We start from the raw sequence: 57,450 nt of genomic DNA, 5'->3' as shown, positions 1-57,450 counted from the left end.
CGACCTCAGAGAAAGAAGGATCCACCCGATGTCGCTGTCGAAGCAGCGCGCCGGCGCACCGCGGGTGTCGCCCTCGGTCGAGGCGTTCCTCAACGACCCCGAGCACGTGGGCGTGCTCACCACCGTCAGGCCCGACGGGCGGCCGCACGCGGCGCCCGTGCGGTTCACCTGGGACGCGGCGGCCGGCCTGGTGCGGGTCATGACCGTCGACTCCTCGCGCAAGGCGCGCAACCTGCTGGCCGGTCCCGGCGGCCGGGTGGCGATCTGCCAGGTGCAGGGATTCGCCTGGGTCACGCTGGAGGGCGCCGGCACGGTGGTGCGCGAACCCGGTCGGGTGGCCGAGGGAGTCAAGCGGTACGCCAAGCGGTACTGGTCGGCGCCCCCGAACCCGCCCGGCCGGGTGGTCATCGAGATCGAGGTCGACCGGGTGCTGACCCTCAACGCCTGACCGGTTCCCGTGCGGCCCGGGCCGCGCGGCGCCGGCCTCCCCGGCCGCGCCGCGCGCCCCCGTACCGCGTGCCTACGCGGCCGGCGGGGGAGTTCCGTCCACCCACAGAAGGCGGAAGGACAGCCGCGTCAGCCGCCAGCCGTCGGCGGTGCGCAGGGCCGCGCCGTCGACGAAGGTGCCGGTGGTGAACAGCGGCGCGAGCGTGCCCCGCGGCGGGACGTGGTGCGCGTGGTGCACGTGAGTGGAGAGCAGGTTGGCGCGCAGGGTGGCCCGGTCCCCGTCCAGGACGACCACGGCGGGGGAGCCCAGGTGCTGGGTGGCGGCGAAGGCCGACAGGGCCGTGCGGTGGAACCCGGCCAGGCCCGCGGTGCCCTCGTGCCGGCTCATCGGCGGGAAGGCCACCACCGCGTCCGGGGTGAACAGTTCCGCGGCCCAGGCGTCGTCGAGTTCCTCGTCGTCGAGGGAGACCAGATAGCGGTTCAAGAGGGCTGCCACATGAAGGCTCGCGGTGCCGGATTCTTCGAGTGTCTCGGTGGAGTTCATCCTTGAGAATCCGCCTGCGCCGGCCCGTCCCGGCAAGTCCGCCTGACAAAGATCTGACATTGCCGACGCTTTTCTTTCATTGATTTGTACAAGGTATGTATCCATCGCTCTTTACGTCCCGCCCGGGCCCTCGTGATACTGGCCGAACACCAGTGGGAAGAGGCGGGATGAGCACCTTTGATGTAGATGCCATTGTCGTGGGAGCCGGGCCCACCGGACTCATGCTCGCGGGCGAGTTGAGGCTCAATGGAGTCTCCGTGACAGTCCTTGACAAACTAGTCGAGCCCATCAAGGAATCCCGGGCGCTCGGCTTTTCTGCGCGGACCATCGAGGAATTCGCCCAGCGCGGACTGATAGCCCGATTCGGCGAGGTCGGTGTGATCCCGGTCGGTCACTTCGGCGGAGTCCCGCTCGACTACCAGGTGATCGAAGGCGGCTCGTACGGCGCCCGCGGCATCCCCCAGGCCCGTACCGAGGGCATCCTCGGCGGCTGGGCGCGCGAACTGGGCGCCGAGATCCGCCGCGGCGTCGAGGTCACCGGCCTGGCCCAGGACGCCGACGGAGTCACGGTCACCGCACAGGGCCCGGACGGCACCCTCACCCTGCGCGCCCGCCACGTGGTGGGCTGCGACGGTGCCCGCAGCATCGTGCGCAAGCTCGCCGGCATCGACTTCCCCGGCACCGAGCCCGCCATCGAGCTGCGCTTCGCCGACGTGGCCGGCGTACCGCTGCGCCCGCGCTTCAGCGGTGAGCGCGTCCCCGGCGGCATGGTGATGGTCATCCCCATGGGCCCCGACCGCAGCCGCGTCATCTACTTCGACAGCGCCGAGCCGCTGCGCACGGGCCCCGAGGCGATCACCTTCGACGAGGTCGTCGCGTCCTGGCGGCGTCTGACGGGCGAGGACATCAGCGGCGCCACCCCGCTGTGGGTCAGCTCCACCACCGACAACAGCCGTCAGGCCGCCGAGTACCGGCGGGGCCGGGTCTTCCTGGCCGGCGACGCCGCGCACATCCACCTGCCCATCGGTGCGCAGGGCATGAGCGCGGGAGTCCAGGACGCGGTGAACCTCGGCTGGAAGCTGGCCCTGGACATCCAGGGCCGGGCCCCCGAGGGCCTGCTCGACACCTACCACACCGAGCGGCACCCGGTCGGGGCGCGGATCCTGACCAACACGCTCGCCCAGCGCATCCTCTACCTCGGCGGCGACGACATCACCCCGATGCGCGAGGTGTTCGCCGAGCTGGTGGACAACCACGAATCGGTCCGCCGCCACCTCGTCGGCATGGTCACCGGCCTCGACATCCGCCACGACGTCGGCGCGGGCGACCACCCGCTGCTCGGCCGCCGCCTGCCCGACCGGGCCCTGGTCGTCGACGGCGAGAAGACCTCGGTCTTCGAGCTGCTGAACGCCGGCCGCGCCGTACTCCTCGAACTCGGCGGCGACCACGGCCTGGGCGGGGCGGCCGCCGCCTGGGCCGACCGCGTCGAGGTGGTCCGCGCCGACCAGCCCGACTGCGACGCCCCGGTGGCAGGCATCCTCGTCCGCCCCGACGGGTACGTGGCCTGGCTCGCGCCCGAGGGCGCCGGCACCGAAGGCCTCGCCGACGCCCTGACCCGCTGGTTCGGCCCCGCCAGCTGAAGCCGCTCCGTCCGCTCCGCCCGACCCTTCACAGGAAGCGAAGAAGAATGCCTTTCATCTCCCTCGAGGACAAGCACCTGACCGTCCTCAACCTCTTCACCACCGACGCGCCTGAGAAGCAGGACCAGCTGATCGAGGAGATGCGCAAGATCGTCGACGCAGCGACGTACGAGGGCTGGATGAACAGCACCGTGCACGCGGGCGTCGACAGCCCCGGCACCGCCAACTTCATCCAGTGGCGCAGCGGCGAGGACCTGGAGCGCCGCTACGAGGGCGAGGAGTTCAAGCACCGCACCCTCCCCGTCTTCGGCGAGATCACCACCTCGATCAAGCTCCTCCAGAACGAGGTCGCCTACACGGTCACCTCCGACGCCCTCGGCGGCAAGGTCGAGGTCGGCCCGCACCGCGACGACTACACCGTCCTGGCCGTCTTCGCCGTGGCCGACGACGGCCAGGACGAGGCCATCGACGCCCTCGGCAAGGGCCAGGAGTTCCTCGCCGACGTCCCCGGCTTCCGTTCGCACGTGGTCCTCAAGGGCCTGCGCGCCCGCGGCCTGGACGACAAGTTCGTCGTCTCCTACGCGCAGTGGGACAGCAAGCAGGCCTACGAGGCCTACCGCGACCAGGCCCCGGAGGCGCAGTCCGCCGCGCGCCGGGAAGCCCAGAACCGCGTGGCCGCCGTCGCCATCGGCGCCCCGCAGATCAACTCGTACACCGTGGTGCACTCCCGCTCCGCAGGCGAGTGATCCGGCGCGCCCCCCACGGCGCGACGGGACCGCAATGCCCCGGACGCCCGGCACCCCGCTCGGGGAGCCGGGCGTCCCGTGCACCTGCCCCCATTCCATGAGAAGGCGAGCGGAGCAACCGCTCCGGCAGAATTCGAGAATCCCGCGTGCGGCGCGCGATCGCCGGGCGGGACCGTCGAATCCGGTGGCGAATTCAGGCCACCATGTCGGCCGCGCCTGCACCGCGCTCTCCCTCGCACACGCTGAGGAGCCAAACCGTATGCACAGCACGTTGATTGTCGCCCGGATGGCAGCCGCCTCGTCCGCCGATGTGGCAAAGCTGTTCTCCGAATTCGACGCGACGGACATGCCCCAGCGCATGGGAACGCGGCGCCGCCAGTTGTTCTCGTACCGGGGCCTCTACTTCCACCTCCAGGACTTCGACGAGGACAACGGAGGAGAGCTGATCGAGCAGGCGAAGAGCGACTCGCGCTTCGTCGGGATCAGCGAGGACCTCAAGCCCTTCATCGAGGCCTACGACCCCAAGACCTGGCGCTCGCCCGCCGACGCGATGGCCGCGCGCTTCTACAACTGGGAGGCGTCCGCGTGACCCGCCGACGCGTCGTCATCACCGGAATCGAGGTGATCGCCCCCGGTGGTGTCGGCAAGGAGAAGTTCTGGAGCCTGCTGAGCGAGGGCCGCACCGCCACCCGCGGCATCACCTTCTTCGATCCCGCGCCCTTCCGCTCCCGGGTGGCCGCCGAGATCGACTTCGACCCCTTCGCCCACGGGCTGACCGCACAGGAGGTGCGCCGCCTGGACCGGGCCGCGCAGTTTGCGGTGGTCGCCTCGCGCGGCGCGGTCGCCGACAGCGGCATCGAACTGGGCTCGCTCGACCCGCACCGGATCGGCGTCACCGTCGGCTCCGCGGTCGGCGCCACGATGAGCCTGGACGAGGAGTACCGGGTCGTCAGCGACGGCGGCCGGCTCGACCTGGTCGACCACACCTACGCGGTCCCGCACCTCTACAACCACATGGTGCCGAGCTCCTTCGCCTCCGAAGTGGCCTGGGCCGTGGGCGCCGAGGGCCCCTCCACCGTGGTCTCCACCGGCTGTACCTCCGGTCTCGACTCCGTCGGCTACGCCGTGGAGCTGGTCCGCGAGGGCTCGGCCGACGTGGTGATCGCAGGCTCCTCGGACGCCCCGATCTCGCCGATCACCATGGCCTGCTTCGACGCCATCAAGGCCACCACCCCCCGCCACGACGACCCGCAGCGCGCCTCGCGCCCCTTCGACGGCACCCGCAACGGGTTCGTGCTGGGCGAGGGCACCGCCTTCTTCGTCCTGGAGGAGCTGGAGAACGCCAAGAAGCGCGGCGCGCACATCTACGCCGAGATCGCCGGCTACGCCACGCGCTCCAACGCGTACCACATGACGGGCCTGCGCCCCGACGGCCTGGAGATGTCCGAGGCCATCGACCTCGCCCTCGGCGAGGCCCGCATGAACCCCGAGGCGATCGACTACATCAACGCGCACGGCTCGGGCACCAAGCAGAACGACCGGCACGAGACGGCCGCCTTCAAGCGCAGCCTCGGCGACCACGCCTACCGCACGCCGGTCAGCTCCATCAAGTCGATGGTCGGGCACTCGCTCGGCGCGATCGGCTCCATCGAGATCGCCGCGTCCGCGCTGGCCATGGAGTACGACGTCGTACCCCCCACGGCCAACCTGACGACGCCCGACCCCGAGTGCGACCTCGACTACGTCCCGGTGACCGCGCGCGACCAGCTGGTCGACGCGGTCCTCACGGTCGGCAGCGGATTCGGCGGCTTCCAGAGCGCCATGGTGCTGGCCAGCCCTGATAGGAGCCTCGTATGACGTCGGTGGTGGTCACCGGCCTCGGCATCGCCTCCCCCAACGGGCTGGGCGCCGAGGACTACTGGTCGGCGACTCTGGGCGGAAAGAACGGCATCGGCCGGATCACCCGCTTCGACCCGTCCGGATACCCGGCGCGCCTGGCGGGTGAGGTCCCCGGCTTCGTCGCCGAGGACCACCTGCCCTCGCGGATCCTGCCCCAGACCGACCGGGTCACCCGGCTCGCGCTGGTGGCCACGGACTGGGCGCTGAAGGACGCGGGCGTCGACCCCGAGGCGATGTCCGAGTTCGACATGGGCGTCATCACGGCCTCGGCCGCGGGCGGCTTCGAGTTCGGCCAGGGCGAACTGCAGAACCTGTGGGGCCGGGGCAGCCAGTACGTCTCGGCGTACCAGTCCTTCGCCTGGTTCTACGCCGTCAACAGCGGACAGATCTCGATCCGCAACGGCATGAAGGGCCCGGCCGGCGTCGTGGTCAGCGAGGGAGCCGGCGGCCTCGACGCCGTCGCCCACGCACGACGCCAGATCCGCAAGGGCACCGCGCTCATCGTCACCGGCGCCGTCGACGCCTCCATCTGCCCGTGGGGCTGGGTGGCCCAGCTGTCCACCGGCAGGCTGTCCACCAGCGACGAGCCCACCCGCGCCTACCTGCCCTTCGACCGCGACGCCCGCGGCTTCGTACCCGGTGAGGGCGGCGCCATCCTGATCACCGAGGACGCCGACGCGGCGCGCGCCCGCGGCGCCCGCATCTACGGCGAGATCGCCGGCTACGCCTCGACGATGGACCCCAGGCCCGGCAGCGGCCGCGAGCCGGGCCTGCGCAAGGCCATCGAGCTCGCCCTCGCCGACGCGTGCGCCGACGCGGGCGACATCGACGTCGTCTTCGCCGACGGCGCCGGCGACCCCACGCTGGACCGCACCGAGGCCGAGGCGATCAGCACCGTCTTCGGAGTCCGGGGCGTCCCGGTGACCGTGCCCAAGACGATGACCGGACGCCTGTACTCGGGCGCGGCCCCGCTGGACCTGGCCGCCGCGTTCTTCGCCATCCGCGACGGGGTCATCCCGCCCACCGTGCACGTCGACCCGTGCCCGGACTACCAGCTCGACCTGGTCCTGGGCCGGCCGCGCCCGGCACCGGTGCGCACCGCGCTGGTCCTGGCCCGCGGCAGTGGCGGCTTCAACTCCGCCATGGTCGTGCGCGCCGCCGAGTAGGGCGGCCCCGTCCGCACGTACGCCACCACCCACGCAGCATCTCGATGAAAGGGACTTCCACCATGGCCACCAAGGCGTTCACCCTCGACGACCTCAAGCGAATCCTGAAGGAGGCCGCGGGCGTGGCCGAGGGCGTCGACCTGGACGGCGACATCCTCGACACCGAGTTCGACGTGCTCGGTTACGAGTCCCTCGCGCTGCTGGAGGCGGGCAGCCTCATCGAGCGCGAGCTCGGCATCTCCCTCGACGAGGAGGCCGTCAACGACGCCCACACGCCGCGGGGCTTCATAGATGTCGTCAACATGCAGCTCGCTCCGGCCACGGCCGCCTGAAGGGATCCGGACATGACCCAGAACTCCACCCCCAAGGTCGCCGTCGTCACCGGCGCGACCAGCGGCATCGGCCTCGCCTCGGCGCGTCTGCTCGCCTCGCAGAACCACAGGGTGTTCATCGGCGCCCGCAACGCCGACAACATCGCCGCCACCGTCAAGGAGCTCCAGGCCGAGGGCCTGGAGGTGGACGGCGCGGTCCTCGACGTCCGCGACACCGCCTCGGTGGATGCCTTCGTCCAGGCCGCCGTCGACCGCTTCGGCACCATCGACGTCGTGGTCAACAACGCCGGCCGCTCCGGCGGCGGACCGACCGCCGACATCGCCGACGACCTGTGGCAGGACGTCATCGAGACGAACCTCAACAGCGTGTTCCGCGTCACCCGCGCCGTACTCACCACCGGCGGCATGCGGCACAAGGACCGCGGCCGGATCATCAACATCGCCTCCACCGCGGGCAAGCAGGGCGTCGTCCTCGGAGCCCCGTACTCCGCCTCCAAGCACGGCGTCGTCGGCTTCACGAAGGCACTGGGGAACGAGCTGGCCCCCACCGGCATCACCGTCAACGCGGTCTGCCCCGGGTACGTCGAGACCCCGATGGCCCAGAAGGTCCGCCAGGGCTACGCGGCCGCCTACGACACCTCCGAGGACGCCATCCTGGAGAAGTTCCAGGCGAAGATCCCGCTCGGCCGCTACTCCAGCCCGGAGGAGGTCGCCGGCCTCGTCGGCTACCTGGCCTCCGACACCGCCGCCTCCATCACCTCGCAGGCGCTCAACGTCTGCGGCGGCCTGGGCAACTTCTAGCAGAGCCCGCCCCCACGCACCCACCGAACACCATCTGAGGAGAACCCGCCATGACCACGCGTGAGGTCGAGCACGAGATCACCGTCGGCGCCCCGGCTGCCGCCGTGTACCAGTTGCTCGCGGACGTCACCAACTGGCCGCGCATCTTCCCGCCCACCATCCACGTGGACCGGGTCGAGGCCGAGGGTGCCGAGGAGAAGATCCGGATCTGGGCGACCGCCAACGGCCGGCCGAAGAACTGGACCTCGCGCCGCACCCTGGACCCGGAGGGCCTGCGCATCACCTTCCGCCAGGAGGTCCCGGCGGAGCCCGTCAAGCACATGGGCGGAACCTGGATCATCGAGCCGCTCGGCGAGGCGCAGTCCCGCGTCCGGCTGCTGCACGACTACAGCGCCGTCAACGACGACCCGCACGACCTGCTGTGGATCCAGCAGGCGGTGGACAAGAACAGCACCTCCGAGCTGGCCGCGCTCAAGGTCAACGTCGAGGCGGCGCACGCCGCGGAGAGCGAGGAGCTGACCTTCTCGTTCACCGACACCGTCCAGATCGCGGGCTCCGCCAAGGACGTGTTCGACTTCATCAACGAGGCCCACCTGTGGGCCGAGCGGCTCCCGCACGTGGCCGTGGTGCGGCTGGAGGAGGACACCCCGGGCCTCCAGGAGCTGGAGATGGACACCCGCGCCAAGGACGGCTCGGTGCACACCACCAAGTCGTACCGGGTGGTCTTCCCCCACGACAATATCGCCTACAAGCAGGTCACCCTGCCGGCGCTGATGACCCTGCACACCGGCGAGTGGACGTTCGTCGAGACCGACGAGGGCACGTCCGCCTCCTCGCAGCACACCGTGACCATCAACACGGAGAACATCGCGCGCATCCTCGGAGACGAGGCCACCGTCGCCGACGCCCGCGCGTACGTGCACACGGCGCTGTCCACCAACAGCTCCGCCACCCTGGCGCACGCGAAGGCGCACGCCGAGTCGAAGGCCTCCTGAGCATGGCGCCCGACCCCGGAACGGGCGCCGGCGAGCCGGCACCGGGCGGCGCGGGCCGCCCGGCCCGGCTCGACACCGAGGTCCTCGTCGTCGGTGCCGGCCCCGTCGGGCTGATGCTCGCCGCCGAACTGGCCCGCGGCGGCGTGGACGTGATCGTGGTCGAGAAGCGCAAGGCCCCCTCCACCGAGTCCCGGGCCTCCACGCTGCACGCCCGCACCATGGAGATCCTCGACGCGCGGGACCTGCTGCCCGACGTCGGCACACCGCCCAACGAGCCGCACGGCCACTTCGGCGGCCTTCCGCTCGACCTCACCCTGCCCGGCACCCACCCGGGCCAGTGGAAGGTGCCGCAGACCAAGACCGAGGCGGTCCTGGAGGAGTGGGCCATCTCGCGCGGCGTCGACATCCGGTGCGGCCACGAACTGGTCGCCGCCGGCGAGGTCGGCGAACACGTCGAGGCCGAGGCCGTCGGACGGGACGGAGTCCTGCGCCTGCGGGCCCGCTACCTGGTCGCCTGCGACGGCGAGGACAGCACCGTACGGCGGCTGACCGGGGTGGACTTCCCCGGCAACGACGCCGGCCGGGAACTGCTGCGGGCCGACGTCGACGGCATCGACATCCCCAACCGGCGTTTCCAGCGCATGGAGCGGGGCCTGGCCATCGCCTGGCGCAACGACAAGGGCGTCACCCGCGTCATGGTCCACGAGTTCGGCGGGACGGCCGGGCCGCGGACCGCGGACGCCTCGTTCGAGGAGGTCGCCACCGTCTGGAAGAGGGTCACAGGAGAAGACATCAGCGGCGGTACCCCGCTGTGGGTGAACTCCTTCGGCGACACCTCCCGGCAGCTCGCCTCCTACCGGCACGGGCGCGTCCTGTTCGCGGGGGACGCAGCCCACCGCCAGATGCCGGTCGGCGGCCAGGCCCTCAACCTCGGCCTCCAGGACGCCTTCAACCTCGGCTGGAAGCTCGCGCTCACCGTGCGCGGGCGGGCTCCGGAAGACCTCCTCGACACCTACCACGAGGAGCGGCACGAAGTCGGCCGCCGGGTCCTCGCGAACATCCGGGCCCAGGCCCTGCTGCTGCTCGGCGGCCCCGAGGTGGAGCCGCTGCGCACGCTGGTGGTCGAGCTGACCGGCCTGGAGGACGTACGGGCCCACCTGGCCGGGATGATCAGCGGCCTCGACGTGCGCTACCCGGTGCCCGGCCCCGCGCACCCGCTGCTCGGTGCCCGGCTGCCGCACACCGTCGTGCGGTCCGGCGGGCGCCACCTCGGCAGCACCGCCGAACTGCTGCGCGCCCCCGGAGGTCTGCTGCTCGACGTGGGCGGGACCGGCGTACGGGTGCCCGCGGGCTGGGCCGACCGGGTCACCGCGGTCGCGGGCGACGCGGAGCCCGGCTCGCTCCCCGGTGAGCCGGGGGCCGTTCTCGTACGGCCCGACGGCCACGTGGTGTGGGTGGGCCGCTCCGGCGAACGCGACGGCGACGCCGACGGGCTGGCCGAGGCCCTCGGCCGCTGGTTCGGCCCGCCCCGCCTACCGGCCCGCCCCGCGACACCCTGAGCTTTCCCGGTCCGCCGCACACCCACCCACCACCCAGTCTCCAGTGATCTTCACTGCCAGGAAGGACACCCCATGCAAGGCACCGAAGGGACAGCGGCGGACACCGATGTCATCGTCGTCGGCGCCGGCCCGACCGGACTCATGCTCGCGGGCGACCTGCGTCTGGGCGGAGCCCGCGTCGTCGTGATCGAGAAGCTGGCGGAGCCGACCGGGCAGTCCCGTGGCCTGGGCTTCACCGCCCGTGCCATGGAGCTGTTCGACGAGCGCGGGCTGCTGCCCCGGTTCGGGCAGGGCGAGACCCTCGCCACCAGCCCCGTGGGGCACTTCGGCGGGGCCCAGTTCGACTTCACCGTCCTGGAGGACGCCCACTTCGGCGCCCGCGGCATCCCGCAGGGGCAGACCGAGGCCGTGCTGGAGGGCTGGGCCGCCGAACTGGGCACCGACATCCGGCGCGGCTGGGAGTTCGTCTCGCTCGCCGACGGCTTCCTCGACGGGGACCACGTCGAGATCACCGTCCGTACGCCCGGGGGCGAGGAGCAGCGGCTGCGCGCCGCATACCTGGTGGGCGCCGACGGCGGCTCCAGCCTCGTCCGCAAGGCGGCCGGCGTTGAGTTCCCGGGCACCGACGCCACCCAGGGCATGTACCTCGCCGACGTCACCGGCTGCTCCCTGCGGCCGCGGTTCCTCGGCGAGCGCCTGAACAACGGCATGGTGATGGCGGCCCCGCTCGCCGAGGGCGTGGACCGCATCATCGTCTGCCTCGACGGCCGGCCGGCGCACGACCGCGAACGGACCGTCACCTTCGAGGAGGTCGCGGATGCCTGGCAGAGCATCACCGGCGAGGACATCTCGCACGGCGGCGCCGACTGGGTGTCCTCCTTCACCAACGCCACCCGCCAGGCCTCCGAGTACCGGCGCGGCCGGGTGTTCGTGGCCGGCGACGCGGCGCACATCCACCTGCCGGCCGGCGGCCAGGGCCTGAGCACCGGTGTGCAGGACGCGGCCAACCTCGGCTGGAAGCTGGCCGCCGTGGTCCGCGGCGACGCCCCCGCGGAGCTGCTGGACACCTACCACGCCGAGCGGTGGCCGGTCGGCCGCCGCCTGCTCGCCAACACCCGTGCCCAGGGGATCGTCTTCCTCGGCGGCGCGGAGTCGGACCCGCTGCGCGAGCTGTTCGGCGAGCTGGTCCGGTACGACGACGTCAAGCGGCACCTGGCCGGAGCGGTCAGCCACCTCGACATCCGCTACGACCTCGGCTCGGGCGAGGACGCCCACCCGCTGGTCGGCCGCCGTATGCCGCCGCGACTGCTGGTCGGCGCCGCCGGCGAGCAGCGCACCGCGCGACTGCTGCACTCGGGCCGGGCCGTGCTGCTCGACCTCGCCGACGACGCCGGGGCGCGCCGTACGGCAGCGGGCTGGCAGGGCCGCCTCGACGTGCACACCGTGTCCGCCAAGCCGGTCGACGGCCCGGACGCACTGGCCGGCGTCGCCGCCCTGCTGGTCCGTCCCGACGGGTACGTGGCCTGGGCCGGCGAGCCCGCGCAGGGCCTGGAGGCCGCCCTGGAGCGGTGGCTGGGAGCGGCTTCCGCCTGACCCCCTCGGAGCTCCCCTGCCCCGCCGTGTCCGCCCGGCGGGGCAGGGGCTTCTTCGTGCGCGGCCGGGCCGGTCCCTCCCGCACACCGGGGTGCGGCGTCCGGAGGCGGACATGCCGAGAGCCCCGGCTCCGCGACGGGGGGTGACACGGAACCGGGGCAGCTCGGGGGCGGTGCGTCAGACCGCGACGGCCTCGACGATCGAGACGGCGGCGGCCGTCTCCACGACCCGCTCCAGCTTGAAGCCGGCCTTCGCCACCAGCTCCGCGTACTGCGACCGGGTGCGCTCCTTGCCGCCCACGAGCAGCAGCAGCCACAGGTCGACGAGCTTGCCGGAGTGCGGCTCGTCGCCCTCCTCCGGGACCACCATCTCCACCAGCAGCAGCTTGCCGCCCGGCTTGATCGCGGCGCGCACGTTCCGGAGGATCTGCAGGGCCTGCTCCTCCGGCCAGTCGTGCACGATGTGCTTCAGGACGTACGCGTCCGCGCCCGACGGCATCGGGGCGAACAGGTCGCCGTCGGCCAGGGTCACGCGGTCCGCGACGCCCTGCGCCTCCAGGAATTCCGCGGCGCCGTTCACGCCGACGCGCGGGTCCGAGAGGATGCCCTTGGTATCGGGTGCGCCGGCCAGGATGCCGGCCAGCAGCGCGCCGTTGGCCCCACAGAAGTCCAGGACCGTGCCGAACTGCGAGAAGTCGTAGGCGGCCACGACCGGGAAGGTCTCGGTGCCGGACATGTTCCCCATGCCGCCGATGAACACCGCACCGTATTCCGGGTTCTGCATGAGGTACTCGAAGGCACCCATGCCGCGCCGCTTCGGCAGGCTCGGCTCGCCGGTCCGCACCGCCTCCAGGAAACCGTTCCAGTCGTCCCAGTGCGTCGGGTGGCCCATCAGCACGCAGATGTCGCGCATCGTCATGGGGTGATCGGCGCGCAGCGCGTCGGCCATCGGGGTCAGCGCCCAGAGGCCGTCGTCCTGGCGCGTGAACACGCCCTGGGAGGCGAGCAGGCGCAGCACCCGGCCCAGGGCCTCGGCGTGCGCGCCGACCTCCGCGGCCAGGTCCTCGATCGGTCGGGGACCGTCCTGCAGGGCCTCGGCCACGCGCAGTTCGGCGGCGGCGTACAGGGCCTGGGTCACCATCGAACCCATGGCCAGTTCGAGCAGGGCGAACGGGGGCGGGGCCAGCTCCCGGACCTGCTTCTGCAGGTCCGCCCGGGTCTTCTCCGCAGCGCGGATGACTTCGGGGGGCGGCACAGCGGGCATGAGTTTCCTCCATGGCAGAAGAGCGGGAAATCTGTCCCAACCGCCGGAAGGGACCCGTCCCGGCACCCTAGGGAGGGGGAGTGGACCCGCCCTGGAAGCCGACTTGTACGCATCTGGAGCGGGGCGCACCACCCGCGCACCATCCGTGCACCGCCCGTGCACCATCCGTGCACCGCCCGTGCGGCCGCCGGACGGCCGCCGGACGGCCGACCCGGAACGGCTCGGGGCCCGCTCGACACCGGCCGGAGACCGGTTCGTCCGGGACGAAGTACCCGGCATCCTTGGCCCGGCATCGCCTTGCGCACTCCGACGCCCCTGGAGGCCGTCCGTGTCCGTTCGTACCGCGCCCCCCCTTGCCGGAGACCGGACCGGTGTGTGGATCGAGGACGCCCCGGCCGGCGCCGCCCCCGAGCGGGCCACCGCCCCCGCCGAGGTGTAGGCCGTGCGCTTCCTCCACCGGGACGGCACCACCGTCCACCTCTCGTACGCGGCCACCGTGCACCCGGCCGAGACCCTCGACGGTCTCCTCGCCCGGCTGCGTGCGTACGGCGAGCCGGTACGCCGCCGCCTCGGCCTGGAACGCCTCGGCATCGGGCTGTGGCTGTCCGCGGACGCCGTCCGCCACCTCGACGCCGCCCCCCGCGCGCTCGCCGCCCTGCGCCGCGACCTCGACCGGCGGGGCCTGGAGGTCGTGACCCTCGACGGATCCCCGTACCAGGGCCTGTGCGGACGACGGGTCAACTACCGGGTCTACCGACCGGACTGGGCCCAAGTCCAGCGGTACGAGCACACCCTCGCCCTCGCCCGGATACTCGGGGCCCTGCTGCCCGAGGACGCCGCCGAGGGAACGATCTCCACCCTCCCGCTGGCCTGGCGCACCGTCTACGACGACGAGCGCGCCGCCCGCGCCCGGACGGCCCTGGCCGACCTCGGCGGCCGCCTGGACGACCTCGCCGACGCCACCGGCCGCTCGATCCGCATCGCCCTGGAACCCGAACCCGGCTGCGCCGCCGAGACCACCGCCGAGGCCATCGCGCCCCTGCGCGCCATCGGCCACGACCGGATCGGCATCTGCGTCGACACCTGCCACCTGGCCACCTCCTTCGAGGAACCCGGGCCCGCGCTCGCCGCCCTGGCCGCGGCAGGCATCCCGGTGGTCAAGAGCCAGTTGTCGGCCGCCGTCCACGCCGAGCACCCCGACCGCCCCGAAGTCCGTGCGGCCCTCGCCGCCGTCGACGAGCCCCGGTTCCTGCACCAGACCCGCAGCCCCGCCGCCGACGGCCTGCGCGGCACCGACGGCCTCGGCCCCGCCCTGGCCGGCGGCGCCCTGCCCGACGACGGACCCTGGCGCGCCCTGTTCCACGTACCGCTGCACGCGACGCCCGCCGCACCCCTGACCGCCACCCTGCCCGTCCTGAACGAGGCGCTGGCCCACCTGGTCGGCGGCGACCGGGCGCTGACCGGGCACCTGGAAGTGGAGACCGACGCCTGGCAGGCGCTGCCGCCCGGCTTGCGCCCGCGCACCGAGGAGCAGCTCGTCGACGCCATCGCCGCCGAACTCGCCTTCGCCCGCGACCTGCTCACGGGCCACGGCCTGAAGGAGCTGCCGTGACCACCGCCCGCACCGCCCCGGCGACGGTTCCCCCGCACCCCGCGCACCGGCAGTCGCCTCGCGCGGCGTGAGGAACGGACCTCAAGGATCGCTTGAGCGATCCTGCGGTCCCGCTGCACCGCCCTGCGACCCCCCTGGTCTTCTCTGTTGATCAACCGTCTGTATGGAGGAATCGAAAATGGCAAAGAGCGCGATCATCGTGGGCGCTGGGCCGGTCGGTCTGATGCTCGCGGGTGAGCTGCGGCTCGGCGGCGCGGACGTCGTCGTCTACGACAAGCTGCCCGCCCCCAGCGGCGAGTCGCGCGGCCTCGGATTCACCAGCCGTACCGCGGAGGTCCTCGACCAGCGCGGCCTGCTCGACCGGCTCGGCGACATCCGCTGGGGCAAGCAGGGCCACTACGGCGGCATCCGCATCGACTTCTCCCTCCTGGACGAGAGCCACTTCGGCGTCATGGGCCTGGCCCAGTCCGTCACCGAGGACGCGCTCGGCAGCTGGGTCGCCGATCTGGGCGTCGAGGTGCGCCGCGGCTACGAGCTGACCGCCCTGACCGAGACCGAGGACGGCGTGGTCCTCGGCTTCCAGGGCCCCGACGGGTACACCGAGACCACCGGCACGTACGTCGTCGGCTGCGACGGCGGCAAGTCCACCGTGCGCACCCTGGCCGGCATCGACTTCCCCGGCGACGAGGCCACCCGCGGCATGTACCTGGCCGACGTCGTCGGCGCGGACGTGCGCATGCGGCCCATCGGCGAGCGCATCGAGGGCGGCGGCATGGTCCTGTCCGTCACCCTGGAACCGGGTGTCGACCGCATCGTCATCCACGAGGCCGGCGTCCGCCCGCACCACGGCGAGGGCGAACTGGAGTTCTCGGAGCTCGCCGAGGCCTGGCAGCGCCTGACCGGCGAGGACATCCACGGCGCCTCCGCCTCCTGGATGTGCGCCCTGACCAACGCCACCGGCCTGGCCGCCCAGTACCGCAAGGGCCGCGTCTTCCTCGCCGGCGACTCCGCCCACGACCACGCCCCGCTCGGCGCCCAGGGCGTCAGCGTCGGCCTCCAGGACGCCGTCAACCTCGGATGGAAGCTCGCCGCCGTCCTCGCGGAGCGGGCCCCCGAGTCCCTGCTCGACACCTACCACGCCGAGCGCCACCCGATCGGCGAGGAGCTGATGCGCGACGTGCACTCCATGTCGCTGCTGTACCTCGCCGGTGAGGAGATGGAGCCGCTGCGCACCGTCGTACGCGAACTCGTGACCCTGCCCGAGGCCGCCCGGCGGCTCGCGGGCCGTGTCTCCGGCCTGCACATCAAGTACGACGTGGGCGCCGGGGGACACCCCTCCCTGGGACTGCGCCTGGCCCCGCACCGAGCCGTCGAGCGCACCGACGGCAGCCGCACGAAGGTCGCCGAACTCCTGCACGCGGGCCGCGGCGTGCTCATCGTCACGGACGGGGACGGCGGCCCGGCCGAGCTCGCCGCCCGCTGGGCCGACCGCGTGGACGTCGTCACCGGCGCCTGGGCCGACCAGGAGGCCGGCCACCACGACGCCCCGCAGGCCGTGCTGGTCCGCCCCGACGGCTACATCGCCTGGGCGGCGCCGGCGGGCGGCGACCTCGAAGCCGCCCTCACCCGCTGGTTCGGGGCGCCCGCGGCCGTCTGACGGCCCGTCGTTCGACACCCTTGCGCTGCCCCATGCGCGGCAGCTTCGACGTTTGAGGAGTAGGACATGGCAAAGGGCGCGATCATCGTCGGCGCCGGGCCGGTCGGGCTGACGCTCGCCGGTGAACTGAAACTGGGCGGCGTGGACGTCGTCGTCTTCGAGAAGCTCCCCGCGCCCAGCGGCGAGTCCCGCGGCGTGGGCTTCACCCGCCGCGCGGCCGAGGTCTTCGACCAGCGCGGCCTGCTGGAGCGCTTCGGCGACGTCGAATGGGCCCAGGGCCACTTCGGCGGGGTCCACATCGACTTCTCCAAGCTGGACGACAACCACTTCAGCGTCCGCGGCATCCCGCAGTTCCGCACCGAGGAGATACTCGAAGGCTGGCTGACGGAACTGGGCGTCGAGATCCGCCGCGAACACGAGGTGCTCGGCTTCCGGGAGACCGGGGACGGCGTCGTCGTCGAGTACGAGGGCCCGGCCGGCCGCGGCGAGGAGACCGCCCAGTACCTGGTCGGCTGCGACGGGGCACGCAGCATCGTCCGCCGGCTCGCCGGCATCGAGTTCCCCGGCTGGGAGCCCACCCGCGGGATGTACATGGCCGACATCGTCGGGGCGGACGTACGCCAGCGCCCCATCGGCGAGCGCGTGCCCGGCGGCATGGTCATGGCCTTCAACCTGGAGAACGGCGTCCACCGGATCGTCATCCACAACGAGTCGCTGCGCCCGCCGGAGGACAAGAGCGGCCTCACGTTCGAGACCATCGCGGACGCCTGGCAGGACATGACCGGCGAGCACCTGCACGACGCCGAGGTCCGCTGGGTCAGCTCCTTCACCGACACCACCCGCCAGGCCGCCCAGTACCGCAAGGGCCGGATCCTCCTGGCCGGCGACGCCACCCACATCCACATGCCGGCCGGAGCGCAGGGCATGAGCGTCGGCGTGCAGGACGCGGCCAACCTCGGCTGGAAGCTCGCGGCCACCATCAAGGGCTGGGCGCCCGAAGGCCTGCTCGACACCTTCCAGTCCGAGCGGCACCCCGTCGGGGAACTGCTCATGCGCAACACCCGCGCCCAGACCAAGCTCTACCTCTCCGGCGAGGAGATGGAGCCGCTGCGCGCGGTCATGCAGGAACTCGTCCAGGACGTCGCGGTGGCCCGCCACCTGGCCGGCCAGGTCTCCGGCCTCGACGTGCGCTACGACATGGGCTCCGGCAGCCATCCGCGGCTCGGCCTGCGGCTGCGCCCCGACACCCCGCTCAAGCTCACCGACGGCAGCCCCGCCACCGTGCGGGACCTGCTCAAGCCGGCCCGCGGCGTGCTGTTCGTGACCCCCGCGGCGGCCGGCTCCGACGCGCTTCGCGCGACCGCCGGGCGCTGGAGCGACCGGGTGGACACGGTCACCGGTGACTGGGCCGAGGGAGAGGGGTCCGCCCCGGACGCCCCGCATGCGCTGCTGGTGCGCCCCGACGGCCACATCGCCTGGGCCGCCCCCGACGAGGCGGACCTCCAGGAGGCGCTGGAGCGCTGGTTCGGCGCCGCCTGAGGAGTTCCCCCGCCGCCGCGTCCGCGGCGTGCGGGGTCCCGGCGTCCGCCGGATCCGGACCGAGAGCACCCCCGCCCCGCGCGAGGGGTGCTCTCGCACGTCACGGTGCGCCCGTACGCGTTCCCGACGGGCCCGGAGCGCGTCCGAAACCGGTCCAGGACCGCTCTTCCACTCGTATCCGAGCCCTGGTTGAGCGGCGGGACGGACCGTTGGCGGACACCACCCTGACCCCCGGGGAGCAGGCCGGGCCGGCACACCGGCGGGGCCGACGCTGCGGCGCCGCGGTCCAGCCGTCCCCCGTCTCCTGAGCGGAGTGCCTCGTGAGTAGCGGACGTATGGAAGTGTGCCTTGTGGGCGCCGGACCCCGCGGTCTGTCCGTACTGGAACGACTCTGTGCGCAGGAGCGGAAGTCCCCCCGCTGGGACCATCTGACCGTGCACATCGTGGAACCCGACCCACCGGGCTCCGGCCGGGTCTGGCGGTCCTCCCAGTCCCGGCACCTCCTGATGAACACCGTCGCCTGTCAGGTCACGGTCTACACCGACGCCAGTGTGGCCATCGAGGGGCCGCTGGAGGAGGGCCCGAGCCTGTACCAGTGGGCCAAGGCCCTGGGCCCGAGCGCGCTGACGCCCGGAGCGGGCGCGCCGTACGACGACGAGACCCTCGCCGAGGCCCGGGACCTGGGGCCGGACACGTACCCCACCCGTGCCCTGTACGGCCAGTACCTGCACTGGGTGTTCGGCCGCGTGACCGCGAGCGCGGCCGCGCACACCACCATCCGGGTGCACGCCTCGCGCGCCGTGGCCCTGGAGGACGCCGAGCCCGGCGCCGGCCCCGGCGGGGCGCAGACCGTGCTCCTGGAGGACGGCACCCGGCTGACGGGCCTGGGCGCCGTGGTGCTCGCGCAGGGCCACGTACAGGTGCGGCCCACCGACAGGGAGCGGGAGTTCGCCGAATACGCCGCCCGGCACGGGCTGACCTACATCGCACCGAGCAACCCGGCGGACGTCGACCTGTCCGCCATCGCCCCCGGCGAGACGGTCCTGCTGCGCGGCCTGGGCCTGAACTTCTTCGACTACATGGCGCTGTTCACGCACGCCCGGGGCGGGCTGTTCGAGCGCGTCGGCGGCCGCCTCGTGTACCGCCCCTCGGGCCGCGAGCCGCGGCTGTACGCCGGCTCCCGCCGCGGCGTGCCCTACCAGGCGCGCGGCGAGAACGAGAAGGGCGCGCACGGCCGCTGCCAACCGCGCCTGCTGACCACCGATTTCGTGGCGGCGCTGCGCGCCCGGGTACCGGGCGGGGAACCGATCCGCTTCGGCACCGAACTGTGGCCGCTGATCTCCAAGGAAGTGCGCACCGTCTACTACGAGACGCTGCTCGCGCGGCGCACGGAGCCGGCCGCGGTGGCCGCCTTCGCGGAGGCGTTCCTGCGGGCGGCCGACGACGCCGAGCACGCGCTGCTCACCGCCGCCGGCATCGGCGACGACGAACTCTGGGACTGGGACACCGTCGCCCGGCCGTACGGCGAGCAGGTCTTCCGGGACCTGCCCTCCTTCCGCCGCTGGCTGCGCGACTACCTCGACGAGGACGTGCGCCGGGCCCGGGAGGGCAACGTCAGCGGCCCCTTCAAGGCCGCCCTCGACCTGCTGCGGGACCTCCGCAACGAACTGCGCCTGGCGATCGACCACGGCGGCCTCGACGCCGACTCGCACCGCGACGAGCTGGACCGCTGGTACACGCCGCTCAACGCCTTCCTGTCGATCGGTCCGCCGGCCTCCCGCATCGAGGAGATGGCCGCCCTGATCGACGCGGGCGTCCTCGACGTGACCGGTCCGGGGCTGCGGGTGGTCACCGACCCCCTCGACCCTGCGGGCCCGGCCTTCGCCGGAACCTCCGCCGACATGCCCGACCTGCGGGTGCGGGCCACGGTGCTGATCGAGGCCCGGCTGCCGGAGATCGACGTGCGGCGCACCACCGACCCGCTCATGTACCGGCTGCTGAGCACCGGTCAGGCCCGGACCCACCGCATCGCGGGCGCGGACGGCTCGTTCTACGAGACCGGCGGCCTGGCCGTGTCGCAGCGCCCGTACCACCTGCTCCACGGGCAGGGGGTGCCCCACCTCAGGCGGTTCGCGTACGGAGTGCCCACCGAGTCCGTGCACTGGGTGACCGCGGCCGGCATCCGCCCGGGCGTGGGCTCGGTCACCCTGGAGGACTCCGACGCCATCGCGGCGGCGGTGCTGGCACTGCCGGAGCCGCGCCCCGCGCTGCGGCTGCCGGAGGCGCCCGCGGTCGCGGCCGGGCCGGCGCTGTCCGGCAACGCGGGTGCGGGGGCGGTCGCGTGAGCCGGACCGCCGCCCACCAGGTCGGGCCGGACACGGGACTGCTGTCCCCGGTCAGGGCCGGCACCCCCGTCGAGGCCGCCGTCGCCGACGACGCCTGGGTCCAGGCGATGCTCGACGCCGAGGCCGCGCTGGCCCGCGCCCAGGCGCGGTGCGGCACGGTCCCGCCCGCGGCGGCCGCCGTGATCACCGCTGCCGCACGGGCCTCGAACTTCGACACCAGGGAGCTGGCACTGGCCTCGCGGGAGACGGCCAATCCGGTGGTGGCCCTGGTCGCGGCGCTCACCGCCCGGGTCGCGGCCCGCTCGCCGGAGGCCGCCGAGTACGTGCACCGCGGCTCCACCAGCCAGGACGTCTTCGACACCGGAGCGATGCTGGTGGCGACCCGTGCCCTGCGGCTGATCGTCGCGGACCTCAGGGCGGTGGCCGAAGCCCTCGCCGCCCTGGCCGGCGACCACCGGGGAACGGTGATGGCGGGGCGCACCCTCGCGCTGCACGCCGTCCCCACCACCTTCGGGCTGAAGGCGGCGGGCTGGCGCCAGCTGGTCCTGGAATCCGCCGAGCGGCTGGAGCGGCTGGCCGGGGGCGGCCTGCCCGTCTCCCTGGGCGGCGCGGCCGGCACGCTGGCCGGCTACCTCCAGTACGCGGGCGACGGCGCCGACCCGGCGGCCGTCCTGGACGAGCTGGTCGCCGCCTTCGCGGACGAGACCGGGCTGGCCGCACCGGTGCTCCCCTGGCATGCGCTGCGCACCCCGGTCGCCGACCTGGGCGCGGCCCTCGCGCACACCACCGGGGCACTGGGGAAGATCGCCGCCGACGTGCTGGTGCTGGCCCGCACCGAGATCGGTGAGGTGGCCGAGCCGGCGCCGGCCGGGCGGGGCGCCTCCTCGGCGATGCCGCACAAGCGCAACCCGGTGCTCTCGACGCTGATCCGCTCCGCCGCCCTCCAGGTCCCGGCGCTGGCCGCCGTCCTCGCCCAGTGCCTGCCGCACGAGGACGAGCGGTCGGCGGGGGTCTGGCACGCCGAGTGGCAGCCGCTGCGCGAGGCGCTGCGACTGACCGGCGGGGCCGCGCACACCGCCGTGGAGCTGGTCCGCGGGCTCACCGTCCACACCGAGCGGATGGCGGTCAACCTGAAGGCCACCGGCGGGCAGCTCGTCTCGGAGAGGGTCTGTGCCGTGCTCGCCCCGAGGCTGGGCAAGGCGGCCGCGAAGGAACTGCTCACGCGGGCATCGCTGCGGTCGGCCGAAACGGGCCGCCCGCTGGCCGACGTACTGGCGGAATCGGATGCCCTACGGGGGGTGTTCACGCACGCGGAGCTGACCGTGCTGCTCGACCCGGCCGGTTACACCGGTGCGGCCGGGCCTCTGGTCGACCGGGCACTGGCCGACCGGGCACTGGCCGACCGGGCACCGGTCGAGCGGGCACGGGTCGAGCGGGCACCGGTCGAGCGGGCACCGGCGGCCTCGCCGCCGGGGCATGAGAGGGCGGCCCGTACCGCCTGCGTGTTCTGAGGACGGGCGCGGCGCCGGACGGACCCCGGCGCCGGACGCATCCCGGCGCCGGACGCATCCCGGCGTCCGAAGGTGCCGCGGCGTCCGAGGGTGCCGCGGCGTCAGACGGAGCCGAGGCGGAAGCCGACGCCGCGGACGGTGAGGATCCAGCCGGGGTCGCCCAGCTTGCCGCGGACACTGCTGACGTGGGTGTCCACGGTCCGGCGCGACCAGGAGTCGCCCCACACCTGCTGGAGCAGATGCCTGCGCGGGACGACCGTGTTGGGATGCTGCGCCAGCAGGCACAGCAGGTCGAACTCCTTGCGCGTGAGCACGACCGGCACGCCGTCGACGGTCACCTCACGGGAGCCGACCTCGATGCGCAGCCGGCCGTGCCGGATCTCCTGGGCCGGGCCCGCGTCGGCCGCCGGCTGCCACTGCGTGCGGCGCATGACGGCCTCGATCCGGGCCATCAGCTCGCGGATCCCGAAAGGTCTGGTGACGTAGTCGTCCGCGCCCGCCTGGAGTCCGAGCACGCAGTCGATCTCGGACTCGCGGGAGGTGACGATGATGAGCGGCACCCGGCTGACCGAGCGGATCGCCCGGCACACCTCCAGCCCGTCCAGGTCCGGCAGTTCGAGGTCGAGCAGGACGAGGTCGGCGCTGCCGTAGGTCTGCAGGGCCGCGCCGCCGAGGGCCGCCCTGGCACAGGTGTGGCCGTGCCGGCGCAGCTGGTGCGACAGCCCGTCCCCGGTGTCGGCGCCCACGACCAGGATGCGCCGCCCGAGGACCGAGGGCGCCTGCCGGGGGGCGGCCCCGCCCAGCCCGTCGCGGGGCGACACCTGACCGGGGGCGCCCGATCCGGGCACGCCCTGGAGGGGGCCCCGCTGGGCAGGGGGCCACGCGGCAGGGGTTACGGGGCGCGGCGGCCGCGTCTCCCGCACCAGCGCGCGGGCCCGCGCCCCCTCGTGCTCGGGGTGCGGAGCGGACGTCTGGTGCTCCGGCAGTCCCTGCGCCTGAACCTGACTCATGCCGCCCCCGGGGGTCGTGGCGGGACCGACCGGGTCGGCCGACTCCCGCGCCGATGCTAGGGGTGGGCGGTCGAATTCCGCTGCAGCGCCGGTGCAGGGTCCGCCCGGCCGCCCGCCGGTCCTCGCGCCGCCGGATCCCCCTTCACCGAGAACACCTCGGTGGTGGCGTGGTTCGGGTCGCCGGCCCGCAGGTGCATCTCACCCACCCCGGGCAGCATGACCACGGAGGCCACCGTCCTCTCCAGGCTGTAGATCCCGTGGTCGGCGATGCACACCGGCGGCCGGGACAGCACCGAGAAGTGCCTCTCCACCTCGGCCACCGGGCCGATGCGGGTCAGTCCCTTCGCCACGGACTCCAGCCGCGCATCGGAGTTGACTCGGTCGGGCGCCGACTGCCGGTCGAGCGGGGCGAAGTCCGCGTGCAGGAAGTGGTTGGTGTGCACGGCCTCCCGCGAGGCGGGCTCGGTCACCCGGACCTCGGTCCCGCACACCTCCGCGTACACCGCGCGCCGCCGGTCGCACAGCATCAGGTTCCGCGAGCTGGACAGGGTGAGACCGGCCAGCACCTCCAGGGCCTCGTCCACGCTTCCGGCACCGTCCAGCAGGTGACGGATGGCCAGGTAGGGGGTGAGGCCCGGCCGCCACCGGCCGTCGGTCGTCAGGTTCACCCCGATGGCCAGCCCGTCGCTGTTCATGCCCAGGTAGCCGAGCATGCCCGCGAAGCTGAGCACCGTCACCCGCCGGGACCCGCCCGTCCGGGCCAGCGACAGCACGGCGATGTGGCTGTCGACGTACGCGTTGAGGTCCACCGTCTGCGCCAGTACCGGTCGGCCCGACGGCCAGGTGCGCGCGTACCCCGTGCAGTCCCCGGCGCTCGGCATGCCGGTGTAGCCCATCACCTCGCGGCGCAACTGCAGCAGCCACGCCTCGTCCTCGGAGATCCCGGCCCCCGCCGCCAGCCCCTCCACCTCGGCGGCCAGGTCCGGGACCGCCGCCGCGATCTCCGACCGGTAGGCGGAGATCGACGGCCGCAGCCCCGTGAGCGTCAGCGGCCCGTCGGCCAGGTGGTCGAGCCGTGCCAGGCCGTCGCCGAGGAAGGCGCGCAGCGGGCCGGCGAGCGCCTCCCCGTGGGCGCGGCCCAGTTCGAAGGGGGTGCCGACGGCCTGGACGTACGCGACGCTCATGCGGCGGCAGCCGCCTTCTTCGGGCCCTGGGAGAGGGCGTCCCGCACCTGCGGCCACTCGCCGCGCAGGATGCTGTAGAAGACCGCGTCGCGGCGGCGTCCACCCGGCATGTAGTTGAAGGAGCGCAGCGTGCCCTCCTCGGTGGCGCCGATGTTGCGCAGGCCCCGGCGGGCCTGGACGTTGAGCTCGTCCGTCTTGAACTCCACCCGCTCCGCCTCCAGCGTCTCGAAGGAGTGCTGGAGCAGCAGCTGCTTCGCCCAGTGGTTGATGCCCCGGCCGCGGAAGTCGTGGCCCAGCCAGGAGGCCCCGATCTCCAGCCGGCGGTCCTTCTCGGCGAAGCTCAGCAGGCTCATGCTGCCCGCGACCCGGCCGCTCTGCTTGTCCCTGATCACGTAGACGGCGCGGCGGCCGGCGGCGTGCTCGGCGAGGTTCGAGGCGAAGAACGTCTCGAAGTCGGCCTCGTCGCCGACGACGACCGTGAAGTAGCGCCAGATGTCGGGGTCCATGGCCACGGCGCGGATGCCCTCGCGGTCGGCCTCGCAGAGCGGGGTCAACAGGACGTGGTCGTTCTCCAGGCGGGTGGCGGCGTTTTCGGCCCAGTTCATGTTCTGACTCCGGTGATGGTGTGGGATGGGGAGGCGGGGGGAGTGCGGTCGCCGGGCTGCTCAGCCCGCCTGCTCGCGCAGCTCCTCCAGCCGGTCGTGGACGACGTGGTGGTTGACGAGGAAGTCCTCGGGGCTGCGGGGAGCCGTCTCGATGCCTTCCGCGCGCAGCGCGTCGGCGAAGTTCTCGCCCTGCTCGGCGGTGCGCCGGGCCGCTGCCTGGACGGCGCGGTAGGCCTCCTCCCGTTCCACGCCCCGCTCCAGAAGCTCCACCAGCACGGAGGAGCTCCATACGAGGCCGCCGGTGTGGTCGATGGCGGACCGCATCCGCGCCGTGTCCACGCGCAGGTTCTCGACCATGTCCGCGGCCTTGGTGACCTGGAAGTGGGCGACGGTCAGCGCGTCGGGCAGCACGACCTTCTCCACCGCCTGGTGGGCGATGTCCCGCTCGTGCCACAGCGCGACGTCTTCCAGGACCGTCGTGGCGTACCCGCGCAGCAGCCGGGCCAGGCCCACCAGCATCTCGCTTCCCGAAGGGTTGGCCTTGTGGGGCATGGCGCTCGAACCCTGGTAGGCGGAGCTGCGGCGCTCCTCGACCTCGCGGACCTCGGTGCGCTGGAGCAGCCGGAACTCCAGGGCGATCTGCTCGACGCAGGCGCCGAGCAGGGCGACGGCCTGGATGAGCTGGGCGTGCCGGTCGCGGGCGACGACCTGGCTCGGGCAGGGCTCGATGCCCAGGCCCAGCTCCTGGCAGACGTGGAGCTCGACGGCCGGGTCGATGAGCGCGTACGTGCCGACGGAGCCCGAGACGGTGCCCACGGCGACGGCCTCCCGGGCGGCCTCCAGGCGGGCCAGCGAACGGTCGATGGCGAAGGCGAAGCCGGCGAGCTTGTGTCCGAAGGTGGTGGGCTCGGCGTGGATGCCGTGGGTGCGGCCCACGGTCGGGGTGTCCCAGTGCTCGGCGGCCCGGTCGGTGAGGACCTTGCGAAGCCGCTTCACGGCGCCGATCAGCACGTCCGAGGCCCGGGCCAGGATGTGTCCGAGGGCGGTGTCCACCAGGTCGTAGCTGGTCATGCCGACGTGCACCCAGCGGGCCGAGGACTCGGGCATGTCCTCGCAGTAGGCGGCCAGGAAGGAGAGCACCTCGTGGTCGCGCTGCCGCTGGATCTCGATGACCTTCTCCGGCGTCGGGACGGACGCCCGGCGCATGTCGTCGAGCACTTCGGCGGGCACGCGGCCCAGCTTGACCTGTGCCTCGGTGGCGAGGATCTCCACGCGTACGTAGGTTTCGTAGCGGAACTCGTCCGAGAGGAGCGCGGCCATCTCGGGGAGCGTGAAACGAGGGATCATCAGGGGCCTTCGTCGGGGTGGGGAACGGTGGGACACGGGCGGGCCGGCCGGTGGGGGACGGGTGCCCGGCGGACGGCGGCGCGGACGCGGTCGTCGTGACGGGGCAGCGCCGCCCGGGGTCAGAAGGCCGCGAAGTACTCGCGCTGCTCCCACTCGGTGACCTGGCCCGGCACCGGGGACGCACCCAGCGCCCAGGCCTCGTAGCGGCGCACCTCGCTCTCCTTCAGCTTGGCGAGGACGGCGGTCAGCGGGTCACCGAGCAGCCGGGCCGCACGCCCCGCGCGGAAGGCCTCCAGGGCCTCGCGCAGGGACTGCGGGACGGTGTCCGAGCCCTCGCGGGGCCCGTCGGCGGCGCCCCCGGCGGGCCCGTCGAAGGCCTCCAGGCCCTCAAGGCCGGCGAACAGCTGGGCGGCGATGTTCAGGTACGGGTTCGCGCTCGGCTCGCCGATGCGGTTCTCGATGTGCGCCCCCGCCCCCGCACCGACCACGCGCAGCATGGCCGTGCGCGACTCCAGGCTCAGGCCCACCCGGGTCGGGGACAGGGCGTGCTGCGTGCCCAGGCGCTGGTAGCCGTTGACCGTGGGCACCGACAGCAGGAACAGGTCGCGCAGCCAGTCCTGCAGGCCCTGGGCGTACGCCTTGCTCGTGGGGGAGAGCCCCACCGAGAGCCCCTCGGCGCTGAACACGTTGCGGCCGGTGGCGGTCTCCAGGACGGACTGGTTCAGGTGCCAGCCGCTCGGGTCCGCCCCGGCGATCGCCGGCTGCGACATGAACGAGGCGTGCAGGCCCCGGGCCGCGCACCAGCGCTTGGTGAAGACCCGGAAGAACAGCATCGCGTCCGCCGTGTCCAGCGCCGACATGGGGTCGAACGTGGTCTCCACCTGCCCGGGGCCCATCTCGTGCTCCATCGACCGCACCGGCAGCCCCAGACCGAGCAGCGCGAGCGCCAGCGGGTCGGTGACCGGGGCGACCGTGTCGTAGGCGGCGTCCAGGTTGAACTGGTAGCCCGCGTTCATCGCGGCCACCCTCGGGGCCGGGCCCTGCAGGCCGAAGCCGTTGCCCTCGTTGCCCGGCTCCTCGTCCAGGCGGCGCGCCAGGTACCACTCGACCTCCAGGCCGAGCACGGGCGTCAGTCCGCGGCCGGCGTACCGCTCCAGTACCCGGTGCAGCACGTGCCGCGAGGACAGCGGGTGGGGGCGGCCGTCGCGCAGGTACTCGTCGCCGATCACCCAGGCCGTGCGCGGCCCCTCGCCGGGCAGCACCAGGAAGGTCAGCGGGTCCGGCACCAGCACGAAGTTGCCCAGGCCGGCGATCTCGTCGACGCCGGTGCCGTGTTCGCCCCGGTAGTCCACCGCGGTGGTGCAGGCGGTGTCCTTCAGGAACGGGCCGGGGCTGTAGTTCATGCCGTTGCGCAGCACCCCGCGGAAGGTGCGGGCGGTCAGGGTCTTGGAGCGCACCAGGCCGTGCGGGTCGCCCCACACCAGACGGACGAGGTCGATTCCGTCCAGCCCCGCCTCGATGCGCTCGGCGGCCGCCAGCCGGGCGTCGTCCCACAGCCCGTGTGCCGCGACGAACGCGTGGCTCCCGACGCTGCCCTCGACGGCGGGGGCCGACCATGACCTGGAATACATGACGGGGAGCGTCCTTTCGGGAAGGCCGACAGGGGGCGTCAGGAGGCGGAGCGGGTTGTCGGGGGCCGGCCCGTCGGCACCCGGGGACGCCCCGGGGATGCACCGGGGACGCAGGCGGCCCGCGGGCGCGCCTAGGCGACCCGGGGCCGGACCGGCTCCGGGACGGCCACCGCCTCGGCCGGGGTGCCGGTGACGGACGTCCAGTGCCAGGCCGAGTCGAAGGCCGTCACCGCGGCCTGCTCCCCCTGCTCGGCGAGTACGGCCGCCTGCTGCGTCATCCGGGCGATGAAGGCCGCCACCTGGTGCGCCGCGAGCATCTCCTGCTCGGTGTACGGCTCGCCGTCGGCGCGGACGATGCGCAGGTCCATGAACCCGTTGAAGGGCCGGCCGCACACCTCGACCGGCTGGGGGCTGCGGATGGTGAAGCGCACCATGTTGTTGACGTGCCCGTGGTGGTGCTGGTCGGAGAAGTGGGCGATGTCGGGGATGGTGGGCGGCACGAAGTGGTCCCGCTCCAGGACCTTCTGGGTCCGCGGCAGGTTGCCCGCGATGAAGTGCCAGGAGTTGTACTGCATGCGGGAGGACATCGCCCAGGCGGTGTCGGCGAGCGTGGCGAGCGAGTCGCCGTAGTGCCGCCGGGCCTCCTGCGCGGGAACCACGCAGCAGAAGAAGTCCGTGATGCCCCAGGAGCTGATCTCGTCCCAGGCCTCCGCGCGCAGCGCGCGGACCAGCTCCGGCAGCGACCGGATGCCCCGGCTCATCGAGAAGTCGGCCTCGAACGCGGCGGTGGTGGCGGCGACCGCCTCGTACACGACCGCCTCCAGCCCGGTGCCGAACCCGCCGTACGGCCGGGCCAGCCAGGCCGGCTCGGTGCCGTCGTCGAGCCGCAGCTCGGCCAGCCGGTCGCCGGCCACGGGCAGGGTGGCGCGCAGGTGGTCGGTGACCTGCCGGTCCCGGTCCGCGGCGACCTCGCCGTACGGGGCCGCGACCTTCTCCACCTTGTGGATCAGGGCGCCGTGGATCTCGCGGTACAGCTGGGCGGTGCGGGTCACCTCGGGGCGGTGCGCGCCGAGCGCCGCGGCCAGGGCCATCAGCGCGTCGATGCCGGCGTCGGGACCGGCCGCGGGGATCCGCTCCCCGCCCAGGGCCGCGTTGTAGTTGCGGCGGGTGTGCTCCAGCAGCCGGCTCACGTTGTCCGGGGTGAGCTGCGAGCCGTTGGCCTCTTCGATGCGGCCGTACCCGGCCGAGCGGATGAGCAGGCTGATGCCCACGACCAGCAGGGCGTCGTGGTCCGACCACAGGTCCAGCGGCAGGCCGGACAGGCTGGCGAACACGCAGTCCGGGTGGCCCGGCCACAGCGTCTTGCCCACGACCGTGTTGGTGTCGCGGAAGTTCGTGTACTGCTTGTCCTCGATGTAGAGCATGAACGGGGCGGTGCGCTGAGCGCCCTCGGTCAGCTGCGCCAGCAGCGCCTCGCGCCCCTCGCTGCCCTGCTCCTCCAGCCAGCGGCGGCTGTCGGCCGTGTAGCGGTCGAACCGCTCCCGAGCCGTCGTCACCTCGCGCCGGTACTCGTCCAGGTGCCGCTGGGTCCACGGAACCCGCAGCACGCCGGCGACCAGCGTGTGCTGCTTGGCGAGCGGCTGCTGGGAGGGGACGCGGACGACGACCCGGCCGCCGGTGGTCAGACCGAGTTCCCCGAGGAACACGGTGGGCTCGGCGTGTTCCGGCCCGGTGGAGCCGGCGACCGCCCCGGCGGATCGCCGGGTGTCCGCGGACAGGCCGGCGACGACCTTCAGCGCGGCGGCGTCCGCGGTGCGCAAGCCGCCCGCCTGGACCTCCGCGGGCACGTGTCCGTCGAGCGTGAGCAGGATGTCCAGGGCCGCGCGCATGCCGGGGGCGGCCGAGGCCTTGTGCCACACCCGGGCCAGCAGCCCGGGGAACCCGGCGTCCTCCTCGCGCACCCGGTCCGGCTTGGGCGTGGCGCCGGCCGCCAGGCCCAGGCGGCTGGGCCGACGGCTCTGGCGCTTGCGGGCGTTGGCGGCTCTGCGGGAGCCCTCGCGGTCTACGGGCGCTGTCATGCGGCACCTTCCCCGGTGAGTGCGATGTGGCTCCACATCGCGTCGTCGGTGGGCGTCCAGTCCTCGTCGACGTAGATGCAGTCGACCGGGCACTCCAGGACGCAACGGGGGCAGCCCGAGCACAGCTCAGGGATGATCACGACGTCGAGCCCGCGGTCGAAGATCGCGCCGAACTCTTCGGGACAGCTGCGCAGGCAGGTGTCGCAGGTGATGCACTCGGACGTCTCGATGCGCCGCGGGGGCTTGGTCCAGTTGTCGGCGCGGCTGCGCGTGACGATCCGCAGGTCACGCCCGGGCCGCACATCTGACGAAGCGTTGTTTTCCACGGGCATGGACCCCTTAGACGTCGTGTCGACGAAGGTTCGAACGGACGCTCCGAGCATCCGGGGTTCCTCTGGACCGACTCCTGAACCCTGGTCGGGGCCTGCTGGAGCGCTACGTCCGGCCGGGCGGCCGCGCCGCCCGGCGCCGGGGAGGCGATCGGGAGGCGACCGCACCGGACGGGTTCCTGGAACCGGCGGCTCCGGATCGCTAGCGGCACTCGAGCTGAGCGCGATGTGCACGCGTCAGGCTGCTGACCGGCCTACACGCGGTGAGGTGCGTATGGATACGGCAGTAGAAAGGGCCATCGGGTTCATCCGGGAGCACTACGGTGAGCCTCTGGCCCTTGCACGGATCGCGGAAAGCGCCCTGCTCAGCCGGTTCTATTTCACGCGGCTGTTCAAAGAGGAGACCGGGCTCACCCCGGGCAGGTTCCTGGCCGCGGTCCGCATCCACGAGGCCAAACGGCTGATCGAGCAGACCTCGACGAGCATCACCGAGGTGTCCTACGCGGTCGGATACAACAGTGTCGGCTCGTTCACGAACTACTTCACGGCCAGCGTCGGAGTGTCCCCCAGCCGGTTCCGCCGGCTCGCGCGCGAGGGAGGAGCCGGCCTGCCGGTGACGGAGCCCGGCCCGTGGCCGGGCCGGGGCACGGTCGGCGGAACCGTCGGCCTGCCCGGGGGACACGGGAACGCACGCGTGTTCCTGGGCGCCTTCGCCACGCCCGTCGTCCAGCACCCGTGCGTCGCCGCGGCCGTCTTCGACGTACCGAGCGGCCGGCCGTCCTGCTACTCCCTGACGGACGTCCCCGAGGGGAGCTGGCACCTGCTCGCGGTGGCGGTCGCCGACGGCCCCGGCCCCGACGGTGCGGCCCTGCGGACATCGCTCGTCGGGGGGCGCGGCATGCTTCCCGTGACGGTGACCGCAGACGGCGTCACGAGCGCGGCGGTGCGGCTGCGCCCGGGCCGGCCGACGGACGCGCCGGTCCTGCTGGCGCTGCCCGAGCTCGTGCCCCCGGCCGTCTTCGTGCCGCCCCCCGGGTGTCCGTCCACCACCCCGCTCCAGGGCGCCGACGGCCGCTTCCAGGCCGCGGGGCGCCTGCGGCTGGTGTCCGCGGCGCCGGTGCCGTGACGGGCGTGCCCGCAGTTCAGGGCATCATGTCCTGCTTGGTCTTCAGCCCCTCGGCGAGCAGGCTCCATTCCCTGCCGATGCGCTCGGCGATCGGGGCGATGACTCCGAGCCAGTGGGCCGGTACCGCGTCGATCAGCTCCCGCCAGCCGTCGTCCGGCTCGGCGGCGTGCAGCTGCATCCAGCGCAGGAACTCCCGGCCGCCCGCGGTGTAACGGATGGTGGGATCGGTGGCCATCTTCGCCGCCACCGCCGCCCAGGCCGGAATCTCGTCGGTACGGTTCCTGCGCTGAGGCGCGCCGCTGGTGCCCGGTGCCACCCGCAGGGGCACCGGGGCCGCGCCGCCGGGATCCGCGGAGGCGGGCCGCGACGGTTCCCCGGCCGCCGGTACGGACCTCACGGGTGGGACGGAGCGGGCGGAGGGAACGGACCGCAGGGGCTGCGGCGCCGCGTCGGGTGTCCGGCAGCCGCTGCGCTCGGGGCTTTCCCCGCGCCGCAGCCGGGCGCTCACGTCGTGGACCGTGCCGAGCGACACGTCGGTCTCCCGGGCGACCTGACGGAGCGGGGCGTGCGGGTGCGCGGCGATGTACTCGGCGGCCCGCCGCCGGCCCTCGCCCGGGCCCACCGGACGCCGCCTGCCGTCCCGGCCGATGCGCTTGCCGTCGAGCGGTGTTCCCTCACCCGGCGTCTCGCGCAGCGACGCGATCGTCTTCGCGCTCAGCCCGGTGATGCGGGCGACTGCCCGGTCGGACCAGTCCGGGTGGGAACCCAGGACGCGCCGGGCTCCGGACACGCGGTCCGCCTTCGACAGGGGCAGTCCGTGCGAGCCGTTCGCCTGCATGGCGATGACGAGCGCCTCGGAGTTCGAGCAGTCGACGAAGCGCGCCTTGATGCTGCTGTCGCCGCGCAGCCTGGCCACTTCCATCCGGTGCAGGCCGTCGATGATGCGGTAGCCGTCGATCTGGACCAGGACGGGCGGCAGTTCCGCCGAGCCGGCCGCCTCGGCCAGAAGCCGGACGTGCGCGGCGTCGGTGCCGCTCCGGCGCAGGGGTACGCCCGCCGACAGGGAGCTGACGAGGACGTCGCGGGCGGGGAGCCGCTCGAGGTTCTTCGGGTCGAATTCGCTGCGGGCCGCTTCGTCGGCGCTCTCCGTTCTGACGGAGGAGCCGAACGCGTTCGTGATCAAGATGGCTTGCGCGCTGCTCTGAGCCATTCCTTGACTTCCTCTCTGCTGCCGCTGCCGACGAGCGTCGCAGGAGGGGCTCTAGCCGCAGTCGAGGGGAGATCGACTTCTCGTGGAAAAGCAGGACAGCGGGTGCCCGCCGATCCGGCCGAAATGCGGGGGACGAAGGGGTCCCCGTCCGTGGTATCAGGAGAGTGATTCCGTTCAGTAGCCGCCGTCCTGCCGGGCTGTGAACGATGGCCGCCGCTTTACGCGGACGGCTATTTTATTGCCGTGGCGACCCTCCGCGGAAGCGGTCGTCCCATCTGCCTCATTTCCGCAGTTGAACCCGGAAACCCGTGAAGGTGGTTATGAAATCATTCGTGAATGGTTCGGCGAGCACGGGGCGGCCGGTGATCGGGATCTGTGCGCGGACCGCGCCGGTCACCTTCCAGGGCGACGACATGGTCGTCAGCTTCGCGCTCCAGGCACATCTGGGCTTCCTGGCCGCCGCGGGCTGCACGCCCCTGCTGCTTCCGCTGCTGCCCGGCGTCGAGGCCATGGCGGACCGGATCGACGGCCTGCTGATCCCGGGCGGCCCCGATGTGGACCCGGCGCTGTACGGCGAGGACCCGCACCCCGGCACCCGGGCGATGACCCCGGACGCCGACCGCGCCGAGCTGGCCCTGATCCGGGCGGCACTTGACGCCGAGCTCCCCGTACTGGCCGTCTGCCGCGGCATGCAGTTGCTCAACGTGCTGCACGGAGGCACGCTGCACCAGCACCTGCCCGAGGTCACGGGCCACGACGGCCACTGCCCGAACACGCCGTCCTTCACCCTCGGCCCGAACCCGTTGAAGCTGGAGCCGGGCAGCCGGATCGCCGGCGTCCTCGACGAGGACGCGCCGGTGGCGGCCTGCCACCACCACCAGGCCGTCAACCGGCTCGGCGCCGGCCTCACCGCCACCGGCTGGGCCGAGGACGGCACCGTCGAGGCCATCGAAGTCGCGGATCGCCCCTTCGTCGTGGGCGTGCAATGGGAAGCGGGATTCACACCCGACCAACGACTCCATCACGCACTCGTGCGGGCCGCCGCGCGCGCGTGAATAGGCCGTAGCCGAATTTCCCAAGATTCCAGCCTCTCAGGATTTCCGTTTCCCGGGATCGGCGCTGCATCAGCCCTGGATGGCAGATTCGGCCATGATCATTCCTGAGGGGCTGGGGTGTATGCCTGAATTATGGGCAAATTTTCGGAACGAAGGCCGGTGTTTCCTGCTGGCTCCAGCCGATTTCGAGCCGATTCAAAGACCCCGTTGCCACGCTGTGAGCGCCGTGCATTCAGAAGGGGTATTCATGAAAAAGCTCGCACTGGTCACTGCGGTGATCGTGACAGGCCTGTCGGTTCAGGCCGTCGCTCCCGTGGCGGTGGCCGAGGAGGCTGCCGCGCCGGCCGTCGCAACGATCGCCTGGTCGCCGTGTCCCGACCCCGACCCGAACCTCGGCGCACTGCTCAAGGGCCTGGAGTGCGGCACGGTGGAGGTCCCGCTGGACTACGCCCAGCCCGGCGGCCAGAAGATCAAACTGGCGCTGACCCGCGCCAAGCACACCGTCGCCGAGGACCAGTACAAGGGCGTCGTGCTGCTGCACCGCGGCCAGTGGCCCGGTCCGATCAGCCGCGACATGCCGACCCGGTACGCCAAGGGCACGAGCGGGCTGGCGAAGGACGTCGGCCCCGCCTACGACTGGATCGGCATGGACCCGCGCGGTGTCGGGGCCAGCGAGCCCTCGATCGTGTGCGACACGTCGTACATCAACCCGCTGCTGCCCGACCCCGTGCCGAAGACGGCTGCGGACGAGCAGGCATCGGTGGCCCGTGCCCAGGCGTACGCGAAGAGCTGCGGCGACAAGTACGGCGACACGCTCAAGCACTTCACCACCAAGGACTCCGCGCGCGACCTCGACCAGATACGGATCGCGCTGGGCCAGGAGCAGATCAGCTACTACGGCATCGACTGGGGCGCCTACCTCGGCTCGGTCTACGCGTCGGCCTACCCGACCCGTGTGAAGCGCATGGTGCTCGACAGCGTGCCCAGCCCCAGCGGCGTCGGCTACCAGAACCAGATGGCCAAGAACTTCACGGCCGAGCACAGCGGCGGGCTCTTCTTCGCCTGGGTCGCCAAGTACGATTCCGTCTACCACCTGGGTACGACCGCGGAAGCGGTCGAGGAGAAGTACAACGAGGCCCTGGACACCCTCCGTGCGACGCCCGTCGACGGCAAGATCGGACCGGGCGAGTGGACGAACGTCTTCGAGCAGGTCGTCTACCGCAGCTGGACGTGGGTGAGCCGCGCGAAGATCCTCTCCGACTTCGTGGTCCGCGGTGATGCGACGGCGCTGCGCGCCGACTCCCCGACCCCGGGCTTCCCGCAGCAGAACCGCGTCGCGATGACCAGCGCGGTCAACTGCTCCGAAGGCCCGTGGCCGAAGAACTGGAACGTCTGGAGCGCCACTCTGGCCGGCCAGTACGCCGCCGGGAACAAGCTCCTGACCTGGAACAACGCCTGGTACAGCGCGCCGTGCGCCTTCTGGCCGGTGCAGTCGCAGGCCCCGGCGCAGGTCGGCAGCAGCAGCGTCAACATCCTGCTGGTGCAGCCGCAGTACGACCCCTCGCACGGGATGTTCGGCGCCCTCGACATGCGCCTGCGGTTCCCCAACTCCCGTCTCGTCGTGGAGCTGGGCGGCCACAACCTCGGCTCGACGCTGACGGCCAACAACAACGCCTGCCTCAACGCCTACGCCAGTGACTACTTCCGGGACGGCACCCGTCCCACCTCGTGGTGGGGCATCGACGCCACCTGCCAGGCGGCCGCTGATCCGGTGCCGCCGACCGCCTGACCCTCCGTCGAGCGGGCCCCGCACGGTTTCCCGTGCGGGGCCCGCTGCGTTTCCTCAGTGCGTCGCGGACACCGGCCGGTGCGCGTCGGCCTGCTCGTCCGGCTCGGCCTGCTCCTCCTGCTCCTCCTGCTCGGCCTGCTTGCCGGCCTTCGCCCGCCAGGCCCGCCGGGTGTCCCCGGTCGAGGCGGTGACCAGGACCGTGATGCCGGCGACCACGAAGGCCGCGGGCAGCGGACCGGCGAGGTCGCACAGCGCGCCCATGACGAGGATGGACACCGCCACGCCCGAGGGCAGCAGCGTGGCCCGCAGCGTCACCACCGACGGGAGTTCCTCGTCGGATGCCGAGGCCAGCAGCCGGTTGTTGTGATGGACGAACGCCACCTCGAAGAGCACCAGGAACAGGGCGTACAGCGCGATCGTCGGCACCGTCCGGCCGATCGCCACCGCCGCCAGCAGGGGCGCCATGGGCAGCAGCACCCAGGTGGTCGAGGGCACGTGTGAGAGGTACCGCTGGACCGGCAGGGCGGCGAGCGAGCCGGCGAAGACGGCGACCGCCGACACCGCGACGAACACGCCCACCAGCCGGGTTCCGCCGCCCAGCAGGCTGAGCGGGATCACGGTGACGGCCACCGTGTGGAAGCCCTGCCAGAACGCCACCAGGAGGAAGCGGCCGAAGAGCCGGCGCAGCACGGGGTCCTGGACGCGCAGGCTCGCGCCGGTCTTGGCGGCCGCGCCGTCCCCGGCGGCGGCCACGGCTCCGGCGGGGGACGACGGCAGGGCCCAGGCGAGGATCGCCGAGAGCGCCAGCGTGGCCGCGTTCACCGCGATCAGACCCCGCAGCGACAGGACCGAAGAGGCCGGGCCCGCCAGCGCCGCCCCGACGCTGACCCCGGTCAACTTGCAGATCTCCGCTACGGTGTTGGCGTGGTCGAGCCGCTGCGACGGGATCACGTTGCGCAGGAGGACCGAGGTGGCCGAGCGGGTGACCGCTTCGAAGAACCCGCGGACGACCACGACGGAGGCGGCCACCACCAGGAGCGCCCGGTCCGGTGCCAGGAGCGCGGCCGCGGTCACCAGCAGGCCCGCCGCCTCGGCCAGCCGGACGAGGGCTTCCGGGGCACGCTTGCTGAGCAGCCGGTTGAGCGGAGCGGCCAGCAGCAGCGCGGGCAACCACGGCGCGCTGAGCACGGCTCCCGCGAGCAGCCCCGAGCCGGTGGTCGACCCCACGTGCGTGGACAGGGCCACGAGGACCAGGAAATTGCCGCACGTATTGACGAACAGCAATATCGGCGTGATATGCGGCGAGCGAACGCTCGCGAAATAAGATGTCATCAGCTCACCCTTCCAGGATCGGAGGATGGCAGAGCTGAACGGATTTCGGCGAGCGATGGGCCTGTCTATGTTGAACTCATGACAGCAGCCGATCAGAGCACCCGAACCAGCCGGCCCAGCCGGATAAATCAGAGCGATCAGAGCGATCGGAACAGCCCGTGCGTCGTGATGGTCGACGCCTACGCCGCGGCCCGTTCACTCGTTCTTGAATTCCTGAAGCAGGGATGTTCCGTCGTCCGCCTCCAGAGCACGCGTGACGTGCCGTTCGTGTATCTCAAGGCACCGCACGTCCCGGACGACTTCATCGCCGACATCGTCCACGACGGAGATGTCGAGGCCACGGCCGACGCCGTCGCGGCGTTCTCGCCGATCGCGGTGATCTCGGGAGGCGAGATCGGAGTGGAACTCGCCGACCTGCTCGCGCAGCGGCTCGGCCTCCCGGGCAACGGCACCGCCCTCAGCACCGCGCGGCGCGACAAGCACCTCATGATCGAGACCGTGCGCGCGGCCGGGCTCCGCGCGGCCCGCCAGCTGCGGGCCACCGATGCGGACGAGCTCGCCGCCTGGCACCGCGAGCTCGGCGGCCGCGTCGTCATCAAGCCGCCGCGGAGCGCCGGCGGCCAGGGGGTGTCCTTCTGCGACTCCCCGGAGGAATCCGTGGCGGCGTTCCTGTCCCTCGCCCACGCCGACGACGTCTTCTCCCAGCCCAACAACGGGGCCGTGGCGCAGGAGTACCTCGCGGGCACCGAGTACATGGTGAACACCGTCAGCCGCGACGGCCGCCATCACCTGTGCGACGTCTGGCGGACCACCCGGGTCAGCGCCAACGGCGTCGTCGACCTCTGCGACGCCCTCCTCCTGATCGATTCGGGGGAGCCGGTCGTGGAGTCGCTCAGGGAGTACGCCTTCCGGGTCCTGGACGCCCTGGGCATCCAGCACGGCCCGGCGCACGTGGAGATCAGGATGACCCCCGCCGGTCCCTGCCTGGTGGAGGTCGGTGCCCGGATAGCCGGTGGCGGCATCCCGGCCGGTGCGAGCCTGGGCATCGGCGAGTCGCAGCTGGAGTGGACGGTCGACGCGTACGTGCACCCCGAGCGGTTCCACGCCCGCGCCGGAAACCCGTACGAGGTACGCAAGTACTGCGCGATCGCCGGCATGGTCTCGCCGGTGGAGGGCGTCCTCAGCGAGTACCGCGGCATCGAGCAGATCGAGGTGCTGGAGAGCTTCCACACCCTGCTGACCCCGGTGAAGCCCGGTGAGGAGATCCGCCGGACGGTCGACGACCTCACCTACCCGGTCATCGTGGTGCTGCTGCACGACCTCGAAGAGGTCGTGCAGCGCGACCTGAACACGATCCGCCACCTCGACGGCACCGGTTTCTACGCCCTCGACCGCGGGAGCGATCACCGCGACTCAACGTTCGACTGAGGATCCGCCGCGGTCGAACGTCACACCGCGGCCGCGGCCGGTTCCCACCGCGCCCAGGACGGGCGCGGCACCTTGTACACGAAGCTGACGGCGGTACGGGGCTCCGACGCCGTCGTGTTGGGCGCCGACCGGTGCACGACCATGCCGTCGAACATGACGGCCGAACCGGGTTCGAGGGGCACGGCGACCGGTTCGGCCGTACGGGGCAGGTGCGCGTCCGAGATGTGCGGCTCGACCGCACTCTCCAGCGGCGCCTCCCCCGGCAGCCGCTCCCGGTCCCCGCCGTGCGGGAACAGCCCGAGCGCGTGCGAGCCGGGGATGAACTCAAGGCAGCCGTTGCGGGTGGTCGCCGGTTCGAGAGCGATCCAGATCGTCACGATGCCGTGCTCCTCGGCGCCGAAGCCGGGCGGCGCGAAGGCGATGTCCTGGTGCCAGGGCTTGGCCGAGCCCACGACGGGAGGCTTGGCCCACAGGAACGCGTTGACCAGCTCGCCCGGAGCGCCGACGCCCCGGGCGACCGGCCCGTCGGCCAGGCCCAGCGAGCGCTGCACGGCGTCGAACTCCGGGACGTGCTCATGGATCCGGTCGGCCGACCGGAGCACCCCCTGGAGGGCGCCGGCCCCCTGCTGCCAGGCCGCCCATCCGCCGACGCCGGGCGCCTCCAGGACGAACTCCCCGCTGGAGGCCGTGCGGTCGGCGGCCAGCTCCTCGATCCGGCCCACCGCGCGCCGGAGCCGGGCGAGCGCGTCGCCGGTCGCGAGCCCCGGGAGCCGTGTGAACCCGTTCTCCCGTATGTCCCGGGAAGCGGTGTCAACCATTCTTTCCTCCTTCTCTGAACGTCAAGATCGCAATGAACTTACCCTCAGGTTATCGAGGAATGCTCTTTTCCTGGTTCACCGTTGCGGCGCCTCCCGGGGACTGCCTAATGTTTGAGTCGTGAGGTCGAGAGGCCGCACAGACAACCACTCGAATCACCCAAAGAAGGGAGTGGAAAAATGAGCGACCGTGACTTCATCGAGACCCGCGACGCCAAGCAGGAATGCTCCAAGTGGTAGTCCACTGAGCCACGAATTAGCCGCCCGTACGGAATAACTCCGTACGGGCGGCTCGTCGTCCGAGAGAGGTAGAGATGGTAGGCAATCAGGTTTCAGGCGTCATCGACGTTCCCGCCGACCTGCTGGTGATCGACGATTCCACCGACGCACGCTACTGGGCTTCGGTTCAGCGCGTCCTGGACCTCGCCGAGGACAAGGGCCGCGCCGCCGACGGGATACCGCTGCTGACGAGCCTCGTCGTCGCCCACCCCGAATGGCCCGTACGCGCGGGCGCGGTGCGGCTGCTGGCCACCCACCACGCCGGCGAACCCGCCGCCGACACCGCCGTGGCGTCCGCGACCCACGACACGGTCGACTGGGTCGCCTTCACCGCGCTCAAGGTCATCACGGAGCACCGGATCGCCGCCGCCGTGCCCGACCTCATCCGCATCTCCGGCTGGCCCAGCAACTTCACCCGCCCCGACTGGGCCCGCAAGCCCGTCGGTTGCGGCGCGGCACTCACCAAGCGCGCCCTGATCGCCGTCTTCGGCACCCGCGACCCCGCCGAACTCCGTCGTCTGGAAGACGAGTACTTCACGGACATGCGGGCCCGCGTCGATGCCGTCCGCGCGCGCCCCCGGCGCAACGAAGACGTCGCCCTCGTGCCGGCCGGTCCGGCGATCATCGGTGCCGACGAGCAGCCCGACGCGTTCCGCATGGCACAAGACGACACCACGCTGCGCGCGGTGGACGTGCCCGCCTTCTACATCGACCGCACCACCGTGACCAATGCCCGCTACCGCGAGTTCCTCGAAGACGTCGGCGACTCCGGCCGGTTCGACCACCCCGACCAGCCGCTCGGGGGATCCCACCGTCCCGTGCACTGGCACGACCCGCGCTTCAACGCACCCGGGCTCCCGGTCGTGGGCATCGACTGGTACGACGCCCACGCCTTCGCGAAGTGGGCCGGCGGCGCACTGCCCAGCGAGGTCCAGTGGGAGAAGGCCGCGCGCGGCGTGGACGGCCGCCGCTTCCCGTGGGGCGACGACTGGGACCCCGGCCGGGTGAACTACGTCGAGCGGTCGTTCGGCCAGGCCGTGGCCGACCTCGACTCCCTCGAGGCGCTGCTCGTCACCATCGAGCAGGGAGAGAACCCCGCCGAGCCGGTGCTGGCGGCCGACGCGCTCCCCGAGGGCGCCAGCCCGTACGGCGTCCTGCAGATGTCGGGCAACGTCTGGGAGCTGACCCGGACCAACTTCTACACCGGCGAGGACATGGACCCCTTCTTCAAGGGACGCCACCCGCTGGACTTCATGAACCGCAAGGAAGCCTTCCACGTGCTGCGCGGCGGAACCTTCACCTCGCCGCCCGCCTGCCTGACCACGTTCTACCGCGGCAAGGACCTGATCACCGACCGCCACATGGAGGTCGGCTTCCGCTGCGTGTACGAGGGGACCGGCTGATGCGCCTGACCTCGCTCGGCCACGCCGCCGTCCTCATCGACACCGGGACGGAGCGGATCCTCTTCGACCCGTGGCTCACCCAGCGCCTGGACCGCTTCTGGGAGCACCACCCACCGGTGGCGGACGACCTGGTCCGCACGGTGCTCGACGAGGGCGTCGACTACGTGGTCCTCAGCCACCACCACTACGACCACCACCATTTCCCCTCCCTGCTCCGCCTGACCGACGGCGCCGACGTGGACTTCGACGACAGCCCGCGCCAGAGCTCCGAGGTCACCTGCGTCTACCCCGCCGGCCCGGTGCCGCCGACGCTGACCGCCTCCGGACTCGGGCACCAGGCGATCTCCTGGACGCTGCGCCGCTTCGGCTTCGAGCGCCTGCGCCCGGTCACGCCGGGCGACACGCTCACCACCCCGGGCGGGACGATCCTGCGGACGTTCCCCTCAGCCGTGTCGTTCCCCGAGATGAGCGTGCTGGTGCAGACCGCCGACGCGGCCGTCATGCTCTGTGGCGACGCGCTCCTCCACGAGGACACGGTCGCCGCCTTCCGGCGCGACGACGCGCCGCGGATCGACGCCGTGTTCGTCCCCGCGCACAGCATCTCGCCGCCCGGAGTGCTCACCGAGCGCCGCCCGCTGACCGACGCCGACGCCGACGCGGTCCGCGCCCGCGCCGTCGCGAACTTCGACCGGTACATCGACTCGATCCCCGCGACCCTGACCGTGCCCTCCTCGTTCGGCTGGCGCGTCAGCGGCGACGGCGAGCGCGACTACTCCTGGTGCAACAGGACGATGTTCCCCTTCACCCCCGCCCAGGCCCTGCGCCGCCTGGACGACCTGAGCCGCGACGGCCTGCTCTGGGGCCCCGGCCAGGTGATGGAGGTCGCGCACGGCAAGGCCGCCCTGGTCGACGGGCCGGTCGCGCCCGGTGCGTACGACTTCGACGAGGTCTACGCCGAGATCACGCTCGACCCGGCCACGCCCGTCCCCCCGTTCGACGCCTCCCTCGACCGGTACGGCCGCCAGACCCGCGGCGCCGACGACATGCTCCGCGACCTGCTGGAACGGCTCGTGGCGACCGACTACTGGTACCGGGCGCTGGACGACGGCGCCGGCCGCCACGTCGTCTCGCTGCACGAGGACGACGGCACCGAGACCGCCTTCCTGCTCGACCCGGTCACGGACCGGGTGACCCGGCTCGGCCCGGGCCCCGCCCGCAACCACGCCACCGGCGCGGAGGGCTGGACCGAGATGGCGGCGAGCACCCTGGAGGCCATGCTCGGCTCCGACCTCCTGATCGGCAGCTCCTACGGCCTGTGGGCCAGCAACGGCCTGCTGCTCTCCGCGGTCTTCCACCACCCGTCCTTCTACACGCACCACGTGGAGCGCGCGCTCCAGGAGGCGAACGAGGCATGAGCGACATGGTCGTGCTCGATCACGAGAGCACCCGTCTGCGCGGCAACCCGCTCGGCGATCCCCACCGGCGCCGCATCGAGGTGCACCTGCCGCCCGGGTACGACGGGGTCCGGCGGTTCCCCGTCGTGTACTGGCTGCCCGGGTTCGGCGCACACCCGAGCATCGCCGGCAAGGCGCTCGCCTTCGGCGCCTCCGTCGCCGACCGCCTCCGCCAGGCGATGACGGACGGCCGCGTGCCGCCCGCGCTGCTCGTCGTGCCCGACTGCACGACCGCCTACGGCGGCTCCCAGTACATCGACTCCGCCGCCTCCGGCCCGTACGCCGGCTACCTCGCCGAGGTCGTCGCCGAGATCGACGGGCGGTTCCTGACCCGGCCGCAGCCGGAGTGGCGCGCCATCGGCGGCAAGTCCAGCGGTGGCTACGGCGCACTCGTCGCGGGCATGACCTCCGAGCTGTTCGGGGCGGTGATCGCCTGCTCGCCCGACGCCGGATTCGAGCACAGCTACCTGCCGCTGCTGCCCGGCACGCTCGACACCATCCGGGCGGCCGGCGGCATGGACGCGCTGCTGGCCCGCCGCGGCGGCGGCCCGATCGACTCCCCCTTCATGGTCGCGATGAGCATCATCGCGATGGGCATGTGCTACGCCGACGACCCCCGGACCACCGCGTCGGACGCGATGCCGTGCGACCCCGTGACCGGCCTGTTCCGCGACGAGGTGTGGCAGCGCTGGCTCACCTATGACCCGGTGCGGATGCTTCCCGCCTACGCCGACCGGCTCGCCGGACTCGGCCTGCTGCACCTCAGCGTCGGCGAGCGCGACGAGTACGGCATGCACTGGGGCGCCCGCGCGCTGCACGCCGCCCTCGACGCGCACCTGGTCCCCCACCGCTACCTGGAACACGAGGGCGGGCACGCGGGCATCGAGTGGGTCTACACCGAGGCTCTGGCGGGACTCTGGAAGCTGTGGCGGGAACCGGAGGTTGACGCATGTGCGGCATAGCGGGCTTCATCAGCTTCGAAGGACGGCGCGATCCCGACTGGATGGACGCGCTCGGCCGGACCATGACCGGCGCCATGGCCCACCGCGGAGAAGCGGCCTGCGCCCCGTACGTCTCGCCGTGCGGCACCGTCATGCTGTGCGCGACGCGGCTGGCCGTGCGCGACCGCAGCCACGCCGGCGACCAGCCGATGGCCGACCCCACCGGCCGGGTCGTGCTCGTGCACAACGGCGAGGTCTACGGCTCCCGTTCGCCGGCGCCGCCGTTGTGGCCGCGCCGCACTACCTGTGACACCGAGTTCGTGCTCCAGCAGGTCCTCCGCGAGCCCGATCCGGCCGCCGCCCTGCTGCCGCTCGACGGCATGTTCGCGCTCGCCTGGCACGACACCTGGACCGGACGCGTGGTGCTGGCCCGCGACCACTTCGGTGTGAAACCGCTGTTCTACGCCCGCGTCGACGGCGGCCTGCTGTTCGCCTCGGAGCAGGGGGTGCTGCTCAGCACCGGCCTCATCACCCCCGAGGTGGACCGCGAGGAGTACCTGCTGCGCTCCTGGATCCGGATGGACGCCGCGGACGACCGCACCTGGCTGCGCGGCATCGAGGCCCTGCCGCCGGCCCAGTACCTCGTCATCGACCGCCCCCACGCGACCAAACACCGCTACTGGCATCCCGGGGCCGTGGACGACCCGATCGAGCCCGAAGAGATCAGAGCAGCCTTCGACCGGGCGATCGAGCAGCGGTCCGTGTCCGACGTCCCCCGGGCGGCGGTGCTCAGCGGCGGCGTCGACAGCACGGCGATCGTCGCGGGCCTGACGGCCCTGGGACTGCCCGTCGACACGTACGTCATGCGCTACCAGGACGGCATCGGCGGCTCGGGCGACGACGTCACGTACGCCACCGAGGTCGCGGAGCACCTGGGCGTACCCCTGACCGTCCTCGACCTCGACCGCAACGCCGCGGCCGACCTGCTGCCGGTGCTGCCCACCCGGTTGATGCGGCCGCTGCTGCACGGCGCCGAGCTGGCGATGCACCACCTCTACCAGGCGATCGCCGCCGACGGGAGGGTCGTCGTCTACTCCGGACACGGGGCCGACGAGTTCTGGGGGTACCAGGCCGGCCGGTACTTCCCCATCGTCGACCCCTACGCACCCACGTTCATCCACGGGCGCCATTACCTGACGCACAGCCTCCACGCCGACGAACGCCCCGTCTGGTCCCGGCTCGTCGCCTGGATGGCGCACGAGCTCGACGTCGACATGACCACGGTGACCGACATGGTGTGGGAACGCACCATGGCCGAGTACCGGGCGCTCAAGACGGCATCGCCGCTCAAACGCGGCAGGCACCACCTGATGCGGCGCTTCCTGGTCTACGTCAACGACATGGTGGACGCCACGTCGTCGACCTTCACCCTGGAGGACCGGCCCGTCTTCCAGGACGTCACCCTCGCCGAGCTGGCCTTCCGCTGCCCCGAGCACTTGAAGGACACCAACGAGCCCGGCACCCACAAGGGGCTGCTGAAGGCCGCGCTCGCCGACCTGCTGCCCGTCTCGGTGCAGCTCCGCCGCAAGCAGGGCTTCCCGACCCCCACCGACCCGGAATACGTCCGGCGGCTGACCGACCTGGCCGACGGGCTCGGCACCCCCTTCGGGCTCCCGAAGGTGCCGGCCGGGCTCCGGGCCGAGCTGGGCGTCGGCGAATGGATGTTCCTTGCCTCAAGCTCCGCCTGGCTCGACCACCTCGCGGGGCTCCGAACCGACCCGAGGAGTCACGGTGAGCAGTCTCGTCCCCCACTGGCGCTGGCACATCCTGGACAGCCCGGCCGATCTTGACCCGGTACCGCCGGTGATCACGGAGGAGCTCGCCCAGGGCTGGTGCAACTTCGTGGTGTGGCGGCCGTCCGAACTGCCCGAGGGCTGCGACACCGTCACCGGCACGATCCGGCGCGAGGCGCCCCCCGGACGCGTCGAAGTCGAGGGCCGCAGCCCGTGGACCGACGCCAACCCGTCCGGCTACCGCACCGAGGTCTCCGGCGGCGGACGGCGGCTCCGGCTCAAGCAGTTCCTGTACGACTGGGCCTTCCCCGCCGCGGACCACCCGTGCCTGTGGGGCAGCGCGACCAGGCCGTACGAGATCGGCGGGGGCCGGGTCGTCTGGCTCGGCACCGACTACCTGGGCCATCAGGCCGCCAGCGCCCGAATGGCGCGCACCACGGTCGAACTCTCCGTACTGGAGGGAGAGTTCACCGAGGACGAGCTCGTCGAGTTCTTCGCCGCGCTGCGGCCGGCCCTCCCGGAGGCGGCGGCGAGGGTGCTGGCCACCCCGTTCGCCGAACTCAGCTACTGGGCCCGGCAGCCGGCCGAGATGGTGTCGGTCCCCACCGGCGTCTTCTCCTTCCACCGGCGCGGGCGGGAGCACGAGGGCGACTGGGTCGCGTCCGGGGAGCTCACCGCCTTCCTCACCGGGCAGGGGATCCCGCTGTCGGCCGGCGAGTACCACGCCGACAGCGCCGCGACGTTCGGCGACGGCGCCGCCGTCCGCGAACTCGACGTCGTCTACGCCTCGGCGTCCGGAGGCGAACTGCGCCTGACGGCGCAGCGCACCGGAGGCGGGCGCCTGGTGTTCCCGCCGGAACGCGAGAAGCACCCCGCCACCGACGAGCTCCTGGACCTCGGCGGCCGCCCGTTGCACCTGGGCTACCCGCACGCCGCGTTCGGAGCCTGCGACGCCTGGTGGCAGCACCCCGGCGGGTACGAGCTCAGGCTGCTGGGCAGCGCGGGCACGAACCTGGGGCGGGACGCCTTCATCGGCCTGGTCACCGAGATCGACGCCGGGCTGCGGCCGGGCGGCAGTGCCGGGGCGCTGGGATGACCGAGGTGGGACGCGCGATCCTCGACCCCGCCACCGGGCGGCCCTTCGCCCACGTACCCGACACCTCCGGCCCCGGCGTCGGCGACGCCGTGGCCCGGGCGGCTTCGGCTTTCCACGAGGGCTGGGCCGACACCTCCCCGGCCCGGCGCTCCGGCCACCTGCGCGAGCTCGCCGGACTGCTGCGTGACGACCGTGACGCACTCGCGGCCCTGGAGCAGCGCAACGCGGGCAAGCCCCTGGCACGCGCCGTCGGAGAGGTCGGATTCGCCGCCCAGGTGGTCGACTGGTTCGCGGCGGCGGCCCGGTACCCGGTGGGCGAGACCCACCCGTCCGGCCCCGGCATGCGCACGTACACCGACCGCGTTCCGGTCGGGGTGTGCGTGGCCATCGCCCCGAACAACTATCCCCTCCTGCTGGCCGTCTGGAAGATCGCCGCGGCGCTCGCGTACGGCAACACGGTCGTCGTCAAGCCGGCGCCCGAGACACCGCTGTCGACCCGCCGACTGGTCGAGCGCGCCGCCGAAGTGCTCCCCGAAGGCGTACTCACCGCCGTCTACGGCGGAGCCGGCACCGGCCGCCTGCTGTGCGATCACCCCGCCGTCGCCATGGTCTCCTTCACCGGCTCGACGGCGGCGGGGCGCGACGTCGCGCGACGCTGCGCGGACGGTCTCAAGCCCGCCGCGCTGGAGCTCGGCGGCAAGAGCCCCGTCGTCGTCTTCCGCGACGCCGACCTCGACGAAGCCGCCCGCGCGGTCGTCACGGGCTTCACCGGCAACACCGGCCAGGTGTGCGTGGCCGGGACGCGCCTGATCGTCGACCGGGCCGTCCACACCGAGTTCGTCGGCCGCGTGGCCGAACTGGCCGCGGCCCTGCGCGTCGGCCTGCCGCAGGACCCCGCCACCGACCTCGGTCCGCTCATCAGCCGGGCGGCCGTCGAACGCGCGGCCGAGGTGGTCGACGAGGCGGAGGTCCGCGGGGCGAAGGTCATCCTGCCGCCCGGCCGGGACGGGATCCGCCACGAACTCGGCGGCGGCTTCTTCGTCAACCCGGTCATCCTGGACGGCCCGCCGTCCGACAGCCGCGCCTGGCGCGAGGAGATCTTCGCCCCCGTGCTGTCCGTGGCGGCGTTCGACACCGAGGCCGAGGCCCTGTCCCTCGCCCACGACACGGCCTACGGTCTGTCGGCATCCGTGTGGACCTCGGACGCCCACCGGGCCGAGCGCTTCAGCCGGGCCCTGCGCGCCGGCATGGTGTGGGTCAACACCTGGGGCGACACCGAGGAGACGGTCAGCGTCGGGGGCCTCGGCCAGTCCGGCTACGGCCGGGAGCTGGGCCTCCACGCGGTGGAGGGGTACACCAGGCCCCGCGCCGTCTGGGTGGCCCACCGGGCCCGGGGGTAGGCCGCGATGGCCCGGACCGACGAGCCCCGGCTCGATTTCCGCAGCGACACCCGTACCGTGCCCGACGCGGGGATGCGCGCGGCGATGACCGCGGCCGAGGTCGGGGACGACGTGTACGGGGACGATCCCACGGTCGCGCTCCTCGAAGCGCGGGTGGCGGGACTGCTCGGCACCGAGGCCGCGCTGCTCACGCCCACCGGCACCATGGCGAACCTGCTCGCCCCGCTCGCCGCGGCCGGCTTCCCGGGGTCGCGCGAGCCCCGGCTGATCGTCGGCGAGGACACCCACATGTCCTTCCTCGAATCGGACGGGCTGCGCCGCTTCGCCGGGGTCGAACTGCTGTCGGTGGCGCAGCGCCCCGACGGCCTGCCCGACCTCGACGCCGTGGACGCGGCCCTCGCCGCCGGGGGCGGCCGGCCCACCGTGGTCTGCCTCGAGAACACGAGCATGATGGGCGGCGGCAACGCCCTCGATGCCGGGGCGACCGGCGCCCTGGCCGCCCTGGCCCACCGGTACGGCGCCCACCTCCACCTGGACGGCGCCCGGCTCGCGAACGCGGCCGTGGCGCTCGGAGTCGGCCCCGCCGAGCTGGCGGAGCCCGCGGACAGCGTCGCCTTCTCGGTCTCCAAGGGGCTCGGAGCGCCGGTCGGCGCGCTGCTGTGCGGAACCCGCGCGTACGTCGCCCGCGCCCGCGAGCTGAGGACCGCGCTGGGCGGCTCCCTGCACCAGGCGGGCGTCGTGGCGGCTCCCGCCCTCGTCGCGCTGGAGCGGCTGCCCGACCTGGCGGCCGACCACGCGACGGCCGCCGCGCTCGCCGCCGGCTTCGGTACGGTGCCCGGCGTCGAGCTGCTGGACCCGCCGCGGCCGACCAACATGGTCATGGCACGCCTGGCCGGGCTGACCCCGGAGCAGTGCGCAGCCCGCCTCGCCGGCCACGGGGTGCGTGTCCTGCCCCTGCCCAACGGGTTCGTGCGCTTCGCCGTGCACCGGGCACACGACATGATCGGTGTGCGTGCGGCCGTCAAGGCGCTGGCGGCCGTCGCGGCCACCGCGTCGAAGGCCCTTACGACGACCGGAGGAGACCTCATCGGACGGGGCCTCTCCACGACACGGACGGAGGAAGCATGACGACTGTGCCACCACGTGCACTCGAAGAGCGGCTGGAGGACACTCGCAAGCGGCTCGAGAACGACGTCGATCTCTGGGTCGCCTCGGCGGGCGGTCCGGGCGGTGCCTACCTCACCCCGCTCTCGTTCTACTGGGACGGGACCGCCCTCCTCATCTCGACTCCGCGCGGTTCCGTCACCGGTCGCAACCTGCTGGCGGACGGCCGGGTGCGCGTCGGCCTCGGCCTGACGCGAGACGTCGTGATCATCGACGGCGACGCGGAGCCGGTGGACGTCGCCGACCTCGGCGCGGCCGCCGCCGCCTTCGCGGTCAAGACCGGGTTCGACCCGCGCGAACTCGACGAGCCCTACCAGTACTTCCGCCTCCGGCCCCGGCGCATCCAGGCCTGGCGGGAGGTCAACGAGCTGTCCGGACGCACGCTGATGCGCGACGGCGCCTGGCTCGGCTGAGGACCCGGGAGGAACGCCGGAGGCGCCCGCAGGCACCCCGCAGGCCCCCGAGGGACCCCTTCCCCGGGCAAGCAGTCGGCCGGTCACCCGCGCGGTTCGCGCGTGACCGGCCGGCGGCGTTCCGGAGTCCAGTCGTTCTTGACCAGGGTTGCGGACGGCTTTGTCAGGCTGTGCGGGAAAAGCCGTCTGATTTCTGGAAGGGCGAACATGACGTCAATCGAGGTTCCGGTCCTGATTGTGGGCGGCGGCGGGTGTGGCCTGTCCGCCTCCGTCTTCCTCTCCGACCAGGGCGTCGACCACCTGCTGGTGGAGCGGCACGCTGATACGTCGAGGGTGCCGAAGGCGCACTACCTCAATCAGCGCACGATGGAGATCTTCCGCCAGCACGGGATCCGCGATGACGTCCTCGCGGAAGCGGCGCCGCTCGACAAGTTCGGCAAGGTGCGCTGGGCGACCACGTTCGCCGGTGACGGTCCGCTGGACGCCCGCCGGATCCACGAGATGGACGCCTTCGGCGGTGGCGAACTGACCGAGCGCTACGGGGCGGCCGGTCCGGAACTGCCCGCCAAACTCCCGCAGATGTGGCTGGAGCCGATCCTGCGCCGGCACGCGGAGCAGCGCAATCCGGGGCAGATCCGGTTCGGCCACGAGGTGGTCGACTTCTCCGACGAGGGCGACCACGTCCTCGCCGAGGTGCGCAACCTGGAGACCGGCGAGACCATCACGGTCAAGGCGCAGTACCTCCTCGGCGCCGACGGCGGCCGCTTCGTCGGCGACAAGGTCGGCATAGAGATGCAGGGCCCGCCCAGCGACATCAACACGACGACCGTGTACTTCACCGCGGACCTGTCGCAGTGCTGGGAGGAGGGCACGCTCATCACGCACTACCTCAGCCCGGAAGACCCCGACCTCTCCGTCAACCTCATCGAGATGGGTCCGAGCTGGGGCAAGGCCTGCGAGCAGTGGGGCCTGCACATGGCCCCCGGCCCGGCCGGCCGCTGGACCAACGAGACGGTCGTCGACCGCATCCGCGAAGTGCTGAAGGTGCCGGACCTGGAAGTGACCGTGCACAAGGTCACGGACTGGATCGTGAACGCGATCCTCGCCGACAAGTACCGGGTCGGCCGGGTGCTGATCGCCGGCGACGCCGCGCACAAGCAGCCGCCCGCCGTGGGCCTCGGCCTCAACACCGGCATCCAGGACGCGCACAACGTCGCGTGGAAGCTGGCCGCGGTGCTGAGCGGCAGCGCGCCCGAGAGCTTCATCGACACCTACGAGGCCGAGCGCCGGCCCGTCGGCCGCGAGAACGTCGACTGGGCGGTCTCCGCGGCGCAGCACCACCAGGCGGTCATCGACGCCATCGGCGGCGGCCACAACATCCCGGCGGGGCGCCGCGGGCAGCGTCTGGCGGCGTACTTCGACCCGTCCCCGCTCGGCGACACGGTGCGGGCGCGTGCCCTGGAGGTGTTCCACACCCACCGCGGCGGCTGCCAGTCGTTCGAGATGGAGATCGGCTTCGCCTACGAGCAGGGAGCGGTCGTCTCCGACGGCACCCAGCGTCCGCCCCGCGTCCCCATGCGCGACGAGCACACGCCGACCTCGCGCCCCGGCCACCGGCTGCCGCACGCATGGATCACCCGGGACGGCGAGCGCCTGTCCACCCTCGACCTGACGGGCCGGACCGGCTTCACGCTGATCACCGGCCCGGAGGGGACGGCTTGGTCCGAGGCGGCCGTGCACGCGGCGGAGAAGTTCTCCGTCCCGGTCGACGCGGTCCGCATCGGCGACGGCGCCGAGTACGCCGACGTGGACGGCGGATGGGAGGCCGTCCGGGGGATCACCGGCGCCGGCGCGCTCCTGATCCGCCCCGACCAGCACGTGGCCTGGCGCAGCACCGGCGCCGCCGAGGACGCGGATCAGGCGCTGGCGGACGTCTTCGCCACGATCCTGGACCGCTGATCCGGTCAGGGACCCGGCCGGAGAGCCACAGATCCGGCAAGAGATCCGGTCAGCGGGCGAATCGCTGACCGGATCTTCCGGTTGCCCGGCGCGCAACGGGCGAGGGGCAGGACGAGAAGGGGCCGTGCCCGACCGGGCACGGCCCCTTCTCGTCCTGCGGGATCGCCGGGGTGATCACATGAGGATCACCCCGGCGATCCGGGCTCACACTCCGACCGCGACCGAGGAGGCCGCGACCGCCTTCTTCAGGAGGGGGAGGATCTGGTCGACGGCCCGGCGCGAGGTCATCATGCAGACACCGACGCCCACGCCGTCGTAGGCCGCACCGCACACCGCGAGTCCGGGCTGGGTCGCCACGGCCTCACGGATCAGCCGCACCCGGTCCACGTGGCCGACCGTGTACTGCGGCAGGGCGCTCTCCCAGCGGCTGACGCGGGTCGCCACCGGGACACCGGTCACGCCGGTGGCCTCGGCGAGCTCGGCCGTCGCCAGCGCGATCAGGTCGGCGTCGTCGCGCAGCAGCAGGGGCTCGTCGCCGAACCGGCCGAGCGAGCAGCGCACGATCTCCACCTCGCCCGCCAGGTGCGGCCACTTCACGGTGGTGAACGTGACCTCCCTGACGGCCTTGCCCTCCTCCGCCGGCACCCGGTAGCCCGCGTAGCCGCGGCCCGAGAGCCCGCCGGGGAACGCCGTCTTCGGGTAGGCGAGCGTCACCATGGCCGTGCTGGAGTACGGCACCTCGGTGAGCGCCGAGACGGCGGAGGACGTACCCGGGACCCCGGCGAGCAGGCTGCTCGTCGGTCCGGCCGGGGTGGCGATGATGACCGCGTCGGCGTCGATGACCTCCGGGTCGGCGGCCGAGCCGACGGTCACCTGCCAGCCGTCACCGCTGCGCCGCAGTTCGCGTACGAGGGCACCGGTGCGCAGAGCCGTGTCCGGCGCGGCGTCCAGGACCTGCTTGATGATCGCCGCGGGCAGGGTGCCGAAGCCGCCTTCGAGGGTGGCCACGCTGACCGGCGGGGGCCTCTCGCCCTCCTGCAGGTGCGGCACCAGCGAACCGGCCGCGTCCGCGAGCGAGATGTGATCGCGGGACGCCCTCGCCAGCGGGGTCAGGGTGGCTTCGAACGACAGGTCCGAGGCACGCCCGGCGAACACACCGGCGAGGAACGGCTCGACGAGGCGCTCCACGACCTCCGGGCCGAACCGCCCGCCGACGAAGGACGCGACCGAGATGTCGCCCTCCAGATCGAACGAGGGCAGTACGAGGTCCTGCTGGGCCCGCTCCAGGCCCGCGGCGGACAGCACCCCGGACTGGGCCAGGTCGTCCATGTCACAGGGCACGCCCATGAACTGACGGTCGGGCTGGTGCCTGATCACGCCCTGGGTCCAGATCGCCGACGCGGTGACCGGGCCGGCCGACACGATCTGCTCGCCGAGCCCCGCCTCCTTGATCAGGCCGGTGGTCTTCTTGCGGTTGGCGTACAGCGACTCGGCACCCTCGTCGACCGCGACTCCCGCCACGTCGGAGACCAGCAGCTTTCCGCCGAGCCGGGACGAGCCCTCAAGGAGCGTCACGCGCACCGGCTCGTTCCGCAGGTGGAACGCCGCCGCCAGTCCCGAGATCCCGCCACCGACGATGACCACGTGGGGCTTACCGCTCGCCTGAGCCTGTTCGCTCCCAGTCATTCCACCAGCTCCTTCATGGTTACGGTGTTGTAGGCCCGTACGGTCGGCGCCGATCCAGGCGTGGGCAGTCTGGCCGAGCGCCCCGGAACCCGGGTGGAGGGCGCCTAGAAGGCGGGCCCGTTTTTCGTGATTGCGTTCAGACCGCCCGTTCGACCGCGGACTTCCGGCATTTGAACAGGCCGTTTAGACGGCATCATCTGAGGTGCCCCGACGTTTGCGTTTCGTACCGTGAACGGATTAATTCATTGCTTGAAAACCGGGCGCACGACGTTCCCCTCGCCGCCCCTGCGCATCCGGCGAAGTGGCGTTCCGGGGGCAGCTGGACCCGGACCTCACGAAAGGGAAAAACGTGCCGTTCGAGAAGGTCGCGCTCATCACGGGCGCCAACAAGGGCATCGGATTCGCCATCGCCCGCCAAATCGGCGAGCAGAGGATCACCGTTCTCGTCGGCGCCCGCGACGAGGTGCTCGGCAAGCAGGCCGCCGACGAGCTGGCAGCGGACGGCATCACGGCCGTGCCGATCCGGCTCGACGTGACGGACCCCGCCTCCGTGGAGGAGGCGGCCCGCGAGATCGAGCGGCGCTTCGGACGGCTGGACATCCTGGTGAACAACGCCGGCATCGCGGGCGGCTTCACCGGGACGCCCAGCGAGGCGACCGCCGCCGACCTGCGCGAGGTCTTCGAGACCAATGTGTTCGGCGTGGTCACCGTGACCGGCACGATGCTGCCGCTGCTGCGCCGCTCCCCGGCCGGCCGCATCGTCAACCTGTCGAGCCACGTGGGCTCGCTGACCCTGGGCTCGGCCCCGGACGGCCCTCTGGCGAACCTCAGCATGATCGCCTACCAGTCCTCGAAGACCGCCCTGAACGCGGTGACGCTCGCGTACGCCAAGGAGCTTCGGGAGACCCCGATCAAGGTCAACGCGGCGCTCCCCGGAGTGGTCCGGACCGACATCAACCACCACCGCGGGTTCCGGTCGGCAGCCGAGGGCGCGGAGATCGCCGTCCGGCTCGCCACGCTGGACGAGTCCGGCCCGTCGGGCCAGTGCCTGGCGGACGACGGCCCCGTTCCCTGGTAGCGCGGACCGTCACCGTCCCGCGAGGGACCGCGGCCGTTCGCGGCCATCACACCCGACAGCCGGGCCGGGCGAGGCCCGGCGCGGGCACACGACATGGAGGCAGACAGTGGCGGTTGCAGAGACGATCCTGGTGACGGGCGGCACCGGCCGGCAGGGCGGGGCGGTCGCCCGCGACCTGCTGCGGCGCGGTTTCTCCGTACGCGCCCTGGTCCGCGACCCGCAGAAGGCGGAGGCACGCGCGCTGGAAGAGGCGGGCGTGGTCCTCGTCCGCGGTGACATGGACGACGAGGCGTCGCTGGCGTCGGCGACGGAGGGCGCGTACGGGGTCTTCAGCGTGCAGACCTTCCGGGGCCCCGGCGGCGTCGAGGCCGAGATCCGCCAGGGCAAGGCGGTGGCCGACGCCGCCGTGCGGGCCGGCGTGAAGCACTTCGTCTACAGCTCGGTCGGCGGTGCGGACCGCGACACCCGCGTCCCGCACTTCGAAAGCAAGCTGGTGGGCGAGCAGTACCTGGCGACGCTGGACCTGCCGGTCACCGTGCTGCGCCCGGCGATGTTCCACGACATCCTGCTCGACATCGCCCCACGCTCCATCCAGGGCCGGCTCGTCCTGGCGATGTGGCTCGACCCCGAGACCTCGGTGCAGTCCATCGCGACCAGCGACATCGGCGCGTTCGCCGCGGACGCCTTCGAGAACCCGCGGGAATGGATCGGCCGGACGGTCGACATCGCCAGCGACGAGCTGACCGGGCCGCAGATGGCCGCGGCGTTCGAGGCCGTCTCCGGCATCCCGACCCGCTTCCAGCAGCTGCCCATCGAGCCGCTGCGCGCGGGCCGCCCGGACCTCGCCAACATGTTCGACTGGTTCGAGCGCGACGGTTTCCAGGCCGACCTGACCGAACTGCGCAGGAACAGGCCGAACCTGGTCTCCGTGGAGGCGTGGCTGAAGGACAACTGGACCGCCCCGGCGGTCGCGGCCCGCGGCTGACGCCGGAGCCGGCCGCGCCGGGAGCCGGGACTCAGAGGAAGATCGGGTCCCGGGTCCGGGTGCGCTTGAGTTCGAAGAACCCGTCGGTCGCCGCCACCGCCAGCACGCCGTCCCAGAGCTTCACCGCTGCCTCGCCCCGCGGCGTGGGCGTCACCACGGGGCCGAAGAAGGCCACGTCCCCCACGGCGACGACAGGGGTCCCCACGTCGCTGCCGACGCGGGCGATGGCTTCGTTGTGCGAAGCGCGCACCGCGGTGTCGAACGCCTCGGACCCGGCCGCGTCGGCCAGGGCGGGATCGAGGCCCGAGGCGGCCAGGGCCTCCGCGTAGGTGGCCCGGTCCCTGGGCGCCTTCTCCAGGTGGAACCGCGTGCCGAGTTCGGTGTAGAGCCGGCCCAGCACCCCGGGTCCGGCACTCTGCCGGGCGGCGGCGCAGACCCGTACCGGCTCCATCCGCAGGGCCAGGTTCCGGTGCCAGCGCTCGTCCAGGTCCGCGCGACCCTCGTTGAGGACCGTGAGGCTCATGATGTGCCAGCGGATCTCCAGGGGCCGTCGCTCCGAGACCTCAAGGACCCACCGGGATGTCATCCAAGCCCAGGGGCAGGTCGGGTCGAACCAGAAATCCACCGGGGTCGGGGTGTCGTCGTGCGCCAACGTCGGCCTCCTCAAGGCGACTGCGAGGTCGCGGTCGGCACAGCCTGACAAGCGGGGTCGGATTCCCGGTCGAGCGTCAGTGGAGGTGGACTCCGTTCAAACGCGAGAATTACCCCGTTGAATCCTTCCTGTCAACGATCTGAGAAAATCTGTCGGTTGCGGTGGAGAGAAGCGTCGACCTATCGTCTGGAATCCGCAATAAGACACTCCGAGGGGAAAGCGATGTCCGCATCGGCCGAAGTCCGTGACCAGTCGGATTCATACGCGCTGCTCGAATTGATTCAGGGTGCCGTCATCACCCAGGCGATCTCCGTCGCAGCCCGGCTCGGCATCGCCGACGTGCTCGCCGACGGGCCGCTGTCCGCCGGGGACATCGCCCTGCGGGTCGAGGCCGACCCCGAGGCGACCCACCGCATCCTGCGCGCGCTGTCCGGCCACGGAGTCTTCGCGGTCCGCCCGGACGGCCGGTACGAGAACACGGCGCTGTCCGACAAGCTCCGCGAGGACGCCCAGGACTCGATGCGCAAGTTCGCCCAGCTGATGAGCCACCCCCTGCTGCACGAGGAGTGGGGCCACCTGCTCACCACCGTGCAGACCGGCGAGGCCAACCTGCCCAAGCTGCGCGGCATGAGCACGCTGGACTTCTTCCACGCGAACCACGCCTACGCCGCCGCGTTCTTCCAGGCGTTCGGCAAGGTCTCGGAGTCGGAGACCGACCCGGTCCTGGCCGCCTACGACTTCTCGGGGTTCGGCACCGTCGTCGACGTCATCGGCGGCCGCGGCTACCTCCTGGCAGGGGTCCTCCAGCAGGCGCCGAACGCCAAGGGCGTGCTCTACGACTTCGAGATCGCGACCGTGGACTCGGCCTCACTCTTCGAGGAGGCCGGCGTCGCGGACCGCTACACCGTCGAGCACGGCAGCTACCTCGGGCAGCTGCCCAAGGGCGCCGATGCGTACCTGTACAAGCGCATCATCCACAACTTCTCCGAGGAAGACGCCCTGACCGCCCTGCGCAACGCACGCGAGGCGATCGGTCCCGACGGCAAGCTGCTCTGCATCGAGTACCTGCTCCCCGAGAACAACGAGCGCCACATCGGTCACACCATCGACCTCTGGCTGATGCTGATGATCGGCTCCCGGGACCGCACCCTCGCGCAGTACACCGAGCTGTTCGCCAAGGCGGGCTTCAAGATCACCAGGGCGATCCCCACCGCGTCGCCGATCTCGATCATCGAGGCGATCCCGGTCTGACGGCCCTGTCCGACGTCATTCCACCTTCCAGCGCACCTTCATCACACAGGAGAACTCCCGATGGCTCCACGGATGGCAAACCCCTCCCTGGCTGTTCCCGGCGCCCTGCAGCCCCTGCTCGACCTGTCCGAGGTCATCGGCAAGGTCGGCGTGCCGCAGTCGACCCTCGACTTCATCCGGCTGCGTGTCGCCGGGCTCAACGGCCGGGTCTACACCTTCCCGACCGAGCCCGCGGACAAGCGCCTGCCCCTGGTGGACGGGTGGCGGACCGAGCCCACCTTCACCGACGCCGAGCGCGCCGCCCTGGAGCTGGCCGAGGCCGTCACCCTGCAGACCGACGCCGGCAACGCGCCGTCGGACGAGGTCTGGGCGAACTCCTCCGAGCACTACACCGACGTGCAGCTCGGTGCCCTGGTCATGCACATCAGCCTGGTCAACTTCTGGAACCGGGTGAACGTCGCCACCCACCAGGACGACGCGGTCTGGCGCTGAGGAAGAGGACACACCGTGCTGAAGCTCATCAACGCCGGCCTCGGCCGGACCGGTACGACATCGCTCCAGGTCGCCCTGGAACGCCTCGGCCTCGGGCCCTGCTTCCACATGTTCGAGATCGTCGACGACGACGAGCGCCTCGCACAGTGGGAGCGGATCATCTGCGAAGGCGAGCGCCCCGACTGGGCCGCGCTGTACGACGGCTTCGCCTCCGCGGTGGACGGCCCCTCCACCGTCTACTACCGGCAGATCAGCGAGGCGCTTCCGGAGACCAAGGTGGTCCTCACGGTGCGCGACGCCGAGGGCTGGTACAAGAGCACGTACGAGACGCTCTACCAGTTCGCGCTGCGGACCATGGAGCACCCGCCCGAGCCGGGCTCCCGGCAGGCCCGGCTGTTCCGCGTCGTCAACGCCCTGGTCTGGGACGGTCTCTTCGACGGCCGGTTCTCGGACAAGGACCACGCCATCGAGGTCTACCACCGGCACACCGAGGACGTCGTACGTGCCCTCGGCGCGGACAACGTCCTCGTGTTCGACGTGAAGCAGGGGTGGGAGCCCCTGTGCGCCTTCCTCGGGGTCGAGGTTCCCGACGAGGAGTTCCCGCGCGCCAACAGCACCGAGGAGATGCGCCGGCGGATAGCCCAGGCGGCCGGCGCCGCCCCGGTCCCCGCCGGCTGAGCCGGCACCGTTCGCAGCACACCCGTGGGGGCGCCCCCCCCCCCCCCCCCCGCCGCACCCCCGGGGATGAACGAGTGTAACGCCACCGCACGGGGTGCGGGCGCCCGCCCCCCACCCCGCGCCCCCCCCGGCAGAGGT

The 57,450-nt window shown here is 72.5% G+C and carries 48 protein-coding genes; 34 read left to right on the top strand and 14 right to left on the bottom strand.

All coding sequences use genetic code 11. The features are described 5' to 3' along the window. Positions 1–28: 28 nt before the first annotated feature. Entirely contained in the window at positions 29–448 is a 420-nt protein-coding gene (locus ACIA8F_RS30750) for a pyridoxamine 5'-phosphate oxidase family protein (RefSeq protein ID WP_399383655.1), read from the top strand. 72 nt (positions 449–520) lie between these two features. On the opposite strand, the gene ACIA8F_RS30745 is transcribed toward ACIA8F_RS30750, so the two are convergent. Beyond that, entirely contained in the window at positions 521–991 is a 471-nt protein-coding gene (locus tag ACIA8F_RS30745) for a nuclear transport factor 2 family protein (protein ID WP_399383654.1), read from the bottom strand. 167 nt (positions 992–1,158) lie between these two features. Here ACIA8F_RS30745 and ACIA8F_RS30740 point away from each other — a divergent pair, with 167 nt between their 5' ends. The 10 genes from ACIA8F_RS30740 to ACIA8F_RS30695 all read left to right on the top strand — a co-directional run bounded on the left by ACIA8F_RS30740 (position 1,159) and on the right by ACIA8F_RS30695 (position 11,722). Continuing rightward, positions 1,159–2,631, top strand: a complete 1,473-nt coding sequence (locus ACIA8F_RS30740; protein ID WP_399383652.1) for an FAD-dependent monooxygenase — start codon at positions 1,159–1,161, stop codon at positions 2,629–2,631. Positions 2,632–2,678: 47 nt separating this feature from the next. Continuing rightward, positions 2,679–3,377: an antibiotic biosynthesis monooxygenase family protein gene (locus ACIA8F_RS30735; protein WP_399383651.1), complete on the top strand. Its 699-nt coding sequence runs from the start codon at positions 2,679–2,681 to the stop codon at positions 3,375–3,377. 259 nt (positions 3,378–3,636) lie between these two features. Further along, the gene (locus ACIA8F_RS30730; protein ID WP_399383650.1) at positions 3,637–3,966 is read left to right on the top strand and encodes a TcmI family type II polyketide cyclase; all 330 of its coding nucleotides are present in this window, start codon (positions 3,637–3,639) and stop codon (positions 3,964–3,966) included. Next, positions 3,963–5,234 (top strand): beta-ketoacyl-[acyl-carrier-protein] synthase family protein, encoded by a 1,272-nt coding sequence (locus ACIA8F_RS30725; protein WP_399383648.1) that lies wholly within the window; start codon positions 3,963–3,965, stop codon positions 5,232–5,234. The genes ACIA8F_RS30730 and ACIA8F_RS30725 overlap by 4 nt, the downstream gene beginning before the upstream one ends. Further along, positions 5,231–6,442 carry a ketosynthase chain-length factor gene (locus tag ACIA8F_RS30720; protein ID WP_399383646.1) on the top strand — a complete coding sequence of 404 codons (1,212 nt, stop codon included), beginning with the start codon at positions 5,231–5,233 and terminating at the stop codon, positions 6,440–6,442. The genes ACIA8F_RS30725 and ACIA8F_RS30720 overlap by 4 nt, the downstream gene beginning before the upstream one ends. Before the next feature lie 62 nt (positions 6,443–6,504). Next, a complete protein-coding gene (locus ACIA8F_RS30715; protein WP_399383645.1) occupies positions 6,505–6,774 on the top strand; it encodes an acyl carrier protein in 270 nt (89 codons plus the stop codon). 12 nt (positions 6,775–6,786) lie between these two features. Further along, on the top strand, positions 6,787–7,575 hold the full coding sequence (fabG, locus tag ACIA8F_RS30710; RefSeq protein ID WP_399383644.1) for a 3-oxoacyl-ACP reductase FabG: 789 nt from the start codon (positions 6,787–6,789) through the stop codon (positions 7,573–7,575). 50 nt (positions 7,576–7,625) lie between these two features. Then, a complete protein-coding gene (locus ACIA8F_RS30705) occupies positions 7,626–8,570 on the top strand; it encodes an aromatase/cyclase (protein ID WP_399383643.1) in 945 nt (314 codons plus the stop codon). A 2-nt stretch (positions 8,571–8,572) separates the two neighbouring features. After that, positions 8,573–10,129 (top strand): FAD-dependent oxidoreductase, encoded by a 1,557-nt coding sequence (locus ACIA8F_RS30700; RefSeq protein ID WP_399383642.1) that lies wholly within the window; start codon positions 8,573–8,575, stop codon positions 10,127–10,129. A 72-nt stretch (positions 10,130–10,201) separates the two neighbouring features. Then, a complete protein-coding gene (locus ACIA8F_RS30695) occupies positions 10,202–11,722 on the top strand; it encodes an FAD-dependent monooxygenase (RefSeq protein WP_399383640.1) in 1,521 nt (506 codons plus the stop codon). A 177-nt stretch (positions 11,723–11,899) separates the two neighbouring features. Here the strand turns inward: ACIA8F_RS30695 and ACIA8F_RS30690 are convergent, their stop codons facing one another. Further along, positions 11,900–12,985, bottom strand: a complete 1,086-nt coding sequence (locus ACIA8F_RS30690) for a methyltransferase (RefSeq protein ID WP_399383639.1) — start codon at positions 12,983–12,985, stop codon at positions 11,900–11,902. A gap of 442 nt (positions 12,986–13,427) precedes the next feature. Here ACIA8F_RS30690 and eboE point away from each other — a divergent pair, with 442 nt between their 5' ends. The 5 genes from eboE to pcaB all read left to right on the top strand — a co-directional run bounded on the left by eboE (position 13,428) and on the right by pcaB (position 21,649). Continuing rightward, a complete protein-coding gene (gene eboE / locus ACIA8F_RS30685) occupies positions 13,428–14,597 on the top strand; it encodes a metabolite traffic protein EboE (protein ID WP_399383637.1) in 1,170 nt (389 codons plus the stop codon). Positions 14,598–14,775: 178 nt separating this feature from the next. Continuing rightward, positions 14,776–16,254 (top strand): FAD-dependent monooxygenase, encoded by a 1,479-nt coding sequence (locus ACIA8F_RS30680; RefSeq protein WP_399383635.1) that lies wholly within the window; start codon positions 14,776–14,778, stop codon positions 16,252–16,254. 66 nt (positions 16,255–16,320) lie between these two features. Beyond that, positions 16,321–17,793, top strand: a complete 1,473-nt coding sequence (locus ACIA8F_RS30675; RefSeq protein ID WP_399383634.1) for an FAD-dependent monooxygenase — start codon at positions 16,321–16,323, stop codon at positions 17,791–17,793. A 320-nt stretch (positions 17,794–18,113) separates the two neighbouring features. Further along, complete coding sequence (locus ACIA8F_RS30670; RefSeq protein WP_399383633.1) at positions 18,114–20,138, top strand: FAD/NAD(P)-binding protein; 2,025 nt, start codon at positions 18,114–18,116, stop codon at positions 20,136–20,138. Then, a complete protein-coding gene (gene pcaB, locus ACIA8F_RS30665; RefSeq protein ID WP_399383632.1) occupies positions 20,135–21,649 on the top strand; it encodes a 3-carboxy-cis,cis-muconate cycloisomerase in 1,515 nt (504 codons plus the stop codon). Before ACIA8F_RS30670 ends, pcaB begins: the two co-directional genes overlap by 4 nt. Before the next feature lie 101 nt (positions 21,650–21,750). Here pcaB and ACIA8F_RS30660 read toward each other — a convergent pair whose 3' ends face one another. The 7 genes from ACIA8F_RS30660 to ACIA8F_RS30630 all read right to left on the bottom strand — a co-directional run bounded on the left by ACIA8F_RS30660 (position 21,751) and on the right by ACIA8F_RS30630 (position 29,830). Then, positions 21,751–22,659 carry a response regulator transcription factor gene (locus tag ACIA8F_RS30660; RefSeq protein WP_399383630.1) on the bottom strand — a complete coding sequence of 303 codons (909 nt, stop codon included), beginning with the start codon at positions 22,657–22,659 and terminating at the stop codon, positions 21,751–21,753. A 56-nt stretch (positions 22,660–22,715) separates the two neighbouring features. Beyond that, on the bottom strand, positions 22,716–23,843 hold the full coding sequence (locus ACIA8F_RS30655; RefSeq protein ID WP_399383628.1) for a C45 family autoproteolytic acyltransferase/hydolase: 1,128 nt from the start codon (positions 23,841–23,843) through the stop codon (positions 22,716–22,718). Next, positions 23,840–24,448, bottom strand: a complete 609-nt coding sequence (locus ACIA8F_RS30650; RefSeq protein ID WP_399383626.1) for a GNAT family N-acetyltransferase — start codon at positions 24,446–24,448, stop codon at positions 23,840–23,842. The genes ACIA8F_RS30655 and ACIA8F_RS30650 overlap by 4 nt, the downstream gene beginning before the upstream one ends. Before the next feature lie 60 nt (positions 24,449–24,508). Continuing rightward, positions 24,509–25,795 carry an adenylosuccinate lyase gene (purB, locus tag ACIA8F_RS30645; RefSeq protein WP_399383625.1) on the bottom strand — a complete coding sequence of 429 codons (1,287 nt, stop codon included), beginning with the start codon at positions 25,793–25,795 and terminating at the stop codon, positions 24,509–24,511. Between the two features lie 119 nt (positions 25,796–25,914). Then, on the bottom strand, positions 25,915–27,426 hold the full coding sequence (locus tag ACIA8F_RS30640; RefSeq protein ID WP_399383623.1) for a glutamine synthetase: 1,512 nt from the start codon (positions 27,424–27,426) through the stop codon (positions 25,915–25,917). A gap of 131 nt (positions 27,427–27,557) precedes the next feature. Further along, positions 27,558–29,504, bottom strand: coding sequence for a hypothetical protein (locus ACIA8F_RS30635; protein ID WP_399383622.1), 1,947 nt, complete (start codon positions 29,502–29,504; stop codon positions 27,558–27,560). After that, positions 29,501–29,830, bottom strand: coding sequence for a 4Fe-4S dicluster-binding protein (locus ACIA8F_RS30630; RefSeq protein WP_399383621.1), 330 nt, complete (start codon positions 29,828–29,830; stop codon positions 29,501–29,503). Before ACIA8F_RS30630 ends, ACIA8F_RS30635 begins: the two co-directional genes overlap by 4 nt. Before the next feature lie 277 nt (positions 29,831–30,107). Here ACIA8F_RS30630 and ACIA8F_RS30625 point away from each other — a divergent pair, with 277 nt between their 5' ends. Then, positions 30,108–30,959: a helix-turn-helix domain-containing protein gene (locus ACIA8F_RS30625; protein WP_399383619.1), complete on the top strand. Its 852-nt coding sequence runs from the start codon at positions 30,108–30,110 to the stop codon at positions 30,957–30,959. 16 nt (positions 30,960–30,975) lie between these two features. Here the strand turns inward: ACIA8F_RS30625 and ACIA8F_RS30620 are convergent, their stop codons facing one another. Then, entirely contained in the window at positions 30,976–32,169 is a 1,194-nt protein-coding gene (locus ACIA8F_RS30620; protein WP_399383617.1) for a nuclease, read from the bottom strand. Between the two features lie 332 nt (positions 32,170–32,501). Between ACIA8F_RS30620 and ACIA8F_RS30615 the strand changes: the two genes are divergently transcribed. Together ACIA8F_RS30615 and ACIA8F_RS30610 are read left to right on the top strand one after the other, a co-directional pair. Next, positions 32,502–33,224 (top strand): gamma-glutamyl-gamma-aminobutyrate hydrolase family protein, encoded by a 723-nt coding sequence (locus ACIA8F_RS30615; RefSeq protein ID WP_399383616.1) that lies wholly within the window; start codon positions 32,502–32,504, stop codon positions 33,222–33,224. Between the two features lie 247 nt (positions 33,225–33,471). Beyond that, positions 33,472–35,013: an alpha/beta fold hydrolase gene (locus ACIA8F_RS30610; RefSeq protein ID WP_399383615.1), complete on the top strand. Its 1,542-nt coding sequence runs from the start codon at positions 33,472–33,474 to the stop codon at positions 35,011–35,013. Between the two features lie 54 nt (positions 35,014–35,067). On the opposite strand, the gene ACIA8F_RS30605 is transcribed toward ACIA8F_RS30610, so the two are convergent. Then, entirely contained in the window at positions 35,068–36,297 is a 1,230-nt protein-coding gene (locus ACIA8F_RS30605) for an MFS transporter (RefSeq protein ID WP_399383613.1), read from the bottom strand. A gap of 216 nt (positions 36,298–36,513) precedes the next feature. Between ACIA8F_RS30605 and ACIA8F_RS30600 the strand changes: the two genes are divergently transcribed. Further along, the gene (locus ACIA8F_RS30600) at positions 36,514–37,773 is read left to right on the top strand and encodes an ATP-grasp domain-containing protein (protein ID WP_399383728.1); all 1,260 of its coding nucleotides are present in this window, start codon (positions 36,514–36,516) and stop codon (positions 37,771–37,773) included. Positions 37,774–37,793: 20 nt separating this feature from the next. Here the strand turns inward: ACIA8F_RS30600 and ACIA8F_RS30595 are convergent, their stop codons facing one another. Further along, the gene (locus ACIA8F_RS30595) at positions 37,794–38,591 is read right to left on the bottom strand and encodes a phytanoyl-CoA dioxygenase family protein (protein WP_399383612.1); all 798 of its coding nucleotides are present in this window, start codon (positions 38,589–38,591) and stop codon (positions 37,794–37,796) included. Between the two features lie 311 nt (positions 38,592–38,902). Here ACIA8F_RS30595 and ACIA8F_RS30590 point away from each other — a divergent pair, with 311 nt between their 5' ends. The 9 genes from ACIA8F_RS30590 (at position 38,903) to ACIA8F_RS30550 (ending at position 50,490) form a co-directional block, all read left to right on the top strand. Beyond that, a complete protein-coding gene (locus tag ACIA8F_RS30590) occupies positions 38,903–40,270 on the top strand; it encodes an SUMF1/EgtB/PvdO family nonheme iron enzyme (RefSeq protein ID WP_399383610.1) in 1,368 nt (455 codons plus the stop codon). After that, positions 40,270–41,685: an MBL fold metallo-hydrolase gene (locus tag ACIA8F_RS30585; RefSeq protein WP_399383609.1), complete on the top strand. Its 1,416-nt coding sequence runs from the start codon at positions 40,270–40,272 to the stop codon at positions 41,683–41,685. Before ACIA8F_RS30590 ends, ACIA8F_RS30585 begins: the two co-directional genes overlap by 1 nt. Continuing rightward, on the top strand, positions 41,682–42,686 hold the full coding sequence (locus ACIA8F_RS30580; protein WP_399383607.1) for an alpha/beta hydrolase-fold protein: 1,005 nt from the start codon (positions 41,682–41,684) through the stop codon (positions 42,684–42,686). The genes ACIA8F_RS30585 and ACIA8F_RS30580 overlap by 4 nt, the downstream gene beginning before the upstream one ends. Further along, positions 42,674–44,515: an asparagine synthetase B family protein gene (locus ACIA8F_RS30575; protein WP_399383606.1), complete on the top strand. Its 1,842-nt coding sequence runs from the start codon at positions 42,674–42,676 to the stop codon at positions 44,513–44,515. The genes ACIA8F_RS30580 and ACIA8F_RS30575 overlap by 13 nt, the downstream gene beginning before the upstream one ends. Next, the gene (locus ACIA8F_RS30570) at positions 44,457–45,554 is read left to right on the top strand and encodes a hypothetical protein (RefSeq protein WP_399383605.1); all 1,098 of its coding nucleotides are present in this window, start codon (positions 44,457–44,459) and stop codon (positions 45,552–45,554) included. Before ACIA8F_RS30575 ends, ACIA8F_RS30570 begins: the two co-directional genes overlap by 59 nt. Beyond that, a complete protein-coding gene (locus ACIA8F_RS30565; protein ID WP_399383603.1) occupies positions 45,551–46,954 on the top strand; it encodes an aldehyde dehydrogenase family protein in 1,404 nt (467 codons plus the stop codon). The genes ACIA8F_RS30570 and ACIA8F_RS30565 overlap by 4 nt, the downstream gene beginning before the upstream one ends. Before the next feature lie 6 nt (positions 46,955–46,960). After that, positions 46,961–48,082 (top strand): threonine aldolase family protein, encoded by a 1,122-nt coding sequence (locus ACIA8F_RS30560; RefSeq protein WP_399383601.1) that lies wholly within the window; start codon positions 46,961–46,963, stop codon positions 48,080–48,082. Further along, positions 48,079–48,531, top strand: a complete 453-nt coding sequence (locus tag ACIA8F_RS30555; RefSeq protein WP_399383600.1) for a pyridoxamine 5'-phosphate oxidase family protein — start codon at positions 48,079–48,081, stop codon at positions 48,529–48,531. Before ACIA8F_RS30560 ends, ACIA8F_RS30555 begins: the two co-directional genes overlap by 4 nt. 207 nt (positions 48,532–48,738) lie before the next feature. Continuing rightward, the gene (locus ACIA8F_RS30550; RefSeq protein ID WP_399383598.1) at positions 48,739–50,490 is read left to right on the top strand and encodes an FAD-dependent monooxygenase; all 1,752 of its coding nucleotides are present in this window, start codon (positions 48,739–48,741) and stop codon (positions 50,488–50,490) included. A gap of 204 nt (positions 50,491–50,694) precedes the next feature. Here ACIA8F_RS30550 and hemG read toward each other — a convergent pair whose 3' ends face one another. Next, positions 50,695–52,176 (bottom strand): protoporphyrinogen oxidase, encoded by a 1,482-nt coding sequence (gene hemG, locus ACIA8F_RS30545; RefSeq protein ID WP_399383596.1) that lies wholly within the window; start codon positions 52,174–52,176, stop codon positions 50,695–50,697. Between the two features lie 349 nt (positions 52,177–52,525). Here hemG and ACIA8F_RS30540 point away from each other — a divergent pair, with 349 nt between their 5' ends. Then, positions 52,526–53,254: an SDR family oxidoreductase gene (locus ACIA8F_RS30540; protein ID WP_399383595.1), complete on the top strand. Its 729-nt coding sequence runs from the start codon at positions 52,526–52,528 to the stop codon at positions 53,252–53,254. A 106-nt stretch (positions 53,255–53,360) separates the two neighbouring features. Beyond that, entirely contained in the window at positions 53,361–54,239 is an 879-nt protein-coding gene (locus ACIA8F_RS30535; RefSeq protein ID WP_399383593.1) for an NmrA/HSCARG family protein, read from the top strand. Between the two features lie 31 nt (positions 54,240–54,270). Here ACIA8F_RS30535 and ACIA8F_RS30530 read toward each other — a convergent pair whose 3' ends face one another. Beyond that, positions 54,271–54,891, bottom strand: coding sequence for a DsbA family protein (locus ACIA8F_RS30530; protein ID WP_399383591.1), 621 nt, complete (start codon positions 54,889–54,891; stop codon positions 54,271–54,273). 222 nt (positions 54,892–55,113) lie between these two features. Between ACIA8F_RS30530 and ACIA8F_RS30525 the strand changes: the two genes are divergently transcribed. From ACIA8F_RS30525 to ACIA8F_RS30515, 3 genes are all read left to right on the top strand, one after another. After that, positions 55,114–56,142: a methyltransferase gene (locus ACIA8F_RS30525; RefSeq protein WP_399383589.1), complete on the top strand. Its 1,029-nt coding sequence runs from the start codon at positions 55,114–55,116 to the stop codon at positions 56,140–56,142. A gap of 72 nt (positions 56,143–56,214) precedes the next feature. Beyond that, complete coding sequence (locus ACIA8F_RS30520) at positions 56,215–56,634, top strand: carboxymuconolactone decarboxylase family protein (RefSeq protein ID WP_399383588.1); 420 nt, start codon at positions 56,215–56,217, stop codon at positions 56,632–56,634. Positions 56,635–56,649: 15 nt separating this feature from the next. Next, positions 56,650–57,312: a sulfotransferase family protein gene (locus ACIA8F_RS30515; RefSeq protein WP_399383587.1), complete on the top strand. Its 663-nt coding sequence runs from the start codon at positions 56,650–56,652 to the stop codon at positions 57,310–57,312. The last annotated feature ends 138 nt before the right edge of the window (positions 57,313–57,450 follow it).

Source organism: Streptomyces sp. NPDC051563, from assembly GCF_044454225.1.
In the GTDB taxonomy this organism is placed as follows: Bacteria; Actinomycetota; Actinomycetes; order Streptomycetales; family Streptomycetaceae; genus Streptomyces.
The sequence above is the reverse complement of the archived record's forward strand: the minus strand, read 5'-3'. Positions and strand labels throughout refer to the sequence as shown.

What these genes read in the sequence shown, in the direction of transcription:
- ACIA8F_RS30750 (WP_399383655.1), top strand. Translation starts at nt 29, where the DNA reads ATGTCGCTGTCGAAGCAGCGCGCCGGCGCACCGCGGGTGTCGCCCTCG.
- ACIA8F_RS30745 (WP_399383654.1), bottom strand. Translation starts at nt 991, where the DNA reads ATGAACTCCACCGAGACACTCGAAGAATCCGGCACCGCGAGCCTTCAT.
- ACIA8F_RS30740 (WP_399383652.1), top strand. Translation starts at nt 1,159, where the DNA reads ATGAGCACCTTTGATGTAGATGCCATTGTCGTGGGAGCCGGGCCCACC.
- ACIA8F_RS30735 (WP_399383651.1), top strand. Translation starts at nt 2,679, where the DNA reads ATGCCTTTCATCTCCCTCGAGGACAAGCACCTGACCGTCCTCAACCTC.
- ACIA8F_RS30730 (WP_399383650.1), top strand. Translation starts at nt 3,637, where the DNA reads ATGCACAGCACGTTGATTGTCGCCCGGATGGCAGCCGCCTCGTCCGCC.
- ACIA8F_RS30720 (WP_399383646.1), top strand. Translation starts at nt 5,231, where the DNA reads ATGACGTCGGTGGTGGTCACCGGCCTCGGCATCGCCTCCCCCAACGGG.
- ACIA8F_RS30715 (WP_399383645.1), top strand. Translation starts at nt 6,505, where the DNA reads ATGGCCACCAAGGCGTTCACCCTCGACGACCTCAAGCGAATCCTGAAG.
- fabG (WP_399383644.1), top strand. Translation starts at nt 6,787, where the DNA reads ATGACCCAGAACTCCACCCCCAAGGTCGCCGTCGTCACCGGCGCGACC.
- ACIA8F_RS30705 (WP_399383643.1), top strand. Translation starts at nt 7,626, where the DNA reads ATGACCACGCGTGAGGTCGAGCACGAGATCACCGTCGGCGCCCCGGCT.
- ACIA8F_RS30700 (WP_399383642.1), top strand. Translation starts at nt 8,573, where the DNA reads ATGGCGCCCGACCCCGGAACGGGCGCCGGCGAGCCGGCACCGGGCGGC.
- ACIA8F_RS30695 (WP_399383640.1), top strand. Translation starts at nt 10,202, where the DNA reads ATGCAAGGCACCGAAGGGACAGCGGCGGACACCGATGTCATCGTCGTC.
- ACIA8F_RS30690 (WP_399383639.1), bottom strand. Translation starts at nt 12,985, where the DNA reads ATGCCCGCTGTGCCGCCCCCCGAAGTCATCCGCGCTGCGGAGAAGACC.
- ACIA8F_RS30680 (WP_399383635.1), top strand. Translation starts at nt 14,776, where the DNA reads ATGGCAAAGAGCGCGATCATCGTGGGCGCTGGGCCGGTCGGTCTGATG.
- ACIA8F_RS30675 (WP_399383634.1), top strand. Translation starts at nt 16,321, where the DNA reads ATGGCAAAGGGCGCGATCATCGTCGGCGCCGGGCCGGTCGGGCTGACG.
- ACIA8F_RS30660 (WP_399383630.1), bottom strand. Translation starts at nt 22,659, where the DNA reads ATGAGTCAGGTTCAGGCGCAGGGACTGCCGGAGCACCAGACGTCCGCT.
- ACIA8F_RS30655 (WP_399383628.1), bottom strand. Translation starts at nt 23,843, where the DNA reads ATGAGCGTCGCGTACGTCCAGGCCGTCGGCACCCCCTTCGAACTGGGC.
- ACIA8F_RS30650 (WP_399383626.1), bottom strand. Translation starts at nt 24,448, where the DNA reads ATGAACTGGGCCGAAAACGCCGCCACCCGCCTGGAGAACGACCACGTC.
- purB (WP_399383625.1), bottom strand. Translation starts at nt 25,795, where the DNA reads ATGATCCCTCGTTTCACGCTCCCCGAGATGGCCGCGCTCCTCTCGGAC.
- ACIA8F_RS30640 (WP_399383623.1), bottom strand. Translation starts at nt 27,426, where the DNA reads ATGTATTCCAGGTCATGGTCGGCCCCCGCCGTCGAGGGCAGCGTCGGG.
- ACIA8F_RS30635 (WP_399383622.1), bottom strand. Translation starts at nt 29,504, where the DNA reads ATGACAGCGCCCGTAGACCGCGAGGGCTCCCGCAGAGCCGCCAACGCC.
- ACIA8F_RS30625 (WP_399383619.1), top strand. Translation starts at nt 30,108, where the DNA reads ATGGATACGGCAGTAGAAAGGGCCATCGGGTTCATCCGGGAGCACTAC.
- ACIA8F_RS30620 (WP_399383617.1), bottom strand. Translation starts at nt 32,169, where the DNA reads ATGGCTCAGAGCAGCGCGCAAGCCATCTTGATCACGAACGCGTTCGGC.
- ACIA8F_RS30610 (WP_399383615.1), top strand. Translation starts at nt 33,472, where the DNA reads ATGAAAAAGCTCGCACTGGTCACTGCGGTGATCGTGACAGGCCTGTCG.
- ACIA8F_RS30600 (WP_399383728.1), top strand. Translation starts at nt 36,514, where the DNA reads ATGGTCGACGCCTACGCCGCGGCCCGTTCACTCGTTCTTGAATTCCTG.
- ACIA8F_RS30595 (WP_399383612.1), bottom strand. Translation starts at nt 38,591, where the DNA reads ATGGTTGACACCGCTTCCCGGGACATACGGGAGAACGGGTTCACACGG.
- ACIA8F_RS30590 (WP_399383610.1), top strand. Translation starts at nt 38,903, where the DNA reads ATGGTAGGCAATCAGGTTTCAGGCGTCATCGACGTTCCCGCCGACCTG.
- ACIA8F_RS30585 (WP_399383609.1), top strand. Translation starts at nt 40,270, where the DNA reads ATGCGCCTGACCTCGCTCGGCCACGCCGCCGTCCTCATCGACACCGGG.
- ACIA8F_RS30580 (WP_399383607.1), top strand. Translation starts at nt 41,682, where the DNA reads ATGAGCGACATGGTCGTGCTCGATCACGAGAGCACCCGTCTGCGCGGC.
- ACIA8F_RS30575 (WP_399383606.1), top strand. Translation starts at nt 42,674, where the DNA reads ATGTGCGGCATAGCGGGCTTCATCAGCTTCGAAGGACGGCGCGATCCC.
- ACIA8F_RS30565 (WP_399383603.1), top strand. Translation starts at nt 45,551, where the DNA reads ATGACCGAGGTGGGACGCGCGATCCTCGACCCCGCCACCGGGCGGCCC.
- ACIA8F_RS30560 (WP_399383601.1), top strand. Translation starts at nt 46,961, where the DNA reads ATGGCCCGGACCGACGAGCCCCGGCTCGATTTCCGCAGCGACACCCGT.
- ACIA8F_RS30555 (WP_399383600.1), top strand. Translation starts at nt 48,079, where the DNA reads ATGACGACTGTGCCACCACGTGCACTCGAAGAGCGGCTGGAGGACACT.
- ACIA8F_RS30550 (WP_399383598.1), top strand. Translation starts at nt 48,739, where the DNA reads ATGACGTCAATCGAGGTTCCGGTCCTGATTGTGGGCGGCGGCGGGTGT.
- hemG (WP_399383596.1), bottom strand. Translation starts at nt 52,176, where the DNA reads ATGACTGGGAGCGAACAGGCTCAGGCGAGCGGTAAGCCCCACGTGGTC.
- ACIA8F_RS30525 (WP_399383589.1), top strand. Translation starts at nt 55,114, where the DNA reads ATGTCCGCATCGGCCGAAGTCCGTGACCAGTCGGATTCATACGCGCTG.
- ACIA8F_RS30520 (WP_399383588.1), top strand. Translation starts at nt 56,215, where the DNA reads ATGGCAAACCCCTCCCTGGCTGTTCCCGGCGCCCTGCAGCCCCTGCTC.